A 57671-nucleotide genomic window follows, 5' to 3' on the forward strand; every position below is an offset into this window, starting at 1 on the left:
TAAAAGTTGTTTTGGATCATAAAACTGGATGTTAAGCGCCAATGTATGCTGATCAACTTGAGGTGTTTCAGTGCTGACTTTCTCAACTCGCGTTTTGGGTTGTACTTTTGCTTGTTGTTGTGCTTGAGCGACCAAAGTAACCGTATTCTGTTTTTCTAATGCCAAAGCTTGAGTTAAACGTTGAATTTCATGCTTGAGATGATTTTCTTGATTGATACGAGCAAGATATTCGGTTCGCGTTGGGCGTGCAATAGCACGGTAGCCTAACCAAATTAATCCATGAATCAAGAGAGACAATAGAATCGCCAACCACTGTGTGCGCAAAATTTCACCAATGCTTGGTTGTATCAGCGTTATTTCGACTGTTCCTACCTTCTTCTCATTCTGTAAGGCATCACGGACAAATACTTCGCCTTGACGAGTTTTAGCCATACCGCTAGTTGCTAACACTTGTTTGTTGGCATCCAAAATGCGGATTGAGGCAACACTTGGATTGGTCGCATAGCGATTAGCAACCAATGCTAAAGAAACAGTATTGGCGGGTTCCATTTCAGAAAGAGTATCTGCCACTAACTGACTAGTCATCAGTTGTCCTTGGCTGGCGCGGTTTTCATTGAGTTGATGAGTCGTTGCAATCACCAATAAAAAGGTATGCAAGGCAAAACTAACGATCAGTAGGCTAGCAAATAGCCCTTGGCGAGGCGCATTCAAGTTAAACTTCCAAGGCAAATAGATTCATGGGTTATGTTATGATTCTTACAATAGTTGTCGCTCTAACACGAGTCAATTCATGCGAGAAATCATTCTTATATCCTTTTTAGGACCAGATCAACCGAATCAGTTTACTCGATTAATGCAGGTACTCTCCGTACATTCTTTGCAAATACTCGATGTCGGTCAGGCGGTTATTCACAATCAACTGACCCTTGGGATCGTTGTTGCATCAGATAACGAGACTGCAACAGCATTAGCAATGAAAGAGATTCTGATTTTAGCACATGATATTGGCTTAACTGTGCGATTTAAACCAATCAGCAACGCAGAATATGACCAATGGGTGAGTGAGGGCGGACGTACACGCTATATCGTGACGGCTCTTGCACCTGAACTGACCGCTGCACATTTGCAAGCTGTGACTCAAATTGTTTCGGGTCAAGGGTTTAACATAGAAACGGTAACACGTTTATCAGGACGTTTAGAACTAGAAGAAGAAAGTCAGTTCCCACGACGCGCTTGCGTTCAGTTCGGATTAAGCGGACAAATGCTGGATGCACAAGCAATGCGTGCTGCTTGTTTGAGTTTATCAGGTGAGTTAAACATCGACGTTGCCGTACAAGAAGATAATGCTTATCGCCGTAATCGTCGCTTGGTTTGCTTTGATATGGACTCTACATTGATTGAGCAAGAAGTGATTGATGAGCTTGCATTAGAAGCGGGTGTAGGTGAGCAAGTTGCTGAAATTACAGAGCGTGCAATGCAAGGTGAGCTTGATTTCCAACAAAGTTTCCGTGCACGTGTTGCGTTGTTAAAAGGCTTAGATGCATCTGTTCTGCCTAAAATTGCTGAGCGTCTAACTGTGACAGAAGGTGCAGAGCGCTTAATTTCAACGTTGAAAGCCTTGGGTTATAAGACAGCAATTCTTTCAGGTGGCTTCCAATATTTCGCAGAGTATTTACAAGCTAAACTTGGCATTGATGAAGTGCATGCCAATATTTTGGATGTGCAAGATGGGCTTGTCACTGGTGAAGTGAAAGGTGCGATTGTTGATGGTGCGCGTAAGGCAGAGCTGTTACGCCAGTTGGCTGATAAAATGGGTATCTCATTAGAGCAGGCGATGGCTGTTGGTGATGGCGCAAATGATTTACCAATGCTGTCAATCGCTGGGCTAGGTGTGGCTTTCCGTGCCAAACCTCTAGTTCGTCAAAATGCCAATCAGGCAATTTCGAGTGTGGGTTTAGATGGCGTGCTTTATCTTTTAGGTATGCATGATAAAGACCTCAATCGAGCATAGATAAATGTAGATCTGAGCCCTCAAATAAAGCCACAGATCATGTGGCTTTATTGATTTTATTGGCTGTCATCACTTCGTCATATTTATGTCTAAATGTATAGAAAACCTACAATTAAAAAATTCAGAAAAAAGTTTTTTTGACGTCAAAATTAAGCGTATTTTTTTGTAATGACACTCAGTAATTGATGCTATATAGAAATTTCAGAATTTTGATTTTTAAAAAATGTAATTACAAAAGCATATTGCGACATCTTGTGTCGTATCGTTAATTTTAAGCTCTTTTTTTCTAAAAAAAACGCTCCATAATGCATAAAGACGTTAATGCAACACGAAGTACTGTTAGAGATTACAGAACAATATAAGGTCTGAACGTTGATTCAGACATCCTTTTAAAGACGGAGGTTTCTATGGAAGCAGCGAATTTCACCATGTGGGTTGGATTTGGCTTGATCGCTGTCGCAGTTATTGCTGTTTTCTTCTCTCCTTATCGTCGTTGGTTAGGTTTTATGTTGGCGGGTATGATTAGTTGGGGACTGCTCGAAGTGGTACGCTTTGGTGTGCAAACCATGTTCGAAATGTCTGTCGCTTATAGTTATCTGACAGCGCTCAGCCTTGCGATGGTGACGGTGACATTTATTCTTTTACGTGAAGACAAACAAGCACAAAAACAACTGGCAAATCGCCAGTATATTGAACACACGCCTGTTTATAAGGATGACCAACAACAATGTTCTAGTCGATAAATACATAATAATTCTAATCACATCAAAGGCGTGCTCAGCACGCCTTTTTTACATTCACTTTCTGAAACAAAGCTTTTACAGAGTTCTTCACAATTGTGCTAGGATACGGGTTGTCTTAATTTTCATCATTATACTGTGGGCATAATTGTCATGAAGCTTTCTTCTCTACCTGTGGTTAAGTTACCTATCGTTGATGTAAGTACAGATCCACTGGATTTGTTGGTGGCAGGTTTGGCGTTGCGTATGAAGCAATTGGCACGTACTAGCCCTAAGTTTATTGAGTTAGTTCATGATCGTGAATTTCGTATTCAAATTGGTACAGATTTGGGTATGGCGCGTCAGATTATTGTCAATCACGGTAAGATCGATACAGTTGCAGGCAATCCTGAAAAAGCGGATTTTATTTTGCAATTTGCTTCAAGTGAGCAAGGCGTAAAAACTTTAGTAAAAGGCGACCCAACAGCATTCATGACAGGTATGCAAGACGGTAGCATTAAAATGGAAGGTGACTTTAGCTTATTGGTTTGGTTCAACCAAGCAGCGAAATTGATTCCACCTAAAGTACCAAAACCTGTAAAAGAAAAAATTCGCCAAGCACGTGCGTTTATTAAAGAAAAAACAGGTAAATAACAAGCCTGAGAAAAACTCCCTAGATGGGAGTTTTTTATTGCCTAAACTTATTCAATCTCTAAATTAAAAGTCACAGGTCCATCATTCACCAAATGTACTTTCATATCCGCAGCAAAAATACCTGTTTGTACATTTTCAAATTGCTGTTGTGCGTATTCAACCAATTGCTCGTAGAGTGCTTTGGCATCTGAAGGTGGCATCGCAGGTCCAAAGTCTGGTCGTAACCCTTTTTGAGTTTGTGCCATGAGGGTAAATTGAGATACCAATAAAATACCGCCACTGGCTTGACTCACATTCCACCCCATCTTGCCATTTTCATCGTCAAAGATTCGATATTTGAGAATCTTATCTATCAGTTTCTGACCCTTTTCTAAAGTATCGTCTTTCCCTAAGCCTAGAAAAACCAATAAGCCTTTTTCAATCTCGCCTGTCGTTTGTCCGTCCACAACTACTTTTGCTTCAAGAACTCGCTGAATTAATGCACGCATAACTTTAAAAATTGGATGATAGGAGATGCGCAATTTTAGCAGAGCAAAAGGATAAAAATGAGTCGTGCAGCAAAAGTCTACTATTCAATCTCCAGCGTTTGGTTGTATAACAACAGATATCTAATAAAAATTGGTTAAAACCATCCTTTATGCCTGCCATTATTCGATCTTTACTCGACACGGACTTGTATAAATTCACGATGTTGCAAGTCGTGCTACATCAGTTTCCGCAAACTCACAGTGTTTATTTATTTCGTTGCCGCAATTTAGATGACACGGTTTATCCGCTAGTTGAGATTTTGGATGATTTGAACCATCAACTTGATTTGTTGTGTGAGCTGCGCTTCACCGATGATGAGTTACAGTATTTACGTTCCTTGCGTTTTATTAAAAGTGATTTTGTTGATTACTTAGAGTTATTTCAACTTAAACGTCGTTTTATCCAAGCCAGTATGGATGAGGCAGGTCGGCTCGATATTCGAATCGAAGGTCCAATGGTACAAGCCATGATGTTTGAGATTTTCGTTTTAGCTATCGTCAATGAGCTGTATTTCCAACGCATCCGTAATGATGACGTTTTTGTAGAAGGCGAGCGCCGTTTACAGCAGAAGCTCGTTCAACTACAAGATTATGCTCAGCAACAGCAAGAAAATGATCCTCCATTCTTGGTCTCAGATTTTGGGACACGAAGGCGTTATAGTTTTGAATGGCAAAAACATGTAGTTCAAGCCTTTCACTCAGCTGCACCCAAAGTTTTTCGTGGCACCAGCAATGTGCTGTTAGCGAAAGAATTAGGCATTAGCCCAATCGGAACCATGGCACATGAGTTTTTACAGGCTTTTCAGGCATTGGATGTTCGGTTACGTAATTTCCAAAAAGCGGCTTTAGAAGCGTGGGTACAAGAGTATCGAGGGGATTTGGGTATCGCTTTGACCGATGTGGTTGGGATGGATGCTTTCTTGCGAGATTTTGATCTGTATTTTGCCAAATTATTTGATGGTTTGCGCCATGATAGTGGTGATCCTTATGAATGGGGTGATAAAGCCTTTGCGCACTATCGCAAATTAAAAATAGATACCAAGACCAAAATGTTAACTTTTAGTGATGGTTTAAATTTAGAGAAAGCATGGTTATTGCATCAATATTTTAAAGATCGCTTTCAGGTTAGTTTTGGTATTGGAACTAATCTCACCAATGACATGGGACAGACACCGCTTAATATTGTTTTAAAACTGGTGGAATGTAATGGGCAATCGGTAGCAAAAATTTCTGATAGCTCAGGCAAGACCATGAGCGATAATGAAACGTTTTTGGCGTATTTGCGTCAGGTGTTTGAGATTGAAGAGGCCTAGTTATTCTTTCATACTCAAAATTTGGTACGGCTATTGAATAGCTCAAATGTTATTAGAGATCTGTAATAGGTACTCTTTACTTTTGAAAGATCCAAAGTAGCAAAAATCTTTTGTTGAACTGTTGGCACATCCTGAGCAATTTCAAAGCAACGCTTTGAAAGCAGCGCAAGGCAGCCACAGAGACGGCATGGATGCCGCCTCTGCACCAGTAAATTTTTTCGACAGGTTTATATGGCTTAACTTTCGCAATTGTCAGCAAATTTTATGCTTTAAATCTAAAATCGTTGGGTTTTTTCCTATATCTTGTTTTCTGCTAAATGAATATGAAAAATCAGACAAAGATAAAAAGTGAGCTATGCTAAAATTTGATGCAATGCTGTAATCACAAGACACCATAACAATGACTGACACAGATTTTAAATTAGGTTTATTGATTGAACCTGAACAACTTGTACCATACTTGGGTCATGAGTTGATTCGAGTGATCGATCTAAGCCGAGCTTCGGTTTATGAGCAACTGCACATTCCACATGCTATTCATTTGCAACCTAAATATTTAGTTGCGCAGAATGAACAAGCGAATGGTGTATTGCCAGATGTCGATGGTTTAAAAACCTTGATTGAGAAATTAAATATTTCACCGCAACATCATGTAGTGGTGTATGACGACGAGGGTGGTGCTTGGGCAGGGCGTTTGATTTGGAATTTACACTGCTTAGGTTTCACACGTACCAATTTGATTAATGGTGGTATTCACGGCTGGTTAGGTGCAGGTTTGCCAACCACATCTGAAGTTGAACCATACAAACCTGTTGCAGAGTTGGTTGCTATTGATGAGCAAGCCGTACAACAGCATCGTATTGAATATGATGAACTCCTCAATGCAGTCAATCATAAGAATATTCAACTTTGGGACTGCCGTACCATAGATGAATATACGGGTTTACGTCTTGCTGCGCGACGCGGTGGTCACATCCCAAGTGCTTTGCATTTTGAATGGAGTACTGCCCTAAATCGTGAAAATCATCTAAAATTACACCCGCTTGAACGCACTCAACAACGTTTGGAACAATTAGGCTTTAATTTACAACAACCTGTGGTGGTGTATTGTCAGTCACATCACCGTTCGGGCTTGGCGTATATCTTGGCAAAATTACTCAATTGGCAAGTGAGAGCCTACGATGGTGCGTGGAGTGAATGGGGCAATCGCCTCGATAGTCCTATTATTTCAGGGGAGTCACCATCTTGAGTTTTTCAGCAGACCTAAAAAAACAACTTTTTATCAAAGCACAAAACTTAGTACCTCAACATCAACTGAGCCGTGTTATCGGCAAAGTGGCAGCCAGTGAAAATGTTTTGGTAAAAACTGCTGTGATTCAGGCATTCAAAGCTAAATACGGCATTGACATGAGCATTGCTGAGCAGACTAATCCGAATCAATATAAATCATTTAATGAGTTCTTCACCCGTGCATTGAAGGAAGGTGTACGCGGTGTAGACGAGCGTGCGGATAGTATTGTTTGTCCTGCGGATGGTGCAATTTCTCAGCTGGGTAAGATCGAGGCAGGTGATATTTTCCAAGCCAAAGGTCAAAGTTTTTCTGTAGAGAAATTGATTGGTGATCCGCAACTTGCGAAGCCATTTGTAGATGGTCAGTTTGCAACAGTTTATTTATCACCGAAAGATTATCACCGTGTACATATGCCATTTGCAGGTACATTGACTGAAACTTTATATATCCCAGGTGAGTTGTTTTCAGTTAATCAAACGACTGCTGAAAATGTACCAGGTTTGTTTGCGCGTAATGAGCGCATGGTATGTTTGTTTGATACAGAACTTGGTCGCATGGCAGTGGTTTTAGTTGGCGCGATGATTGTGGCTGGGATTGAAACTGTTGCGACAGGTAAGGTAAAACCTTCAGGTAAAGTTGAATTACAGCATCATCAAATGCAGTTAGATAAAGGCGCTGAGTTAGGTCGTTTCTACTTAGGTTCTACTGCTGTGGTTTTATTTGAAAAAGATAAAATGGTATGGGAAGAGCAGTTTAAAGTGAACTCGACTGTGGTGATGGGTGAGCGTTTGGGGCATTCGGTCTAACTTAAAATGAGTTAAAAAAGCCCTTTAAAGTTTAAAGGGCTTTTTTATTCTTAGGTGTTTCGTTAATGGCATATTATGTAAAATTATCTACCAACCTTATCTTTAATTTGCCTAACCTTATCCTCAGCCTCTTTTTCATAGTATTTATATGAAGAAGGGGTGCCTTTTATCCTTAATTTTTCAGTCTTAGGATTCCACTGACTTTCAAGGCTTTTTCCTTGCGAATCTTTTCTTTCTAATTCGGTTCCAATACCTAAAGATAATGAAAATAAATTAATAAAATTTCTTGGGCCAACCCCAACGAATGGTTTAAATCTTAATTTATTATGACTTTTTTCTAATGAAATTGAATCTTCATGAAACTCTAATGCTTTGCTTTTAGGATAAGGTTCTACAAACATAACCTCCTTAATTCCAGCTGCGACAATGTGTTTTGCACAATTATGACAAGGAAAGGTTGTCACATACAAAGTTGCACCTTCAGTGGAATTATTAGATCTAGCACAACTTAAAATAGCATCCATTTCAGCATGTACCATGCGACCATATTCAGTAATGTCTTTAATTTCACTATTTTGAATTGCTTTTTTAATATTCACTAAAACATCATTTTGACTAGGTATATTTTCAGAAAGAATGCCATCTAATTGTTCATTAATAGCACTATAAATTTCCTCTATTAATCTATTACGTTGAATATGATTACAATCATTTCCACCTTTATATTTATAATCTCGTCCAGCTTCCTGATCTTCTATTCTTCCATCATTTTCGTCATATTTAGGTGTATAAAGACCACCTCCAAACTTAGGAACGTCATTTGTTCCTGTAGCTAAAATGCTATCGTTTTTAGCAATAACAGCTCCTACTTGTCTAGACAAATCAGATGAACTTAAACTACTCATAAAAGCCATATAAATTGCTGATTCTGAAAATGTGGGAGTGATAAAAGGATTTCCTAAAATCAGTTTAATAAATCTTGTAATAGCATTTTTTATATGGATACTGGATTTATCATCTAGCTTCAAAAAATAATCCGCTCTTGGAAATGCAACACTAGTTCTTTGCCCCCATTTTTCATTTTCTTTCTCATCTCTCTTTATTAATAAATTAGCCTCCTCTATAGACATCCCTACAGTATTATTTAAAGTTTCTTTTCTTTTATCTTTTGACTCGAATACGGAAATCTGAAAAAAACTATGTCCATATAATTTTTTTAAGGAAATAACCTCTGCATCATGCTTTAAAGAATTAATAATATAAGCGACTCTCTTATTTTTCCCTTGATAAGACTTTCGCAGTTCTCTAATTTTTGCTGCAATTTCTAATACGATATAATCCTCGCCATAGAATTCTCGTAATTTATTTCCTAAGTCCATTAATGAAGAAATTCTTTTATATTTAGTAGATGTATCAAAATTCTCAACATCTTTAACATTCGGGTGACAAGTTAAAATATCTTCAGAGACCTTAATAATAAAAGTATCAAAACCAAAAGTATCCTCTAACTCAGTTTTTAAAATATTCTGCACCGTAGATAAATTACTACCAATTGCTCCAACAAGGCCAATGATAACTTCCTCTATACCATCGGTATTTTTTTCTAATAACTCGTCAATAACATTCATAATTTATCCCCTTAATTTCCATCTGATTATAGATAAAATCTTATGAAATGTTCTATATATTTAGCATAATGGGTTGTTTTAAAAACAATCAGAGTTGTTTGTTTAAAAACCAATACTTTACTTTTTGTTAAAAAATCTTAACAATAGTTAAAGATTTTAATTTGAAAGAATCATATTTATAAATTTTCTAACATGTTTTACCAAGCTTGAGTTTTTAACTGTAAGCCATTTCCTACACCGATTAACGTCAATGTCCCATTTTCAGCCTAAGTTAAATTCCCTAATATGAACTCATCAGGAACAGGAAGTTCCAAAACATAAAACAATAATAATAAGTTTAAGCATCAGGATGTGAGATATGACAGGAGTTGTATCTAGTGAAAGGAATACGAAAAAGCCCGACAGGATGTCGGGCTTTTTTCTTTTTCTTTAAAGCTGTTGTTTTGCCCAAAGTTCTATCAGCAATTGAAGTATTTTAGTGAGAGGTTTATAACTAGGCCAAATCGCATGGATTGGCATATCTAGTCCGTTGGCGGTATCACTAAACTCCAAACGAACCAAACTTTGTTTAGCAAAATGCTCATGGACGATGGACAACGGAAAATTACCCCAGCCGAGTCCTTGCTCCACCATCCCAATCGCCATGGATAAATTATCTGTATGCCAGTAGGCATCTGAGACCAAAATACGTGGGTCAGGGAGAGGATAATTTTTACTTGCCACAATAATTTGTCGAAGCTAAGATAACATCGTCAGCTCATTTTTATGTTGTGCCCGAAGCTGTTGTGCTTCTTTAGGGGAAATCGCAGCAACAAATTTTTCAACACCCAATAAGCGGAAGCGTTCATTGGTATCAATCGTAGATGAACTATAAGCAACATACAGATCGATTTCATTATTTCTAAGGCGTGCTTTGAGTTCTTGCTGTGCTGCGCAGTGCATTTCGATATTTAACAGCGGATAGCGATGCGTTAAATCTTCGATGCCTGCCAATACAATTTTTTGATTAATATCAGCCGCAACGCCAATTTTAAGATTTGTTTCCAATCCCATAGAAAGCTCGGTGAGATGCATTTCAAGTTGACGCAATTTGGTCACAATTAATCGTGCATGCGGTTCAATAGATAGGGCAATCTCGGTAGGCTCTAAATAATTTTTGCTACGTTCAAATAATTTTAAATTCAATTCTGCTTCTAAATTCGCAATGGCCATACTCACAGCCGAAGGAACTCGATTTAAAGCACGTGCTGCAGCAGAGAAATTGCCTCGATCAATCACTTCAAGAATTAATTCCAGCTGTTCACTATTCATATTTATCTCTAGCTTGCTTGTCAGTAAAACTGATCATGATTAACTTTTTTTATCAGAAAGAGCGCGTAAAATCCACGTTTTGTTGATTTTGAGGTGCTGTCATGCAAGGAATGAAAAGAAGAGTGACCTATGTATTTTTCTATGAAGTACTCAGTTTTTTGATTTGTGCGATGATTTTGGCTGTACTTTCAGGCTCAACGATCAGCCACACTGGACCTTTGTCATTATTAATTGCGGTGATCGCTGTCAGCGTAAATTTCTTTTACAACTATGCCTTTGAATGGTGGGAAAAACGACAGCATTCTAAGACACGAACCATTTTTAGACGTGTCGTGCATGCTATCGGTTTTCAAGTGGTCTTAGTCACTATTTTGATTCCATTGATTGCTTGGTGGATGCAAATCAGTTTAGTCAAAGCCTTCTTATTAGATTTTAGTTTAATGATCATCATTCCGTGTTATACCTTTGTTTATAATTACCTTTTTGATCATTTATTTGGTTTGCCAAGTCACTTGCTTGAAACTAAACCATTGCCTTCAACGACTAAGCTTTAATTTAAATCAAAGCCAATTCCCGCAATCATGATTGCACATAAAAATGGGGACTTATAAAAGCCCCCATGTTTTTATCTATGATATTAAGCGATGTATATTTTTATAAGCGAATCCATGTCATAGCACGAAAGCTATTATTACTTGGATGTTTGGCACTGATATTTAGCATTTTACCAGTTTTGCTTAAACGTCCTTGAATACTGTATTTATGACCATCATAAGGGTTGATCCAGACACCTTGACCAAATTCCTCATTTTGATTGAGTTTTTTGAGCTTAGTTAATACTTCCATACCGACGATAGGTTGATCTTTCAACGCACCTGTACATTTTGTGCAAGTAGTCGGAGCGGCCTCTTTAGCAGAGGGATACATTTTGACGATGACAGCACTGTATTGTTCTGTTTTAGAATTGCGTCGAATCACAATATCTGACACATAAGAACCAGTGCGTTCATCGACAACTTTCCATGTACCAATTAGAGGATCAAAAGGGCTTGCTTGAATATGAAAAGCAGTACTGAGTCCGAGGAGTAACGCAAAGCTGCGAATTAAAGAAATAATCATAAGTCGTTTTTACATCGAGATGAAGTGTAGAAATAGCGAAATGAAACAACAACTTATTATATTATTTAAAAGTATAGAAAAACATCATAAATCAGGGAACTTGGCAGTTCCCTGTAATTATTTTAGATCATATGGTAAAGGCGTTCTTTCGGGAACACGGCTGTAAATGTAGAGCCTTCATTTTCTTTAGAGGTGATTTCGAGATGTGCACCATGCTGCATCAGCACATGCTTAACGATCGCTAGGCCTAGACCTGTGCCGCCTGTTTGACGACTGCGAGCGCTATCAACCCGATAAAAACGCTCCGTGAGACGAGGGAGGTGTTTAGGGTTGATCCCAATACCATTGTCTTGGACAGAAAAATAGGCATGATCACCATCTTCGTGCCAACCAATGGTAATAATTCCACCTTTGGGTGTGTATTTAATGGCATTGGTAATTAAGTTGCTGAAAGCACTAGCAATTTCCATGTCCGAACCAATCAGATCACAGTGGCTATCAATATCTAAGTTGAGTGTATGACCATAATCGAGATTGTAGGCACGTGCATCATCAAATAATTGGTTCATCAGATTTGCCATATCAATAATCTGATTTTTAGCGACTTTTTTATTATTCTCTAAATTGGATAATAGTAATAAATCATTGACCAAAGCATTCATACGCTTGGTTTGCGACTGCATCTGGGTAAAAGCACGTTTCCAACGTGGGGTAATATCATCTTGATCGGTAAAGGTTTCAAGGTATCCGCTCAATACCGTTAGTGGCGTGCGTAGCTCGTGGGAAATATTATCCACGAAATCTTTACGCATCTGTTCAAGATTATGCATACGAGTAATGTCATGTGCAACCAAGAGACGGCTTTCCCCACCAAAACGTGTGATTTTAACTTGTACATAACGCTCTTCGTCCATCTGTGCTTGAAGACGAATTCCATCTGGCGCTTGATCACTATTTTTGAAATATTCAATGAAATTGGGTTGGCGCAAAATAGAGAGTAAATTGCGACCACGATCTAAAGGATTAATTCCCAATAACTTTTCAGCAGCAGGATTCCACCATTCAATCTGATGCTGATCATCGATTAAAACCACCGCTTCAGCTAATGCAACTAATGATGACTGAGCACGATCTATTAATCCCACCATCTCCGCTTGTACGATTCGTTCTTGGCGTTGTGCGCGATAGACATTAAATAATAGTGCACCCCAAATGCCATTTAGATTAGGTGGCATATCGTAGGGACGGTTTGAAATCCAATCATTGACTAGATAAAGCGAGCGGAGCTGCAAAAGAAAAAAAACAACAAAGGCAACAAAGATACAGCTCCAAAAGTATCCAACCCCAAATCCAATTAAGCTTGCAATCAATAAGAAAAACATCAACAGTCTTAAATCTTGTTTTGCAAACGTCCACAAACTGCTGTAACGAAATTGTTGGTGCTCACGTGCCAGTTCAGGGACGGGATAAGGTTCATACATAAAGGGTTTTAACCTGCTGCTAAGTCAGCTCGTGTAGAAAAACGATAACCAGTGCCACGTACCGTTTGAACAAAACGATCAACACCAAATGGTTCTAACACTTTGCGCAAACGACGAATATGTACATCAATAGTACGGTCTTCGATATATACATTGCCGCCCCAAACTTGGTCAAGTAATTGAGCACGTGTATATGCACGTTCAGGGTGAGTCATAAAGAAAGCAAGCAAACGATATTCAGTCGGCCCCATCTCGAGGATGCTGTTTCCAAAACTCACACGCTGGCTGACAGGATCAAGCATTAAGCCATTGGCATCAATAACTTTTTCACCGCTCAGCGCATTGGCACGACGTAACACTGCTTTAATACGTGAAACCAGTTCACGCGTCGAAAATGGTTTGGTCATGTAGTCATCAGCACCAGCATCAAGACCTTGAACTTTATGGTCTTCTTCACCGCGTGCAGTCAACATGATCACAGGAATTTCTGCTAAGTTTTCATCGCGTTTTAGGCGACGGCACAAATCGACACCACTCACACCACCCGGTAGCATCCAATCCAGCAAAATAAGAGCAGGACGCTGGTCAACAATAATCTGATGCGCTTGTTTAGCATCTTCCGCTTGCAAACATTGGAAGCCTGCCATATCCAAAGATGTATGGATCATTTCGCGGATCGGTAGTTCATCATCGACAATTAAAATATAGTCATCTTTCACAGCGCAATACCCTTAATATCTGTAACGGTGAACCGTTTTGTTGTTATGACAGGCTTATTACAAAGATTAATTATGACAATATCATTGCAAAAGAGTTAATAAAGTCGAATTTAGCAATAAATTGTGACAATTGTGGGGCAGAGCAATGACCAAATGATGACAGGTTGCTGATTAATAAATCAAATGAATTCATTCGTTTAATCGGATCATCATTTAAGTATATGCTTTGTAACAAAACTGTAAAAAGATTTTAATTTTTTTGTGATGTGGTTTCGATAAAGGATAAAAACACGGCACAGCAGGCTGCAAGAACTTCATCAAGTGGTTGTTTAAAGCCTTCAGAGACCCAACGAATAATAATATGAGTCACGTATCCATTCAGCCCTGTTGCCATTAACGACACTTCATCATTGCCTTGAGGGGCATTCGGCATTGTGATCATGACGAAAGCCTGAATAATACGGTCAAATTGCGTCAATGTTTCTTGAATGGTGGCTTGGTTATGTAAGTCTTGAACGAGCATGGCATCAATATAAATGATACGTGCCATACGCGGATCATCTTTAATCGCAGTGAGCAATGCAGACAAACCTGCGGTCACCATGTTTTTAGGTTCAGGGGCAGCCATGATGACCGCTTGGCTCAAGCAAGTTTGCATTTTTCCAATCATTTTTAAGAAAACGGTTTGGAATAACTCTTCACTTTTCTTAAAAGATTCATAGAAATAGCGTTCAGTAAGTTTTGCCTCATTACAGACATCTTTCACAGTGACAGAAAAAAAACCTTGTGTCCCATAAGTGGCGATACCCGCCTCAATCAGTTTCTCTCGGCGCGCTTCTTTACGCTCACTCAAAGAAAGCCCTTTAAATTGGCGTTCTTTCGCGTCAACATTCTTTTTTTTACGTGTCGCCTGATCTTGAGTCGTCATTAGAAAAACCGTTCCCTAAAAATCTTTAAATCGTGTGGCTCGGACGAGTTTGCATTGAATTACTGTCATTTCAGATCAAAAATCATGAAGATGACCATCCATGCCACAACTTGCAAAAGGTAGACAAAATTATTCCCCTTGTTAAATTTTATAACGAAGTTTGGGGAAACATCTTAGTCCTAACACTCTCGACAATAACATTTTTTACCAATTGTCGATGCTTTATGCGGCTCTAGCATAACTAAATTCCACGCAATATGCTTTGTCTCGTTCCAAGATCTTAGGTCATGAAATGTAAATAGACCTAATATGACAAGCAATATGTTGATTCTTGCCATTTGTCTTAAAGTGATATTGTACTATATTGACAATATGTATTGTCAAAATTATATTGGTTATAACTCAAACTGCACATGATCTACTCAAATGTGTGCAATTCATTCGCAATACAAAGGATAGGCAATGAAAAATTTTAAAAATAAAGTCGCAGCGATCACAGGTGCAGGTTCTGGGATTGGACAACAACTGGCAGTTTTATTGGCTAAACAAGGTTGTCACTTGTCATTGAGCGATATCAATGAAAAAGGCTTAGCACAAACTGTTGAGCTTGTGAAAGATAATCCAATTACAGTTACAACCAAAGTGCTTGATGTTTCTGATCGCGAAGCGGTAAAACAATGGGCACAAGAAACAGTTCAAGATCATGGTTGTGTCAATATGATCTTTAACAATGCAGGAGTTGCATTGGGTTCTACCGTTGAAGGTGCAAGCTACGAAGATTTAGAGTGGATCGTCGGAATTAACTTCTGGGGTGTGGTGTATGGAACAAAAGAATTCCTTCCATTCATCAAACAAACTAAAGATGGTCACATCATCAATATCTCAAGTATTTTTGGTTTGACATCACAACCAACTCAATCTGCTTATAACGCAACAAAATTTGCGGTACGCGGTTTCACAGAGTCATTACGCCAAGAACTTGATATTGAAAAGAGCGGTGTAAGTTCACTTTGCGTACACCCAGGTGGTATTCGTACCAATATTGCTAAAGCTGCAAAAATGAACGACAGCTTAAAGAGCCTAGGTATGGATCCAGGCAAATCAATCAAGCAGTTTGATAAATTCTTGCGTACACCACCAGAAGAAGCTGCACGCCAAATTTTAAATGCGGTATTAAAAGATAAACGCCGTTTGTTGATTGGAACAGATGCTCGAATTTTAGATTCTTTCCAACGTCTATTCCCTACGGGCTATCAACGTATTGCAGCTTTTGCAACTAAGATGCTTTAAGCTTTATATGCTTGATCAAAAAGCCATTCAGATTTGAATGGCTTTTTTATTTATTAGATGAGTCGTTTAATATCACCTTTTTTCCAGACAAATTGATAATAACTTGCTTGGAAAATACATAGACACACAAAGGCGAGTGCATAAGCTGTCCAAATACCATTTAAGCCCCACATAGAACTAAACCAATAAGCACAAGGCACTTCGATCAGAAGGATGGTCAAAATATTGATCATCATTGGGACATTGACTGTACCACTGGCACGCATGATTGAAGCAAAGATAGCGCTTGCACCAAAAAACAAAATTGACCATAGCACAATAAATAATAGCTGTTGCCCTAATACCACCACACTATGATCGGTGATAAAAAGCGCCATTAAATACTTAGAAAATAGATAAGCCAAAGTGATGAGTGTTCCTGTAAACAAGATATTCATGCCTAAGGCAGTCCGTGTCACTTTAGCCAATAAGTCGGATTTTCCAGCCCCAATCGCTTGCGCTGCAAAGATTGATGCCGCTATGGAGATCGACATGGCTGGGAATTGAATGTAGTTCAGAACTTGATTGACTGCGCCATATGCGGCAGTTGCGTGTGCGCCATAACGATTAACTAAGCTAATAATCACTAAGCCAGCCAAAGACGTGGTGACCATTTGTACGCCTGTCGGAATACCCAGTTTTAAAATTAACTTACTTAAACTTGGATCGTGACGAATACTTCGAAGCAGTTGACGATCAATTTTAAGAGGATGATTTTTATAATTTAAGTAGAAAGCTAGAAAAATGAGTACAGCCGCATAACCCATGATGGTGGCAACTGCAGGTGCGATAATGCCTAATTCAGGAAAACCAAAATAGCCTTTTAATAAAACAGGTGTAACCACCAAGCCAATTAAACTGGTTAAACTCAAGGCAATTAGCGGTGTCACGCTATCGCCAACACCCCGTAAAATCGAGGTATAAATAATATAAACAAATAATAACGGACTACCCACCAGCATCCATTGAACGTAGGGTAATGATAGATGCATGACTTTAGGATCGGTGCCCAACACATTTAAAATCTGCTCAGCAAATACCAGACCTAAAATGGCAATCAAGGTGCCCCCAATCAGGGTAATAAATAATGTTGAGCCGATGACACAGCGAACCTTTTCAAGATTTTGTGCTCCCCATGCTTGCCCAACTAATACGGTAGTGCCTGCTGAAATTCCAATCACAAAAGCCAAGAGAAAAAACAGGATAGGGAAAAATACAGAAACGGCTGCAATCGCATCCACGCCCATCATCTGACCGACAAAAATCGTATTAATCGTACCTGAAAGATTCTGCAAAATATTTGTGGCGATTAGCGGGACAAGAAAAACAAAAAAGGTTTTCCAGAGATTGGGTTGCATCACCAACGTTTGGCGTGGCGTCATTTAAACTCCTTTACGCGTCTATTGGAAACGCAAATCATCTCTTCAAAATAACATATGCAGCACGAGCTTGGGTTGAGTTCGGTTTATGTTTTGTTGATCAACACTGTACTAGGATTTCTCCCGCACGTTGCAAGGTTATATCTGTTTTAGCAAAACAAAATCGAATGAGTCTGAGCGATTCAGGAGGGTGCTGATAAAAGACGGAAATTGGGATAGCGACAATTTTGTGTTGCTCTGCAAGGAATTGGCACATCTCCACATCATTCAGATCAGGTCGAATCTCACTATAGTCTAGGTTTTGGAAATAGGTTCCCTGAGATGGTAGAAATTTAAAACGTGAGTCTCGGATTTGAGCATTAAAACGATCACGTTTTGCTTGGTAGAAATGAGGAAGTTCTTGGATATGCTCAGGATGCTGCTGCATATAATTAGCCAGTGCAATTTGGCATGGTGTAGTACCACAAAAATTAGCGTACTGATAAATCTGTCGAAATAGACGCATTAATTCCGGTGCAGCAACACAATATCCTGTTTTCCAACCCGTGACATGATAGGTCTTTCCAAAAGAACCAATGACATAACTACGTTCACGCAGTTCGGGAAAACTGAGAGCACTAAAATGTTTTTGCCCATCAAAGACCAGATGTTCATAAACTTCATCAGACAATACAACAATATTTTTATCTTCAATAAGTTGAATCAGTTGTTGCCAGTCCTGCTCTGACCAAATTGCTCCTGTAGGATTATGTGGTGTATTGACAATAATCATGCGAGTTTTGGCAGTGATGCTGTCTTGAACCCTTTGCCAATCTACCTGAAATGAAGGTGCTTCCAAATGAATATGAATCGACTTACCACCTGCGAGTTGTACCGCAGGTGCATAACTGTCATAACTTGGATCAAAAATAATAACTTCATCACCTGCGTGGATACAGGCTTGAATTGCACAGAAAATGGCAATGGTTGCACCAGGTGTAATGGTAACTTCGGTGATGGGGTCGCAATTTAATTGATCACGTTGCAGAAATTGTTTTGCTAACTGTTCGCGCAGAGCCAGTACACCATCTCCTGCTGGGTATTGATTATAACCATCTAATGTTGCTTGGCTAAGTGCTTCTAACAGAGCGGGTGGGGCAGGAAAATCAGGAAAACCTTGTGATAGGTTCAAGGCATTGAGCCTGTGAGCGAGTTCAGTCATTACACTAAAAATGGTCACACCTTGACTTGGAAGTTTTGACTGAAGTTGCAGCATGGTGATTAACCTAATTTACGTTTTGTTTTGAGTTGATTGTATCGGTAAAAGGATGAGATATCCAAATCGTCGCAACTTGTGCGAACAGAGATTTGCGTCTCTTCCTTGCTTCAATAATGTGCTAAATATCAAGAGAAATAGTGGAATAGTGTCTTAATAAAAACAATAGTGACAGAATTGGTCATTTTTTAGTTAAATTTGTCTAATAAATTATTATTTTTCAATTAGATATGGTGTTTTAATTTAATTATTTAAGCGATATAATTTATATCGAGAGATTAAAATAAATACGAATAATTGTGAAATAGGACATTAAGCAATGGACAATTTCGATCTAAAAATACGCTATCCGCATCATCTTGATTTAAATGATGTAGAACAATGTGGAGCATTAAATACCATTGGGGTATTAACTCGATTTGACAGAATGGGTTGGAAACAACAACTCAATCGTTGGTTGCAGCTCGACGGTGCAAGCCCGACTTTTACCATTACAGATGGTAATACAGAACACACCATCGAAATCGTTTTAAATCCCTATGCCTCATCTCAAGAGTTGAGCTTCACGGTAAAAACAGATATTCCTGTGGTCGTTGCTAAAAAACAAATCTTTGGTTTAGTACAATTTCAGGCAAAAGAGCGAATTCATTTTAGCCATCTGTCATTGGTTCAAGTAAAAGCGTACTTAACTGCCTTTTTAAAACAAGATACCGAAGCTTTGGCACGTTATTATCAAGAAAGTAAGCAGTTGGTTTGCTGATGAATGACAGGAAAAGAGATCCTTCTCTTTATGTGTTTTGTTGGGAAGATGGATGAGCCCTAATCACAGGGTGCTTAGGGCAAAAGATGGCAAAGTCGAAAGACTCTACCGTATATGGCTCTATCGTTTATAAAACGTTTTCAACAATTGCACGAATGACACCAAGTGCTAAACCAATAAATGCGCCGACAATCACACCATTCACACGGATCATATGTAAATCGCCACCCACTTCGCTTTCGATTTTGGCGATCATTTCTCGAGAATCCCACTCGTGGATGCGCTCACTGATATAACGAATAATTTTATCGCTATATTGCTCACTGAAGTTGGTTGCTAAGCCGACCATTTTTTCATTCAAAACTTCACGAACTTTTTCATTTTGAATCAAGCTTATACCAAGCTGTTGAATCGCAGTTCTTAAATTCGTCGCGATACCTGAATCTTCTTGCATTAAATCCGTTTTAATTGCATCACATAGGATCGCGATGGCACCACTAATAAAATTGAGCACCTGAGGACTATCGAGCAAAGCATCCTTGCCACTATTTAGACGTAGACTGGCTTCGCTATCGTTATCAGCAAGTTGTAACATCAGTGTATGTGTTGTGGCTTCAATATCTTGGCGCCATGGGTGATCAGGGTTAGCTAACATCGATTCAACTTTTTCGATCAGTGAATCAATCGTCCGTTGTTGTACATCAATCCCAATCCAGCTCGCACCTTTTGCTAGTTTCCATACGCCTAATTCTTGGAATAATTTACGAGATAGGTCTCGTGCTTCTTCAGGATGAGACACCATCCATTCATGTGCTAGATCAAGCCCACGTTGCAATACATCTTGGTGGAAATCATTATCTAAAACAGCACGTAACATTTCACTGGCAAGTTTGTTTATTTTGGTGCTACGAACCCATTGCACACTATTGTTCTGTACAAAGTGAGCAATTTGATCTTGGCTGACAAATTCAAAAATTCTAGGGATTGTGTGCTGAATCATCTGCACCACTTGCGTATTGTTTTTAGGATTGGCTAACCATTCACCAATTGCCAAACTCATGTCTGCATTTTTGAGACTACGTTCTACGATTTGCGGTGATAAAAAGTTTTCTTGGACGAAGCGACCCATCGATTCGGCTATACGGGCTTTATTACGTGGAATAATTTCCGTGTGGTCACGGAGTAATTTCGGTAAAGGCATTTTGCCGAAAGGATTACGAAATAATACTGTGACCGCATACCAGTCTGCTAAACCACCAACCACACCTGCTTCCGCACCAAGCATAAATATATGAATGATCCATTTGTATTCAGGAAAAAAATGCGCCGCGACCATTAAGCCAATCCATGACACTACCGCAATAATCAGTGCCATCGTGGCGAAGTATTTACTTCTCTGGAGGCTAGGTACGTGGATTTCTTCGACTGAATTCATTTAGTCATCCTTTATCACTTTTTGTTTTGAGTGGGTACAGCGGGCTGTAACACATCTCCTGATGGACTCAATCCGTACTTTGATCCTAATGATTGCAAAATCATTTGTGCGTCAAAAGCATCTGGAGATTGATCTTGAGTCTTGAAACACTCGATAGTATACGACACTTGGATTGGATCAATATTGACCACTTGTGGCATATCATAGAATGGATCGGGCCAAAAGGCTGGATGGCGACGATAGTATCCATATGGATAATAGCTAGGCGTTGGATAAATCACAGCCTGACGCGGTGCTTTATTCCGTGCATTACTTGGGTCATCCACAACCGTAAAATAACGGTATCCATTTTTGAGTGTTGTTTGAGCAGCTTTTAATAAGGTAATTTCTTCAGCTGTACCATAACTTAGATTTGGACCTGCTTGAAAACCAATACGATACGTTTTGCTATTTAATGGATAAGCGGTGAATTGACCAAGTTGGTCAAAGGTTTTGGGTTGTTGTGGAATGGTCGCGCACCCTGTAAATGCCAATGCGACAAGGAGAGGGGTGCATTTCAATACAGTTTTCATATGCAATTCCTATTTCAATGTCTGTAAAACTGACTTAAAAGCTACTGTTGGGTTGGGTTAAAAATTCCAACTCTTCCGCCGTTGATGTTCTACCTAAAATTTCATTTCGATGTGGATAGCGGCCAAAACGATCAATAATGATCTTATGTTTCTTTTCAAAACTCAGATTGATTTCATTCCCCAAGCGTTGAAAAAGCTTGAGGGCATATTCATGCATCAATTTAGATTCACTGTGCATAAACGGCATATATAAGAAAGAACGTTGTTCAGGGCTCAATTGCGCATCAAGTTGTAAGCTAATCGCTTCCTGTGCCAGTGCCAATGCCAAACTGTCATAAGCAAATGCTTGTGCTTGGTCACGGTAGATATTACGAGAGAATTGATCGAGTACAATGATTTCAGCCAAACGACCTTCTGGCGTTTTGCGCCAAGACCAAAGTTCTGCTTGGCTTGCTTGCTGGTGAATTATTTGAAATTGCTCGCGAATTTTATCGTCAAAAGCATCACTTTTCGCGAACCAAAGTGAACGATGATTCGGATCAAACCAAAAGTCGAGAATGTCTTGTGCTTGCATGAAGAAGTGCCAAATGAAAGATCGATTATTTTAATAAAATCACAAATTCAGCGTGTCTTATGTAACAAGATTGTGATAAAAATTGCCAAATTAAATCAGATGACTAGATCACAATTGTCGTTATAATTGGCAGAATAACGAAGTCGCTAACACTTATCTTGTTGGCCGATCTTGAATGAGCGAGCATATAAATTATGAATCAACCCAATACATTTTCTTCCTCTGTGATTCCAACATGGGTAGATGCTTCGCTATTGAAGGGGATGTTACGCGGCATAGAACGTGAAAGTTTAAGAATGCAAAGCAATGGATTTTTATCACAAAAAAATCATCCAAAAGCTTTAGGGTCTGCACTCACGCACCCTCATATTACAACGGATTATTCAGAAGCATTGATGGAGTTTATTACCACTCCTCAATCCACTATTGCTGCGGCATTAGATGAATTGCGAGATATTCACACCGTGGTGCATCAACACCTCGAAGAAGGTGAGCGCTTATGGCCACTGTCGATGCCATGTATGCTGGATGATAATGAAGAGAATATCCAATTAGCACAGTACGGAACCTCGAATATTGGTCGTTTTAAAACGCTTTATCGCCGTGGTTTAGGTGTGCGTTATGGCCGCCGTATGCAGACGATTTCAGGGGTGCATTATAATTTATCTTTCCCTGATCAATTGTTTGCTGAGTTACAACAGCAAGAGAGCGATCAAGAATTAAAACAACTCAGTGCTCAAGATTATCGTAGCCATCGTTATTTTGGCTTGATTCGTAATTTCATTCGTTTAACTCCTTTGGTGATGTATTTATTAGGAGCGAGTCCATCCGTTTGTCGTTGTTTCCTGACAGGTCGTGAACATCATTTACAACCTTTGGTTAAAGGCACTTTGTATTTACCAGAGGCTACGGCTTTACGTATGGGGCGTTTGGGATACCAAAACTCAGCACAGAAAGAGTTAGGCATTCATTATAACGATCTGCATGACTATTTGGATGGATTGCAGAAAGCAGTACATACGCCTTATCCAGAGTTTAGTGCGTTGGGCTTAGACGATGAGTCTGGTGAACCTATCCAAATTAATGATCATGTGCTTCAGATCGAAAATGAATACTATAGTTTGGTCCGTCCAAAACAAGTCCCTCAGGCCGGTGAAACGCCATCACAAGCGTTGAAAAATCGTGGTGTTGGTTATGTCGAACTTCGTGCTGTTGACGTCAATCCGTATAGTTCAATCGGTATTGATGAGATTGCTGCTGGTTTTCTTGAAAGTCTAGCTTTATATTGTTTACTGAGTGATAGTCCAGAGTTGTATGCAGATGAACAAGAACAGATTGATCGGAATCAAACAGAGGTTGTGAATCGAGGTCGTGCAGCTGATGTAAAGATTGAGCTTGGTGAGAAAACAATGAATTTTCAAGCTTGGGCACAGCAGCATTTGGCAACTATTCAGCAATGTGCGACTTTACTCGATCAAGCGAATCAAACACAGTTGTATCAAGACGCAATTGTTGTGATGCAACAACGCTTAGCACATGTTGAAAATACGCTTTCAGCGCATGTCATTGAAGATACCTTGAAGCATGGTGGTACATGGAGTTTTGGCAGCGTTATGGCTCAGCAACATGTGCAATATTATGATCAGCATGTATTAAACCAAGAAAGAAAACAGTATTTTGATGAGCTAGTACAAACTTCGTTGCAAAAACAGGCTGAACTTGAACAAGATAACGACATGAGTTTTAGCCAATATCTTGCAAAATACCGTTAAAAATTTTTTAGAGGATTTCCCATGCGTTGGAATTACCGTTTGGTCAGTGCTTTACTTGTTCTGACCAGTATTATTGGTATCTCATTTGCCTTGTATTTAGAACACGTACAAGGATTAGAGCCATGTCCACTTTGTGTTTTCCAACGTATTGGTTTGATCGGTATGGGATTTATCGCATTGATTGCGTTTATTCATAATCCGATTTCGAATGGCTTCAAACGTTTTTATGCATTATTAGCGACCTTATCAATTGGTTGGTCTGCGGGTGTTGCTGCACGTCATGTTTGGTTGCAGAATCTACCACCTGATCAAGTGCCAAGTTGTGGTCCTGGTTTGGATTATTTGGTAGAAGCTTTGCCGATGAAAACGGTTTTACAGCAAGTCTTAACAGGTTCTGGCGAATGCGCCTTGATCGATTGGACTTTTTTAGGTCAGTCGTTACCTGTTTGGTCTTTGGTATATTTTAGTTTTATTCTGCTGATTTGTTTGTGGCAGTTGTTTAGAAAATATGATTCTACTAAAGCTTAAAATACCATTTTGAATAAAAAGAGCCGAAATTTATAGGCTCTTTTTTTATTGATAAGCGAAAATGTAAAGATTTGCTAAAAATAAAATATAATTATAGACAGATAGGTCTGTTTTTTTATAAAGTGCAGCCGTTTCTTTATCCTATGATTATAAAAAAATGCTTTTTAATATATCTAATGTATTAGAAAAAATAGGGCTAAATGCACAAAAACGTGCAATACACGTACAATTTTCTAATGAAGAATTAAATAACCAAGTTTTTTTACAGCGTATCGAGGGAAAGCATCAACTGAATGATGGCTTACATGCGGAGTTAATTTGCCTCTCTACCAATGCTCATATTGCATTAAAACAATTTATCGGTGTTCAACTGGCTGTGGATCAAGTCACAGATTCAGGACAGTTGTTCCGTATGACTGGCATAGTAACTGAAGCGTGCTATGGACAAAGTGATGGTGCCTTAACTCTATATAAACTGACTCTGAGTGATGCGACAAACTTATGGCATAAACGCCGTAATAGTCGTGTTTTTATGAATAAAACAATCGTTGAAGTTACAGAAGTTTTATTCAAAGAATGGCAAGAAAAAAGCCCATTATTTGCTGCAAGTTTGAGTCTTGACCTGAATGGACTAAAGCAAAGTTATGATGTGCGTCCATTTGTGATGCAGCATAATGAATCTGATTATGATTTTCTTACACGCTTATGGCGTAGTGAAGGGATTAGCTGGCTCATTGATGAAGCAGAGCTTTTTGTTCCGCATTTTTCCATACCGATTCAATCACAAAAGCTAAGATTGATTGATGATAATAGTCAATATCAAGCTTTAGCTCGACGCAGTATTCGCTATCATCGAAGTAGTCCAACCGAATACCAAGACAGTATTACAGGTTTTGTCGCAGTGCGAAGTTTGCAACCCACTGCTGTTCATTTGCAACGTTGGCAGCCTGATGCTTTAGCACAAGACGAAGGCGCTGGTTCAGTCATCACCACACATAGTCATTCCACAAGTTTTGACTCAGTCAGTTTAGGTCTTGAACAAGCATGGCATGTAAGTCCAGCATGGATGCAGGATTTAAAAGGTGAAGATCAAGCTACAGCTTCAGGTAACAGCCAATTAGAAAAGCAAAATCAAATATTAAATGATAGGTATGCTTTTCAAGCCAAGTTTTTTAGGGCCTATAGTTCAGTGCGTGACAGCCAAGTAGGATATTGGTTCAACCTTATTGATCATCCAGAAATTAATCAGCATGACGTCGTAGATCAAGAGTTCTTGATTATTGCTAAAACGTTCTACAATCAAAATAATTTACCGAAAGATTTACAGCAACAGGTACGCCAATTATTAAAACAAAGTCGTTGGCATGCACTTGAAGATGACGGGGCTGAGCGGCAGGCAAATGAACTGACATTGATTCGCCGTCAAATCAAAATTACACCAGAATATGATCCTCTACAGCATCGCCCAATCGCCTATCCACAACGCGCTAAAGTTGTTGGACCAGAAGGGGAAACTATTTATGTAGATGAATGGGGGCGTATTAAGGTTCGCTTTCTGTTTACCCGTAGTGATGATCATGGACATGATGGCGGTGCGGGCAGTAATAACAATGATACCGATTCAGCATGGGTCGATGTGTTAACACCTTGGGCGGGAGAGGGGTATGGAGCTCGCTTCTTACCTCGTATCGGTGAAGTTGTCGTTATTGATTTTTTTGATGGCAATATTGATCGTCCCTTTGTGACAGGACGAATCCATGAAGCGCAACGTTCTCCAACCAAATTTGATGTCAAAGGGCAGCTTCCTGATACTAAAAAGCTAAGTGGCATACGCAGTCAGGAAATCAATGGAAGTGGCTTCAACCAATTACGCTTTGATGACACAACAGGGCAGATCAGTACTCAACTACAAAGTAGCCATGCGGCAACACAGTTGAATTTAGGTAATTTAAGCCATCCTAAAGAACAAGCGACAAGCCAAGGTCGTGGAGAAGGCTTTGAGCTTAGAACAGACGCTTGGGGAGCTGTGCGTGCGGGTAAAGGCATGCTCATTAGTACCTATGCACAAGAGCAAGCGATTGCAGACCATTTAGAGGCCGCACAAGCACAATCCTTACTTTCACAAGGCTATGAAAGCATGAAAATGCTCAGTGAAGTTGCAGCCAAGCAACAAACTGATGCTTTGAATGTAATTAATCGTTTACCCAAATTCATCCAGTCGCTTGAGTTAAAAACCACAGGTCAGGCATTAAATAGTACGGTAAACCTATTCAAAGAAGGAATTAATAAGGATCCTATCCATGCCCTAAAAGACTGCGGTGGCTTTATTCAAGACATTGGTGCACTAGGGGGAAATGCAAAAGGCGTTGTAGATGAATTTAATTCTTTCTTTAGCGATGCTAAAGATGCAGTAGAAAATTTAAAAGCATTTATCGAAAACGTTGAAGAACATGGCCCTGATATTGTTAAAGGAAAACTCGCAAGTATTAAAGACCGAATTCATAAAAATCCATTTGAAAGTATTCAAGAGGTCGGGAAAGTCTTAGCAAATGTCGAGACTAAAGATTTTGATTTGATGAGTACGTGTGGAACTTTTAGTAAAGGCAGTAAATTGGAAGTATCACCTTCTAAAGCATTGAGTTCTTTACAAGGCTTTATGGAAGGTTATACCCAAGGTTTAGAAAGCAGTTCCGATACTAAACAACAAGAGCAAGGCAAGATCTTCAGACAAGCCCTTATGTTGTTAGCATCGCCAAATGGTATTGCTTTGACGACGCCTGAAAATATTATTCTACAAGCTTCGCAAGATATTGCCGAAAGTGCCAGCGGTTCTATTAATTTAAGTGCGCAAAAAAATATTATTGGGCATGCACAAGACAAAATTAGTTTGTTTGCAGCACAAAAAGGTTTTAGAGCCTATGCAGCAAAAGGAAAGCTGGAGTTACAAGCGCAAGATGATGCGATTGAAGCAATTGCGAAGAAGGTCATCAAGCTCATTTCTACTGAAGATAAAATCGAAATTACCAGCCCAAAAGAGATAGTATTAACAGCAGGTGGGTCACAACTCAAAATTAATGCGGATGGCGTATTTTCAACAACAGGCGGTAAGTTTGAGAGTAAGGCTGGGCAGCATTTGTTTGCTACTGGAGCTAAGGTTTCTTATGAGGTACCTGAACTGCCAAAAATTGGGCCATCTGCTATTAAATTTTTATTTACTTCAATATTTGGAGAAGCAATTCCTGAAGCAAAGGTTATAGTGTTTGATGACTTAGAAAAACATACGCTATGGGAAGGGGTAACTGATAAAAATGGTTTAACTCCATTATTAGAAAGTGAAGATGCTAAAAATTATTCAACATATTTAGGTTTTGATCAATGGTCTAGCTCTTTTTATGATGATGAAGTCGATGAAGAGAATAGTAACGATACGATTCTGGAGCCAGGTGAACATGGTTCACAGCTTGATTAAATTTTAATAGGTATGAATAAATGAATAAGAAAGTTCATAAAGTTGCAAAAGGCGAAACACTTTGGGGTATATCAAAGCATTATGGGATTCCTTTAAAGAATTTAGCCGATTGGAATAACTTAACTGGACGATTAATCCATAATATAAATATTGGGCAAAAAATATACCTATATCCACCTCAAGAAGAGATTGATACATTCCTAACTATTCGATTATTGGATTTAGCATTTAATCCAATTAATACTGCCACATTAAATCTAGAATATGATGGTTTAAAAAAAGAAGTTAAAATACTAAATGGAAATTCCCCTGTGATTACTATCAAAGATCACACAAAGGGAGTAAAAGTATATTTTAAAAGTAACTTAAAAGGTTTTTATTTAATTGCTGATCATAAAAAATTACCATTAGGAAAAAAGAAATTAGTTTTAACTTCTAGAATGATGAAATCAACAGGTGTATATGGTTATAAAGAGGGTGCTGAGAATCAAAAAGTAAAAGATGTTAAAATTGATTTAAAAAATAAAAATAAAGAGTTATTAAAGGAAAAAAATGAAAAATCGACTCCGATGCCTCTAATAAGTAAAGATAATAATGAGCTAAAAAATCAAAAAGGAGTTTTAATTGCTACGGGAGAGAATATTTCAGTTAGTGGGAATTCACAAAAACAAAAACTACCACAAGTTAATTTACCTGAAACAATTGATAAATCGGTTAGAACTGAAGGAGGAGAAAAAACACATGCTATTGCTAAGGTTGGAATTGAAGGAAACTTGAGACTGGTTGCTGCAAATGAAATTTATAGAAAAGATATTCTTGATGCTGAAAAAAAATATGGCATAAGTGCAGCAACAATAGCAGCTCTTATTTGTATCGAAACGGGTGGAGGAAAAATTGAAAATAAATGGGATCCAAATGCAGTAAATCCGCAAGGAACAGGAGTTGGTCTAGGCCAATTTTTTACCCCCACTTGGTTGGAACTAGCGACAGATAAAACAGGTAAACTTAATCAATATATAGTTAAGAAGAAAGGATATAAATTACTTGTTGGAAGCGGTCGTTGGAGAGGCTATACACTTTCTGATGACCAGCGTACTGAAGAACAGAAAAAGAAAAAATTACAACAACCTATAGTAAAGCTGAATAGCAAAGATATCAGCTGGATAAACTCGCTAAGAACTGATGCTGGATTATCAATTGATACGATAGCTTTATCTGCAAAAAAAAATTTAGAGGGATTAAAGAGTAGATTAAAGAAGAATGGTTTAGCTACTAGTGGGATTGATAATCTAAATCCATTAGAAATGAGTAAGCTTATATATTTTTGTCATCATGAATCTCCTGGAAGTGCATATTTGATCATGAGAAACAGTATTGATAAAGATACTGCTAAGACTAACTTTGAAGCTAATGTAAGTAAAAAAGTTCAAGCTAAATATTTAAAGCAAGGTAATAATAACTATATTCAAGCATATAAAATTTGGATGTATGAAAATCTGATTGATACAAAAGTTCATACCTTAGAATTTATGTTGAATACAAATGGATTACATGAATCTAATATGGTGGATATAGAAAAGAAAGTTTTAAACTCTAAACAAGAACCAAAACAAGAACCAAAACAAGAACCAAAACAAGAACCAAAACAAGAACCAAAACAAGAATCAAAACAAGAATCAAAACAAGAATCAAAGATTGGTGGTGCAAATGTTTGGTTTGATCCATTAAAAGTAAACAGAATGAGATCAGCTGGAAAATATGCCGCTGTCGCGAAATCTTGTACTTTCGGTATGGTTCGAAATGGTGGAAAAAGAGCACATCAAGGTATTGATTTGGAAGCAAAAGTTGGAGAGGAGATAAGGGCTGTTGCTTCAGGAACTTTATATGCCATTAATAGAGATTTTAATGCTAAGGGAGATAGTAGTTTTGGGGCAACTATTACATTGCAAGTAAAAGTAGATGATTTACCCGAGAAACAAAAACTTTACATACGAAAGCATTATCCAAATATAATATTTGTTTGGTTTTTTTATGCCCATTTGAGCCAAATTAATAGTTTTGAGAGCGATGAAGCATGGATTGAGGCTGGAACTCCATTAGGAAAAACTGGATGTAGTGGAAACGCACATATAATGCCCACAGTTGAATTAGGCAGCCATTTACATTTTGAAGTTTGGTATTTGAAAGACCATGGTAAAGGTAATAAATCATTACCAACAAAGGATCAAGATGGTAGAGGATTAGTTGGTCGTTTTGATCCATACCCTTTGCTTAACAACCCATTACCTCCAACTAAAGAAAAGCGATGAGATTAAATATGAATTCAAGTAAAATATTTTTAACATTAGCCCTATTACTACCAAACATTTCTCAGGCAAAAAATATTATTTTATATGATGATTCAAATAGTATTATTTCTCAAGAGTATAAAAGTATTAACGAACTTGGCCAATCTGTAAAAATAGATAAAGATTACGAAATTCAAACTAAAGAAATCTCTTTGAATTCTAGTGATAAAGATACTCATTCTTATAGTATTCTTCTGAAGGAAGGAAGAAAAACATATACTTTGGATAAAAATAAAATATCTGGTTTGAATAGGTATATTATTTCACCATATTTTTCAGACAATAATTTTATTGGTTTTTCTCAATACACGGAAAATGTATTAAGAGGCGATTTTTATATTATAAAGAAATTTTATATTTTTAATAAAAAAACAAAAGAAATTGCTATTGTAAGGTTAAATAATACAAGTGTTTCTAACAATAAAGATGGCAAGTATGATTATAATTTTTTAGATCAAAATTATATAAAAAAAATTACTATGGATGATTGTTTAAATATGTATACTATAAATTCGATATATGAGCAAAACAATCCTGCTGTTTGGGGTGTGTTATCTAAAGAATTTAAACCTGGGTACAAAATTAATAATGGTTTTAAATTTAAGTTGACAAAAGATAATAAAATTAAGTGTGAAGATTTAAAAGGTTCAACACTAGAATGTAGTGACGGTTTTATGCAGATTCATGAAATAAAGTGAATGTACTAATATCTTATTCTGGTTTTTAGATTATGCTATTTTAATGAAGACTTGCTTAATCAATATGAAGTCAAAACTATGTGTAAGCTATCTCTGAAAAGAAAAAGGGTAGTAAGAATATTACTTCAAATGATGATAGAGGTGGAATGTATTCTTATTTTTAAAGAAAGATATGGATTGAGTTTTTTAAACTTGTTAGTTTTAAAGTAAATAATGAATAACAAAATAATTTCTCTGTCATGCTTGGTCTTTATAAGTGCTTTAATTGGATGTAGTAATAAAAATCAGGACAAATCACAAGTTGGTTTAAATAGCGAACAGAATGTAATACGCATAGAAGATAGAGAAAAACCTCTATTAGCTATAAGTGAGCCAAAGGTAACTAATAAAGAACTTGAGAGTAATGATAGTCCACAAATCTCATATTCTGATAAGAATATTACAGAATGGTATGGTTTTGATGAAACTACAGATGAACCAAAATGTAAAACTGTACAGACCTTTAAGCTTACATCTTATAAATGTGACATCTCTAAAAATGCCTTTGTTACTGATGAAGATGCAGTATTATTAGAAAATGGAAGCCAACGAATTTTTATTTATTCTGATCAAAAAGTTTGTAATGAAGTGTTGGAAATACGCAACTCTAATGCACCATAAGGTTGAAATGTCTTTGTTGCACAAATATTTCACAAACATATAATTTAAAATAAATTGTTTGCATATTTTTAAAACAAGGTCTAAAAAACTATTAAATTTCCTCTGTATCAATATGAGTTTGATGCTTTAGTATCGTTAGTATTCAATATCGGTAATATTGCTAGTAAAGCCCCAAATCTATGTAAGTTAATTAATCAAAGTAATTGTTAAGATGGGCCTAAAGAAATGTTAGATATAAATAAAATTACTGTAAATGGAAAAAATTCCAGATCTCGGTTTAACTAAAAGACGTAATAGTGAATATCAATTGTTTGTTAAAGGAACGTACGATGCAAGGCATTAATTCTAACTTTCTTAGTGTGCTATTAGTCTTTGGTTTGAGTGCTTGCTCAAATGCTGCAGAGTATAAGCCACAACGATTAGATGAGAAAACAGTTTATAAAAATAGTGAGCATGAACTGAATAGTATATATTTTGATATAAAAATTTATATTGGTGATAATAAAAACGAAGTTAAGTATCTTGTTGATACTCAACGCTCTTGGTTGAAAAATAGAAATTTAAAATGTGATTTTAATGGAAAAGAAGCAAATTATGAAAACTATAAATGTCTAAGTGATTTTAATAATTCAAAAATTAAAGATTTAAGAAAGTCATATTTAAATTTTGATAGCTTGGAACGGAGCTTAATAAAACCATTTAAGTATCAAGATGGTATTATAAAAGAGTTAGAAGTAGGTGGTTGTTATTGTGATGAAAGTATAATTAATATTTTGAAAAACAAGATATATATATATATATCAGGCTTGTGATCAAAAATTAAATGAACCACGTATATATAATATTGTTGGTAAGAAAAAAGACGAATTTTCTGTAGAGTATCAAATTGATACAAATAATAATAAAGTACCAGAATTTAATTTAGTTTTTGTCACTAATGGAAAAAATGTTTGGAATATTGTTCCTAAGGTTTTTAGAAAAGAAGATTTATTGAATTTAAATTTTACAATTGGCTATACAACTGATGAAAATTTGAAAAACAATAAAATTGATTGCAGCGATTATGAGGAGTAATGCTCTAAATTTAGATTTTTTTACCTAAGATACAGTGAATTTTATGATTAGAATTACAGTTAAACAAAATTAATCTGAATATTTAATCTCAAAAATCTAAAAAAAGCTCAGCTATACAGCTGAGCTTTTTTACTTTTATGTCTCAACAATCCCTTCTAAATCATCAAAGGTATAATTGTTGGGTACATTAATCATATGTGTTTGAACACCTTCTTCAACGACTTCCCCAACTTCTGGATAAAGCCATCTTGTGATTTGCTCAGCAACACTCGAATGGTATTGAATTTCAAAATGATTCAAACCATAGAAAACAGCTTTATGTGTATCTGGTAATTTAAGCTGAAAACGAGGGTTCGGATGTTCACCAAGAGCACTTTTAACACTGACGAGATAATCACCTATCACTTTAAGTGCTTTATTTTTAACTTTCTCAAATTCTAATGTTCCAGCAATCAGGAATGTGTTGATATGAGATGGTAATGGTGCAGGTTTACGATTGTCGTCCGCGAAGCCGATACGCGCATCATTATGTTCCCAGTCATCATCACGAACACTACCATATCGTAGATCGAGTATCCCATTACTGCGTACATTTACTAATTGACCGATCAGGCTGATAAAAGGGAATGCCCCTAATTTGTCTTGTAAGACAAAACCAAATCGTTCCAGTACGGCACCGTGATGTGGCGAACCGATACATACGAGATTTTCTACCATATGTACCCATTGATGTAGATTTTGTTTGCCATAGAAAAGCGCACTGCGTGAAACCAGTCCCCCCATACTATGTCCAATCAAATCGATACTGGTAATACGAGGGTTTCTCTGGATCAAATCTTCTAATACGTTGGCAAAACTGCGACCATTTGCAGAGATTCGACGACCTGTATTGTAATTTAAATACAGCATCGTGTTATTGTCACGCTGAGCAAGTAAACGCTCACCGATTCCGCCATAACGATGATTTGACCAACTCAAATGGTTCATACATAAACCATGTGTAAGTATTACGATACGCCCAGTAAGTTCACCTTGCTGTAATGATCCATAGTGATCATATAACACCATCGGTAATGCCATTGGGTTATGTTGTTTTAGGAAGAAATCCCCAAAAATCCCATTCAATGCCCCTACAACAAAATGAAGGCTTGGCGTTAATGGTTTATCGTGTAGAACTGGAAATTTTTCAACGATATGACGCAGACTAGGAGCAAGAAAGCTACTCCCGTATTTTTGAATAGCATCATATGAAAATTGATAGAACTTTTGTAATTGTGGATGCTTCTGTAATTTTTTGGCTTTTTGTGTACTTAAACCGAGCGTAGTCCTTAACACTTCAGTTTGAATTAATTGCACCAGTTCATGAACACCACTTAAACTTGTGCTCACTAATTGTGCCAAACCTTCCAAAACATCTGCCTGACTTGGGGGCGTACTGTCCCATTTGCAGTAGGTTTCATGCAGAGGTGTTAAACTTGGCATATTATTTTTCCCCATCCTTGATATATATACCGAAGGTTTGAAGTTATTAACTTAACATTGTTTAGATAAACTACAACAAACTCTTACATCTTATGTCTTTCAGAACTAATTTTTTTAGAATACTGATGAATGGAATTCAGTATCGTTTTTTGTGTCAGACAATATCGAGCTTAAATGTAATTTATATTGTTATATGTTTAATCATTACGCAAAATAATGTGATTTATTTCACAATAAGTCAAGCACTTGTCTAATTTGGTGCATATGCAAATTATCTATTTACATGGTTTTAGAAGCAGCCCACTGTCAAAAAAAGGGCAAGAGCTGTATCAATATTGTGCAAATCACGATCATATTCACGTGCATTTGCCCGATTTGAATCAACCACCTGAAGTGGTCTTAAAATACGTTTCTAATTTAATCGAAAGTTTACCGCTCGATCAAGTTGTCTTGGTCGGTAGCAGTTTGGGTGGATTCTATGCGACATATTTTGTCGCCAAATATGATTGTCCTGCTGTACTGATCAATCCTGCTATGCAACCATGGCAACTCTTTCAAGAATTGTTCGGTATTGAGCAAATCCCACTCAAAGTCACGGAATCATGGACGCTTGATCACGATCAATTGCAGCAATTACAATCAATTGCTGATACGAAACCAGAACAGGCTGATAAAATTCTCGTGCTGTTGCAACAAGATGATGAAGTCTTGGATTATCGTCAGGCACAACGCTATTATAGTGCCCTACATCCATCTGCATTGATATTAACGGATGTGGGTGGTAATCATGCAATGGATGATTTCAAAGACAAATTACCCTTAGTACTCGAATTTTTGTCGGCAGGCATATAAAAAGGAAGTCAGATCAAGTGACACAATACACGGCACAATCCCTCGAAGTTCTTTCTGGTTTAGATCCTGTTCGTCGTCGTCCAGGGATGTATACAGATACCTCACGCCCAAACCATTTGGCGCAAGAGGTAATTGATAATGCTGTCGATGAGGCGCTGGCAGGGCATGCCGACCAAATTTGTGTGACGGTCTATGAGGATGGTTCGTTGTCAGTTGAAGACAATGGTCGAGGTATGCCTGTCGATATCCATCCAGAGTATGGTCAAAGTGGTATCGAAATCATTCTGACCAAGCTACATGCAGGTGGTAAGTTCAGTACTGATAACTATCAGTTTTCAGGTGGTTTGCACGGTGTTGGTATTTCTGTGGTTAATGCTTTATCTACACGGGTTGAAGTCGCTGTACAACGTCAGGGTAACTTGTATCAAATGGCATTTGAGCAAGGTGAGCCTGTTGCGCCATTGTCTGTGTTAGAAGGTAAAGTTGCGAAACGTGCGACAGGGACAACTGTTCGTTTCTGGCCAGAGGCTAAATATTTCGATAGTCCTAAGTTTGCATTGAAAGCGCTGAAACATAATTTAAAAGCCAAAGCTGTATTGGCGGCAGGCTTAAAAATTATTTATGACGATAAAATCAATAATGAAAAAATCGAATGGCAGTTCGAAAATGGTCTCGTTGACTATTTAATGGATGAATTGGAAGATCGAGAGATTTTACCAGCACCTGCTTTTGTGAGTAGTGGACAAGCAGAAAGAGCCGCGTGCGAATTTGCAATTTGCTGGAATGTTGAGGGTGGTGAACAGATTCAAGAAAGTTATGTCAACTTGATTCCAACTGCGCAAGGCGGTACGCATGTGAATGGATTGCGTTCGGGGGTCACGGAGGCTTTACGCGAGTTCTGTGAATTACGTAATTTATTACCGCGTAATATGAAACTTTCGGCAGAAGATGTCTGGGATGGGGTGAATTTCATCCTATCTTTAAAATTCCAAGAGCCACAATTTTCAGGACAAACCAAAGAGCGTCTCTCGAGTCGTGAAGCTTCGAATATTGTGCTCAATATTGCCAAAGATGCGTTTGCGTTATGGTTAAACCAACATGCTGAGATCGCAACTCAACTAGCTGAAATGGCAATCGCCAAAGCAGGTCGTCGTTTAAAAGCAGCTAAGAAAGTCGAACGTAAGAAGATTGTGGCTGGTCCAGCATTACCTGGAAAATTAGCAGATTGTGTTGGCTTAACCCGCGAAGACAGTGAGCTGTTTATTGTCGAAGGGGATTCCGCAGGTGGCAGTGCTAAACAAGCACGGGACAAAAATTTCCAAGCGATTATGCCGATTCGTGGAAAAATCCTGAATACGTGGGAAGTGTCCTCGGATGAAGTCTTGGCATCTCAGGAAGTTCATGACATTGCGATTGCGATTGGTGTTGATCCAGGCAGTGATGATTTGTCTGAACTACGTTATGGCAAAATCTGTATCCTTGCCGATGCGGACTCAGATGGTCTACATATCGCAACTTTACTCTGTGCATTGTTTGTGAAACATTTTCCAGCCTTAGTTGAGGACGGTCATTTATTTGTCGCGATGCCACCGCTTTATCGTATTGATATTGGCAAAGATGTGCACTATGCCCTAGATGATGATGAGTTAGAGGCAATTCTGAAAAAAGTAAAAGGTAATAAAAATCCACAAATCACTCGATTTAAAGGTCTGGGTGAAATGAATGCCAGTCAATTACGTGAAACCACCATGGATCCAAATACACGTCGTTTGGTGCAACTAGATTTAGATGATGCACATTTAACGGCAGGTTTGTTAGACAAGTTACTCGCGAAAAAACGAGCGGCTGATCGTAAACACTGGTTAGAGCAGAAAGGTAATTTGGCGGATATTGTGGTTTGATTTGAATCGATTTTTGCATAGCCCAGTTGATCTGGGCTTTTTTATATCTTTTTAAAAAATGTAAATTCATAAGCAGAAAAACAAACTTGGAATGCTATTTTATTTTTATCTCTTGGTAAAATTTTATTTAGCATCTGAAGCGTATTGATCAAAATAGCTTGTTTGTTTCTAAGATTTTAAAATTAAAATATATCAAATTCTTAAATGATAATAGTGAAAATAGAATGAAGCGTTTTTTAAGTATTTTTTTCCCAATTCTGTTTAGTAATACGATTTTTATTATGAGTGGTGTCATTGATACCGCATTTTTATCTCACTATAGCTATGTGCATTTAACAGCTTTATCGGTTTCTCTCTCAGTTTATATGATTGTTTTTGTGGTGGGCTACGGATTACTACAAGGAATGTTTCAAATCCTCACAGAAGAAAAAGGGAGGGAAATTAATCAGCAGAAATTAACCAATATCGTAAGCTTGGCGGTATTAATCGCAGCTGTGTTTAGTATTGTTGCGATTGTTTTGATCAATAATACCGAGCATTTATTAACCTTTTTTCAAGCATCAGATACCGTCCTGTTATTGGTTAAAAATTGTTTGATTATTTTTTCAGTCGATCTAGTGGTTCGGCTATGTTGCCGTATCTTAACCATACAAATACAGGTTTTAGATCGTCCAATTATCGCAACTTATATAGGCGTAATTTTTTTATTGATTAAATTGCCTCTGTCCTATGCTTTGATCAATCGAGTAGCGTACTTTGATATTGCACCTTGGGGTGTCTATGGCGCCGTATTTTCGACATTGCTTGGGGATAGTGTGATGTTGATATTGTTATACGGTTATATACGTGGCAAAGCTGTTTTTAAACTTGATCTGAGTCGTTTTTCCTTTAGTTATGAATTGTTGCGCCGTTTTCTTCGAATTGGAATACCTACCGCACTGATGATCGTGATTGATGTGATTGCTTTTATGGCAATTTCGATTCTAGCATTGCCACTAGGAAGTATCGTGATTGCCTCGCATCAGGTGGTCGCTAGTATTTGTTCCATGTTATATATTTTACCAGCTGCATTTTCTGTTGTTTTCAGTTTAATGTTATCTGAAAAAATTGGCGCTCAACAGAAACAAGTTGCTTTGCTTTGGTCAAAAAAGGCCTTTCTGCTTATCTTTATTTTTGCCGTCACTTTATGCAGTGTATTACTGCTTCTTCGAGATGAGTTCATTTCTCTATTTACCCAAGACCTAGCGGTTATTCAAATCACGACCTCCCTCTTTATCCTCGGAATTTTGTTTCATTTAGCAGATGCAATGTTATGTATTTTTGCAACGGTATTACGCTGTTGGGGCATAACGATTGTGCCAAGCATGATTTATAGCACTTCATTGTTGATCTTTGGTTTAGGTGGCGGACAGCTATTGGCATATTGGGGAATGGATTGGTGGATCTTTGAAATTATTCCATTGGGTATTGATGGGTTTTGGATTGCTTTAATTGGGTCGTATAGCTTAGCTGTCACCGTGTGTGCTTTATGTTTTAAATACCGAAATGCCACTTGGATTCGTTGAAAAAATCTGATTTTTTGAATCTTCTGGATCAAAAAGTTAAATATTCTTTATCTGAGCAAGGTATCAATTTTTTATTTTGATTAATTGTGCTTCATTTTAGTTCAGCATGTATTTTTTGTATGCAATGTTGTATACAAGATTGGATTTTTTTTTACTGGTTTGAATTAATTTTATTATAAAACAATGCCTTGATGTGTTGGCACAGATATTGAATAACTCCATTCAGTAAAAATCAGAAGATCAACCTGTGGAGAACAAAGATGCAAAATAAATTGATGTCGATGTCTGTACTTATGGCAGCGATGATGGGGGTAGGACTGGTCGGTTGTTCAAAACCAGCAGAAAAAACAGAACAAACAAAAACTGAAGCAAAAACAGCACCAGCAGAAAGTGGTGACACCATTAAAGTGGGGATTCTGCATTCCCTTTCGGGCACTATGGCGATTTCTGAAACTTCCCTGAAAGATACAGCATTGATGACCATTAATGAAATCAATGCCAATGGTGGTGTACTCGGTAAAAAATTAGAACCAGTTATCGTTGATCCAGCATCAGATTGGCCGTTATTTGCTGAGAAAGCTCGCCAGTTAATTACTCAGGACAAAGTCGCTGTTATTTTCGGTTGCTGGACATCAGTATCACGTAAGTCGGTTCTTCCTGTGGTTGAAGAGTTGAATGGTTTACTGTTCTATCCAGTGCAATATGAAGGTCAGGAACAATCAAAAAATATTTTCTATACAGGCGCAGCACCGAATCAACAAGCGATTCCTGCAGTTGAGTATTTGATGGGAGAAGAGGGCGGTAAAGCACAACGTTTTGTTTTACTTGGTACAGATTACGTCTACCCACGTACGACCAATAAAATCTTACGGGCATTCTTGAAGTCTAAAGGCATTGCCGATGCAGACATCATGGAAGAATACACACCGTTTGGTCATAGTAATTATCAAACCATTGTTGCCAATATTAAGAAATTCTCTGCAGGCAAAAAGACTGCGGTGATTTCGACCATCAATGGTGACTCTAACGTACCTTTCTATCGTGAGCTTGGTAACCAAGGTATTAAAGCGGCTGATATTCCAGTCATGGCATTCTCCGTTGGTGAAGAAGAGTTACGTGGTATTGATACCAAACCATTGGTGGGTCATTTAGCGGCATGGAACTATTTCATGTCAGTTAAAAATCCGAAAAACACTGAGTTTGTGAATAAATTCAAGCAATATGCAGTGGAATACAAGCTTCCAAATGCCGATAAAGTTGTGACCAACGATCCGATGGAAGCGACTTATGTTGGTATCAATATGTGGAAACAAGCGGTCGAAAAAGCAGGTTCTACAGAGGTTGATAAAGTTCGTGATGCAATGGCAGGTCAAACTTTTGCAGCACCATCGGGTTATACCCTCAAAATGGATGAAACCAATCACCATTTACATAAGCCTGTGATGATTGGGCAAATCCGTGGTGATGGGCAATTTGATGTGGTTTATAAAACGCCTCAAACCATCAAAGCTGAGCCTTGGAGCCCATATATTCCTAAATAATTTTCCTATGCAACCTGCTGTTTCGGCAGCAGGTTTTTCTTAGTTTTATTTCTTATTGATTGGTTTAAATAGAAAATATAAGGGGAGTCTTATGGCGAAACACTATGTTTTGGCAATGCTCTGCATCATGGCTCAGATCATGTTTAATCCTGCATGGGCAGAAGTTACTTCACCAACAACTGTGACGTCTACAACTTCTCAGGATGCCATCCAAACTTTTGTTAAATCTGACTTTGCTACTCGCCGTGCCATGTTGAATCAATGGCCAGCCAGTATTGAGCAACTCGATCAGTTGGTGGCATATATTGATCAAAATGAGTTATATAGTGATAGTTCAGGCAATACTTATATTCTAAAAAACGATGAAGAATTATTAAGTTACCCACAACTACAAGTCGTCGAAACTTGGCCTTCAGACTTGTCTCAAGTGACTTTGGTCAATACTTTGCGTAAGGCGCTGAACTTTGGACAAGCCAAAGTTAAATTGAATTCTGATGATGCATCACAACGTTTAGCCGCTGTTGATATTTTAGAAAATAACTTGGATGAGCTTGATGTCGCAACGATCAAACAACTCTATCTCAATGAAAAAAGTGAAGCGGTTAAAGCACGTTTGGCACAACTGAAAGCACGTTTAGATTTTAATAGCTCAGATGAATTCACCAAGATCGAAGCGGTAAAAGTTTTGGCAGATTCGAACCGTCCAGATGTATTGGCTTTAATCAATCAAAGTTTAGAACAACCACAAAATAATCCCGCATTGAAAGCAGCTTTAATTGAAGCACAAAATAAAATTAAAACACGTATTCAAATGAGTGAATGGTCAGGGCATGTATTTTCGGGTCTCAGTACCGCTAGTATTTTACTTTTAGCAGCGCTTGGTCTTGCGATCACATATGGTTTGCTTGGTGTCATCAATATGGCACATGGTGAACTCATCATGATCGGTGCTTATACCACTTACGTCATTCAAAGTTTTTTTAAAACGCACTTTGCAGGCTTAGTCGATTGGTATTTATTGGCTGCGATTCCTGCTGCATTTCTGGTGAGTGCGTTGATCGGCATGTTGATTGAACGTACTGTGATTCGCCCGCTTTATGGTCGCCAATTGGAAACATTATTGGCAACTTTTGGGGTGAGCTTAATCTTGATGCAATCGGTTCGCATGATCTTTGGGGCACAGAACGTTGAAGTGTCGAATGTCGCATGGCTCAGTGGTGGTATTGCCCTAACGCCAAGCCTGATGTTGCCATATAACCGTATTGCGATTATTGGTTTTACTGTGGCGGTGTTACTGCTACTCGTTTTCTTATTAAACAAAACCCGTTTCGGATTATTTGTTCGTGCTGTGACACAAAACCGTCAAATGGCGCGTGCCGTGGGCATTCGATCTGCACGTATCGATATGCTGGCATTTGGCTTAGGTTCAGGTTTAGCTGGTCTTGCAGGTTGTGCTTTAGCACAAGTAGGTAACGTCGGTCCTGATCTCGGACAGAACTACATTATTGATGCCTTCCTTGTTGTTGTCGTCGGTGGTGTGGGGCAAGTGTGGGGTGCGGTACTTGCAGCCTTAGGTCTAGGGATTAGCGGTACAGTTCTAGAGATTGGTCTAGGTGCGGTTTTAGCAAAAATTATTCTCTTGGTTCTTGTGATTTTGTTTATCCAAAAGCGTCCACAAGGTTTGTTTGCCATCAAAGGTCGTTTCGTGGAGTAAGCCAATGAAAATCACTTCTTTATTTGCAGATAAACCGTATAGCGCAATTGCGATTGCCATTTGTTTTGCCGTGTTATTGAGCTTACCTTGGTTACATCTGTTATCCCCTGATTCGGCATTTTATCTGTCAGCGTATTGGATTACGTTAATTGGCAAAATCATGTGCTTGGCTTTGGTCGCATTGGCACTGGATTTAGTGTGGGGCTATGCAGGGATTTTAAGCTTGGGGCACGGTTTGTATTTCGCCCTCGGTGGTTACGCCTTTGGCATGTACTTGATGCGCGAATCAGCAGGTGATGGCTTACCTGATTTCATGCGCTTCCTCAGTTGGACAGAACTCCCTTGGTATTGGATGGGCACAGAGCACTTTGCTTGGGCGATGATCTTAGTTTTATCTGTGCCTGCCTTAGTTGCCTTTATTTTTGGTTTCTTTGCTTTTCGCTCAAAAATCAAGGGTGTGTATTTCTCAATTATTACCCAAGCCATGACGTTTGCCGCAGCCTTATTATTCTTCCGCAATGAGACAGGTTTTGGTGGAAACAATGGCTTCACGGGTTTTAAAACCTTACTCGGTTTTGATATCACCTCTGCGCCGATGCGTGCCACTTTATGTTTTGTCACTGCTTTGGTGTTAATGCTGTGTTTTATCGGCTTACGTCAACTGATGAATCGTCCTTATGGTCGAGTTCTTGGCGCGATTCGTGACAGTGAAAACCGCTTGCAATATTTGGGCTATCGCACACTGTGGTACAAGCTTTCAGCATGGGTGCTATCGGCAGTGATTGCAGGTATCGCAGGGGCGTTGTATGTGCCACAGGTTGGCATTATTAACCCAAGTGAAATGAATCCAGTCAACTCGATTGAAATGGCAGTGTGGGTTGCCGCAGGGGGGCGTGGTACCTTGATCGGACCCATTCTTGGTGCAGGTTTAATCAATGCTGTGAAGACTTATTTCACAGTTGCAGCACCAGAAGCTTGGTTATTGATCTTAGGTGCTTTATTTATCGTGGTGACGATTTTCTTACCGAAAGGTGTGATTGGTTTATTTGACCGTTTTAAAAAGGAGAGCAATTAAATGAGTGATTTATTCCTAGACTCAGCTCAACATGGCGGTCAACTCGGCGAGGGCTATGGACGCGCCAAAACTGAGGGCGCAGATTTTAGTCATGGGATTGCCTTGTATTTGGAAAAAGTCAGTGTGTGGTTTGATTCGTTTCGCGCTCTCAATGATTTATCACTGTACATCGCTGAAGGTGAATTGCGCTGCATCATTGGACCAAATGGTGCGGGGAAAACCACACTAATGGATGTGATTACAGGTAAAACGCGTCCAACCACGGGCACTGCTTTTTTTGGACAAAACTATGATCTTGCCAAAATGAGTACCGAGGAAATTGCGGAAGCAGGGATTGGGCGCAAATTTCAAAAACCAACGGTATTTGAAAATTTCACTGTGATGGAAAATTTATTGCTCGCTGCACCACGCGATAAGCGAGTGAAAAAAAGTTTGTTTAGCCGACTTGATCCAGAAGCACAGTTAGCACTGGAGGAAAGTTTGGAGCAAATCCGTTTAAAGGAATTTGTAAAAAAGCCCGCAGGATTATTATCGCATGGTCAAAAGCAGTGGTTAGAAATCGGTATGTTATTGATGCAACGTCCGAAGCTGATTTTATTGGATGAGCCTGTGGCGGGTATGACCGATGCGGAAACAGAACGCACTGCTGAATTGTGTTTGGAATTGAAAAAAAATCATACGCTGGTGGTCGTGGAGCACGACATGAGCTTTATTGACACCATTAGTGAAAAAGTCACGGTACTGGCGCAAGGTGCAATTTTGGCAGAGGGCACATTGGCAGAGGTACAAGCCAATGAAGATGTGATTGAAAAGTATTTGGGACGCTAGGAGACTGCCATGTTAGAAGTGAAAGAAATTAACCAGTTTTATGGTGGTAGTCATATTCTGCGTGACGTGTCTTTTCAAGCGCCTGTAGGGGAATGCAGTGTCGTTCTAGGACGTAATGGCGTCGGCAAAACCACTTTGCTGAAATGCTTGATGGGAATTTTACCGATTAAGTCAGGACAGATTTTGCTAGATGGCAAAGATATTGCCAAAATGTCCCCTGAGCAACGAGTACGTGCAGGATTGGCGTACGTGCCACAAGGACGAGATATTTTTTCAACTTTAACCGTAGAGGAAAATATCTTAATTGGTATGGCGAAATTTTCAGGTGCGAAAACTCGAAAAGTGCCGAGCCATCTCTACGAAATTTTTCCTGTTTTGGATGAAATGAAGCATCGACGTGGAGGAGATTTATCAGGTGGTCAACAGCAGCAACTTGCGATTGCTCGAGCTTTGGCTTCGGAGCCAAGTGTCTTGATTTTGGATGAACCGACTGAGGGGATTCAGCCCTCGATTATTAAAGATATTGGTCGGGTCATTCGTAAATTGGCAGATCAGGGTGAAATGGCGATCGTTTTGGTCGAGCAGTTTTATGACTTTGCCGAAGAACTGGCAGATAACTATACGGTGATGGCGCGTGGTCAAGTGATCGCACATGGGCAAGGTGCTGAAATGCCAGCAAAAGGGATAAGGGAGTTGGTGGCGATTTAGTATCGACCCTATATATCTCATTTTACTATTTAGAAACTAGATATTAAAAAAATGATTATCTTTCGGAGTCATACCTAGTAGTCTTCTAATTTTTAAATACGCCTTCCGCTGGAGTTACTTTGGTTTTGCCCAAAGTAACCAAAGGCATTGTCATTCACAAAACCTGTTCAATTCTTGGATTTTTTCTATTGTTTCGCAGAAACAATATCTTTCAAAGATTACGCAGGTTGTGAATGACGTTTCCGAGACTCATAAGTTTTCTTAAATTTTTTGTTGAGTTTGAGGGTAAAGATCATTTATTTACCTTCAACCTTATAAAACGTGCCGCCCGCATAGACGTTATGCCCAAAACCACATCCAGACTCGCCACTATTTTGTTTCACCTCAATTTTTTGACCATTATTTGTATCATTCGTAAATTGAAGCTTAATCTGGCAGTCCTCATAATGATAGTTGGCTTGCTTTGCAGTGATCGGCATTGTGGTATCAAACTCACCTAAATTGGGACCATAAATAAGACCACGAATGCCAAAATAATAACCTTCAAAATTAATTAGATATTTATTTTGTTGTTTCTTGACCGTGATGTAATCCCATTGTCCGAAACCATTGGCTCTTACATACGTGCCTTGTAGGTCTTTCGTGATCTGCGGTTTAGGAAGCTGTTTTAAATTGTATAGACTGATTTTTGAATCTTCATCTCTTAAAAACCATACCTTTGCCCATTGTGGCTTGCCTAATTTGGCATAACTCAACCCGACATTATTATTGGCTATTTCAATCTCTCGATCAGTCACTTTAATACCGCTTTCTTCAGCATTCATTTGGCAGAAATGTGCCCATGCGGCTTGATCTTCAAATTGTTTCACTGCTTTGGCATATTGCTTTTGGTCGTAGAGCTTTTTCCCATTTAGAGCGTATTGTTTTACTTTGGCACAGCCTTGCTGTAATTCTTGCTCAAAAGACGCTTCTGCAAAACTAACGGTTGTTGCTGAAGCACATGTAATGATTAAAGTGAGTTGTGAAATTTTCATGTTTTAAATTATTTTGTAAATGAGATGTTTTTATTCTAACCAACTACATATGCATAGTAGAGATGAAATTGTTCTGTTTATGAACGACTCAATTGTAGCTGCATTAAAACTAAATCACGCCATTTGCCAAACTTTTGTCCCACTTGTGGCATATAGCCAGTTTGAATAAAACCCAGTTGTTGATGTAATACGATTGAACCCATATTTTCGCTATCAATCGCTGCCACCATGACATGCATATGCTGTTGAGTCGCAAGATGAATCAGTTGTTGCATGAGGGCTTTACCTAAACCCTGACGAGCATAATTCGGATCAATAAAAACAGAATGTTCAATACTGTGTCGATAGCCTGTAATACTACGAAAGGCAGAGTAATAGGCATAACCCGCAATTTTTCTCAATGACTGATCTTCAACTACAATCATAGGAAATTGCTGTTGTTGCATCTCCTGAAAGCGCTGTTGATATTGCACTAAAGTTACGGCTTGATCATTCCAGTTGGCTGTGCCCGTGATGATTTCATGATTATAAATAGTGAGAATCTGCTCGAGATCATCAGTAGTTGCAAAACGAATTTGATAAGAGTTTTGTAGTGTATGCGTTGCAAGTATAAGATCGTGAGACATAACAAAATAAAAGAAAATTCATCTATTTCAATATGCGCGATCTAAAAAAAAACAGCAAGGAATTCCTTGCTGTTTTGATCAGTCAAAACCGTTTAGAAATGGTATTTCACTAAAGCACTGACATTATTTTCGTCGCTGCCTTTGATACCAAACTTGTTATTCCAAACAGAATGTTCTACGCCCAAATATAAACGTGTTTCAGGTGAAATGTGTTTACCTACATTCCATTTATATTGGGTTGTCCAGTTAAGTTCACTCGCATGGTCTTTTTCTGCTGTAGACCAGTCAAGGAAACCATCAACTAAGAAATCTTCGCTAGATACTTTAAATGGAACCGCATAAGCGATAGTCATTTGATAGTCATCTGCCGTATTTTCATTATTTGCACGGTAGAAATTGACATTCGCATATTGGAAATAAGGAATTGCAAGATCGAAACCTACGCCGTATAAGAAGTTATCAAAACTAGAAAAGTCATCATTGTTACTTTCCCAAGTCGTTGAGATCAACACATCTTTAATCGGACCAAAAGCAAGTTTCTGACCTGAAACCTCACCCAAGCTCAAGCGTGGAGAAAGCTCGAAATAAGTGCTTTTATGATCGTCGCTACCACGCATACGATCCATAAAGAAGAACACATCGGCATATTTTACTTTTGCCGCATATTCAACTGTTAAAGTTGTTTGTTTTTCATCAACCACTTCGTAGTTTTCGCCGTATAAACCCGTTAGGCTGAAATCCTGCCAAATTGGTTTCGCTTGAGCGAAAACTGCTGTAGATAAAAATAAAGATGTAGCCGCAAGTTGCTTCAATTGCATTTAAAAAATCTCCCCCACAAAAGGCGTGTAAAGCATACAAGTTATGAAGCAAAAATAAAGCCAAATTTGACCAAATGCTCAAAAGAATTGTATACGGTAAAAGCTCTGCCAAAGATAAGATTCGGTAAGAGAATCTTTTTGATCAAATTTTAATAAAAATGTCAAAAAATCAGCTTGCATATTTCTGATGAAAGACAGATATTGGAATTATAGAAGATCTTCTAAATAACTGAAACACAACTGATGTGAAGCAAGGAGACGACAAGCATTTACATAATCAGAATATACAACTGCACTGAATGAATGCATGCTCAAAGTGTGCTGAATAAAAAGCTTCGTAGAACCGTCTCAATATAGAAGAGAGGAAGATATTTATGAATATTGAAATCCGTACAGATAAAAACATCCATGGTAGCGAACGTTTAATTAGTTATATCCGTGCAGAGCTTACACAAGAATTTCAACGTTATAGCGAACGTATTACACATTTTTCGGTTCATATTAGTGATGAAAATGGGGAAAAAACGGGAGATCATGACAAACGCTGTATGATCGAAGCCCGTCCGGCAGGTATGAAACCTGTAGCTGTGACACACAAAGCTGCAAATATCGATGCATCTATCCATGGTGCAATTGATAAATTACAACGTAGTTTGGAACATTTATATGAGAAAAAAGACCACCATCGTGGAGCTTTACCAGAATATGTTGATGTCGATGATGATATAAAAGTAGATGATGAGGCGTAGTGAGCGCGTTTAAAAAAAGCCCAGTATTGGGCTTTTTTTATGCCTGTATCAAATTTATACATGATTTTTAGGTCGTTTTATAAAATCCCGATGGGATATTCGGCATAATAGGCGAATTAAATACTTTGTGAGAATTGGTCATGTTAAGCAATCAGCAACAGGCCTTGGTGCAAGCCATACAACAACTCGATTTAGACCAAGTACAAGCATTACTTGCTGAAGGACTTGACCCAAACTTTATTGATCCAGAACAAGGACCACCTGTTTCAGTTCTTTGTGATGGTTTGTTTGCGTGGTGGGAAAAAATTTGTGAGGCTTATGAAGCTGGCAAGCCATTGAGTGAAGATGAAAAACAACAAGAACTTCACGTTTATCTTGCTATTTTAGACGCATTAATTCAAGCCAAAGCAAATCTACATTTGTGGGATGCCGAAGAATTTTATGGTCCGCTTTGGGACGCTGCAAGCTCGGCATGTGTCCCTGTGGTACAGCGATTACTGGATGAAAAAGTTGATCCAAATACACGTGATGAAGAAGGACTAACGATTTTATCTTCGATTAGCCAATTATTCTTTGATTGTGATTTTGATGAAATTGATTGGTCAGAATCGCTGAAAGAAGAGCGCGAGACACTCGAATTATTGCGTCAGCATGGCGCTAAAATGTCAAAAGAGCTAACAGCATAAGTTTAGCGAAAACAAGGAAAAGGGGTTCATCATGAAGAAGCTTAATGCTTTAACTTTTGTGGCTGCGTCAATGCTAGCAAGCACGACTTTTGCAGCAGAATTTTCATTTGATCGTCCTGGTGCAGGGATAGGAACAGGGATTACACCTGTTGGTCAACTTGCTTGGGAACAGGGCTTACCAACAGTAAGTTACCAAGAACAAAATATTGAAGGTGTAAAAGATAAAACTTTAACCCTAAATGGCGATATGTTGTTGCGTACAGGTTTAGCAAATGGTCTAGAACTGCAATTGGGTTGGCAAGGTCCAGTATGGCAACAACACAAACGAGCTGGATTTAAAACTGAAACTGATGGTTTAGGCGATGTCAGTATTGGTTTAAAGAAAGCGATTGATCTGAAAGATGAACGTTTATCGATGGCGGTGTTAGCTGAAGCGATTATTGCAACGGGTAACGATGAATTCACAGCACATGATGATATTTATAGCTTAACTTCAGCTGTTGCCTATGAGTTCAGTGATTTAATCGGTACGTCAATTACCATGCGCTATGAAGCACAAAATAGTAATTGGGCAGTGACAGCGATTCCAACCATTGATTATAAAATTGCAGGTAAATTATCAGGATATTCTGAGTTTATTTATCGCAAAGCAGAGAGCCAAGACTATCAATATGGTTTAGGGACTGGATTGGTCTATGCCATCAATGATCGTGCACAGCTTGATGCAAGTGTGGGTGTTGATTTAGATGGTGATGTGAGAGGTTATAACGGTGGTTTAGGCGTATCCGTTTTATTCTGATAAATGATCTCTCAAATGCTCTATGTTGAACTGCCATTCAAGAAATCGGGCATTTGAGAGAACATAGAGAGATGATATGAAAATGAATGTTCGGGGTGAGGTTAGTGTCTCGCTGATCCAATACTTTTTGGGTACATTATTGCTGTTATGTGGGTCTTTAACCTACGCCCAAGAAAATTCAGCAGCACCATTATTAAGCCCTGAAGAGGCATTTACATTTTCAGTTGAATCGACGCAAACCGATCAAGCACGATTACGTTGGGAAATTCAGCCAAACTATTATTTATATCAACATAAATTTGAAGTTCAGCAAGGCAATCAAGCTGTTGCGTTGGATTTGCCCAAAGCCGTTGATCAATATGATGAAAACTATGGTCATAGCCAAGTTTATTATCAGCAAGTTGAATTCAATATTCCGACACTAGCATCGCAGCACTACCGTGTCACATGGCAGGGTTGTGCCAAAGATCGAATATGCTACCCACCTCAAACGATTGACTTTCAAACCGATATTGATGGTTTAGTGAGTATGCAAAATACCGCTGCAAACTCTCAAAAGCGTTTTTTAGATGTTGCTCGATCTGCTCAGGCAGCGAATACAAATAACTCAGTATTAAGTGAAACGCCACAAGATCAATCAACAGCTGACAGCAACAATACTGTTATGGCCCAAGATCAGAAATGGTCGAGCACATTAGAACAACATTCTTTAGCTTATAGTTTGGCTTTATTCTTAGGATTAGGGATTTTACTGGCATTCACGCCATGTTCATTGCCGATGTTGCCTATTTTGACATCATTGATCGTGCGTGAACATAAAGGTGTTAAAGCATGGATGATTGCATTGACCTTTGTGATCAGCATGGCGATGGTATATGCGGTACTGGGATTAATCGCATCAGCTGCAGGGTTGAACTTTCAACGGTGGCTTCAACAGCCAGGAACATTAATTGCCTTTAGTTTATTGTTTGTGGTTTTCGCACTCAATTTATTTGGTTTATTTGAAATTAAACTACCACAAAAATGGGTCAATCATCTTGATCGAATGCAATCGGTGCAACAAGGTGGCACCTTAATTGGCGCAAGTGTGATGGGAATGATTTCAGCTTTGTTGGTTGGTCCTTGTATGACTGCTCCACTTGCTGGAACGCTACTGTTTATTTCACAGACCCAAAATCAATGGCAAGGTGCATTACTCTTGTTTACGCTCGGATTCGGGATGGGTATACCTTTGCTTTTGGCGAGTGTACTTGGTGCAAAAGCACTTCCTAAAGCGGGAGAATGGATGCATCAAATCAAGGTGATTTTTGCTTTTTTGATGTTAGCGCTCAGTTTGTATTTTATTCGACCACTTCTGCCTGAATTGGCGATGCAGATTCTCAGTCTATTATTAGGTCTTGGCTTTATTGTCTTTGCAGCGTATCGACTCTTTGTGAAGACGAGCCAATTAAAATGGCTATACGCATTATTGTTATTGGTTGTTGTTCCTTTTTTGGCATTTAATCAATATCAGCATGTACAGAATTTGACAACGCAACAAGCTGATCAACTTGCTACTTGGCATATTGCACGAACAGCAGATGAGTTTGAACAACTTCTTGCAACTGCGCCGAAAGATCAAATGATCGTGGTTGATGTGTATGCAGACTGGTGTGTAGCATGCCAACCGATTGAGCATCGGATTTTAAAAGACTCAGAGGTCCAACATGCTTTGGCGCCTTATTATTTGATCAAGCTTGACCTCAGTCAGTATGATCTATCGCATCAGAACTTACTCAATCAATGGGACATATTAGGTCCGCCAACTTATTTATTCTTAGATCAACAAAAGAAAGAAATACGTGCTTTACGTTTGACGGGTGCATTCCAGAAATCTGAACTAATACAACAACTCGCTGCATTAAAAGAGAAATCATTATGAGTTATCAACTGTTCATCGGAAATAAAAATTACTCCACATGGTCGATGCGTCCGTGGATTTTGTTAAAACAGGCGGGTATTGCATTTCAAGAACATTGGATTCAGTTTGATAGTTTTGAGCCAGATAGCCAGTTTAAAACTGAAATTTTAAAACTTAATCCAACAGGAAAAGTACCTGCTTTAGTTGATGAGGATATTATTGTTTGGGATAGTCTAGCGATTGCAGAATATATTGCTGAACAACATCCTGATAAAAATTTATTACCTCAAGATAAAAAGTTACGTGCCCGCGCACGTTGTATTAGTGCAGAAATGCATAGTGGTTTTCAGAATTTACGCAATCTTTGTCCGATGAATGTTGAAGCGGATTTATCACATATAGGAAAACAGCTTTGGGCTGAGCATGAGCAACTGCGTAATGAAGTCGCACGTATTGATCAAATTTGGTCAGAGCGACCAAGCGAAGATCAGTTTTTGTGTGGTGAGTTTAGTATTGCCGATGCATTTTATGCACCAGTGGTAATGCGTTTTGAATGTTTTGACCTACCTATTTCAGCATCAGGCAAAAGCTATATAGACAAGATTTTGTCTTTACCATCGGTTCAACAGTGGATTGCGGAAGCAAAACAAGAGCAAATGTTTGTACCTTTTGATGAGCCATATCGTCAGACTCGAGATGAATATTTAAAGAAATAGACAAAAAGTAAAATAGGGAATTTCCCTCTTTTATTGATCAACCCACCAGCTCACTAAATATTTTGACTTGGTTGCGCCCATTTGCTTTGACTGCATACAATGCTTGGTCAGCTTGACTAATAATTAAGTGTGACTCACTGGCATTTTGTGAGCTGCTAATTCCAAAACTAGCACTAACCGAAAATTCTTGATGATCTTCAGAAATAAAACTTAATTGTGAAATCGCAATTCGACAACGTTCAGCAATACTTTTTGCTTGTGTTGTACTGTTGTTGGGAAGCAAAATAATAAATTCCTCGCCCCCAAAGCGACCAATCATGTCTTGATCACGTAGATTTTCAGTTAAGCATTTCGCGACATTTACTAATACTTCGTCCCCTAAACTATGTCCAAAGTGATCATTAATATTTTTGAAATGATCAAGGTCGAGCAAAATCACAGAATACAACTGATCGACTTGTTGATTGAGCTTCTCTAGCTGATTACTAATGCTTCTACGATTCATGACATTGGTTAAAGGATCGAGGCGGCTCAGAGCTTGAATGGCAGTTTCACGAGTACGCCATTGTTGCAGTAAAATTTCAAACAAATACAAACAAGCCAATAGAATTGGGAGCAGGAAGAAGAACATACTGCCAACCCAGAAAGGGTGCATTTCCGCTTGATTTAAGATCTCAGGATTAAATATTGGCGCATACTGAAGGATGCCATACATACTGAGGAAATTACAAAAGAGCATAGCAATAGTCGCGGGAATCAATGCGCAGTAGATCATACGACGATCAAACAAGATGAGACCGACACCGACTACACTAGCGTATGTCACCATGGTCGCAGGGCTAAAACTGCCGATCAGATAGCCTGTATGGCAAAGCAATACCGTAACAATCTGTACACTCAAAATAGGAATAATTTCCTGAACCCACACTTGATCTTTGTAAAAATAACAAGCAATAATCAAGCTGAGAAAAACGATCAGCATGATCAAGTTGGTGAGTAGTTTTGAGCGAACGAGTGGTAAATTCACCCATTGCCATGTACTAGGATTCAGCAAGACAAAACTGTCCCACAAAATTCCAAACAAGCTCATCAGTGCAGTGAGTATTAGCAACAAAATACTTTTTTTCAGCATGTCCCAATTGATAAGCGGTTCATGCTCCCAAAGTTGTGAGAAATTCCATTTTTCACGTTTTGCTAAACTCTTAAAGTGAACCTTCATGATTGACATGCATCCTTTCTGCAATGAGATTCCTAAGAACGGTTATAAGTGTAAATTTGTCATCAAAAAAATTGAAAAACGATTATTGAAATTACAATAGCATCTTTAGATTGAGAAAAAAGTCTAGCTCTCGGTTTTTAATGTTAAATCGCAAGGGAAAATTTTTTGGAAAAAGGCTTGGTTATCTAAATAATCGATCAAATTTTAACTATTATGACAAAAATAAATTAAGAGTGACAATGGTCAGCCATTGCTGACCATTTGGAGAAAATGAGTTAATTTCGATCTAAGGAATGAGCAAACTCAGCAATATCCGCTAGTGCTTGTTTCGCTTCAGGGAACCATGCATTAAACATTTGGAAGTTATGCCACATACCTGTGTAAAGTTTGAAGTTCACTTTGACATTGGCTTTTTCCGCCTTTTCTCTAAAGCGTTTTGAATCATCCAATAGGATTTCCTTAGAGCCGACTTGAACCAACGTTGGCGGTAAACCTTTTAGATCATCAAATAAAGGAGATACGCGAGGATCATCCGCTTGTACACCATCTTTTAAGTAATGATTAATTCCGGCTTGTAAGGCTTCAATAGACAGCAGAGCATCATGCTTCTGATTGAAACGTAATGATTCACTGGTGAGTGTCAGATCTAAATATGGTGACATTAAAATCATACCACTTGGCATCAGTTCAGGCTGTTGCTTCAAGCGTAAGCAAAGCGCCAATGCAAGGTTAGCCCCACACGAGTCGCCAGAGACAATAATATCTTTGGGTTTAATTCCTTGTACCAGTAGTGCTTGGTATACATCAAAAATTGCATCAATCGCCTCTGGGAATGGATGTTCAGGTGCGAGTGGATAATCTACATGGATCACCTGCATTTGAGTACGAGCTGAGATGTCAGTCATTAATGCACGATGTGTGTTTAAACTCCCCAAGAAAAAAGCGCCGCCATGAATATGAAAAATAAGTTGTGTGGCAGAAGCTTGTGCTTTGATTTCTTCACCACGCACGCCTGCTAAGCGCAATGGTCGAATTTGTACTGTTGGATTTTGGGGGAATAGACGACAAAGTTGGTCTAATAAAGGTCGCAAAGCATTCGGGGCTAAATGAAACTGACTCGGCGTGCGAATGGTCGCTTTTAGTAATGATTCAGTAAAATAATATTTCCAAACAGTACCAAATTTCATAATTTTTCCATATTGTTAGTTCAGTATATAACTAAGAGAGTTTTGACTCATGTGCCTTGCACTGTAATTACAGCAATGTTTTGTTGTTGCTCAGGCTATACCCAATAGTCATAATCAAGAATTGCAATATTGATAGAAATTCTCAATACTCTTAGTCTTGAAAAGGCCCCCTTAAGGATATTACAAAAATGAAGAAAATTGCTTTAGCATTTGGATTGCTCGGTTTAACAACTTTTGCCAATGCGGCAGATGTGCTTAACGGTAGTGTTTGGCAAACGATTGATGATGAAACTAAACAACCGAAAGCGATTGTGAAGTTTACAGAGCAAAAAGACGGTACGCTCAATGCATCAATTCAAAAATATTTAGTGGCTGGTCAGGAAAATGCCTGCACTAAATGTGAAGGTACTTTTAAAAATAAACCGCTGAAAGGCATGACAATTGTTCATGGTCTTAAAAATGCAGGCGGTACAAATTATGATGGCGGTTCTATCATTGATCCTAAAAATGGTAAAACTTATAAATTGAAAGCTGAAATCATCGATGGTGGTAAAAAGCTTAAATTACGTGGCTACATCGGCGTTGCAGCATTAGGTCGTAACCAAACTTGGATTCGTACCAACTAAACCGAATTCGATATAAAAAAACCGAGTGTAAATCCACTCGGTTTTTTATTGTTTGCTTATTTCAAGCCGATAAATTTGCATAAGCCGCTTCATCAAAACCGATCACATAACCTTGAGGAGTTTGTAAAACTGGGCGTTTAATCAAGCTCGGTTGTGCGATCAATGTTTCAATCAGATTTGATTCGTTACTAGTCGCATGATTTTGTTCTGCTTCACTGAGTTTGCGCCATGTGGTGCCTTTTTTATTTAATACCTTGTCTGCGCCAATCTCTTTCAGCCAGACTGTTAAAGTTTCAGCATCAATACCTTGTTTTTTATAATCATGAAATTCGTAAGCAATTCCTTTGGCAGTTAAAGCATCGAAAGCTTTTTTCATTGAATTGCAATTTTTAATACCGTAAATTTTAAACATACTGAAAAACCATATAGATTGATTAAAAGATTTATTCGAAAGCCTAACGTAAAAACTGACTCAGTTGCCAATCGATATTGTTTATAAAGTTGATTGAGAGATTTTTAAAAGATGGGCGATTGATTAAATTGTTCTTATATATTGAGCATAAAAGCTAAAGACAGCGTCAAGAAAAAAATCGAATATCTAAAAAAGAGAAAACCCGCATCTAATCATCCTGATCATGCGGGTCTCATTTCAACGTCCAATGTCTCATCCTTGCAAATAAACTTAAACTAAGTTTATTTTATCTTCCTACGGCGTCCTATCCCTTCTGGTCATCCTGACCGCTTCCCTGTGCCGTGGTGCTATAATGCCGTTACAGGTGATAAATAAAAATACACAAAAAACGACACGATATGTAAGCTAAAGAAGCGGTCAAAGTGAACACTTGTTCACTTATTCGTTTATTTTGTAGTCGATGATCACAGGGGCATGGTCGCTAAACCATTGTTCTTTATAGACCCATGCATTGGTTGTACGTGCTTTCCAGTCTGGAGAGCAAGCTTGATAGTCGATGCGCCAACCGACATTTTTCGCACGGGCTTGACCGCGATTTGACCACCATGAATATAATTCTGCTTCTTGGCGGACTTCACGGAAAGTATCCACATAGCCCAAATCATCATAAATGTGATCAAGCCATGCTCGTTCATGTGGTAAGCAGCCTGATGATTTTTGATTGCCTGACCAGTTTTTAATATCAATACGTTTATGCACGATATTATAGTCACCACAGACGATGATCGATTTATTTTCATCTCGCCATTGTTTTAAAATCTTGGCGTATTCTAGTAAAAATAAATCTTTACGTGCTTGTGCATCTTCACCACTTGAACCTGATGGTAAGTATAGAGAAGCAATATGAACAGGATGTGACAGTCCTAAATCAAACTCCGCCGTGATAAAACGCCCTTGCGAGTCAGCAAGTTCAAAGCCAAGTCCATTTTTCACCGTAATAAATGGCAAACGACTATAAATTGCTGTACCTGCATAGCCTGCACGTTCAGCTGGAAATAAGTGCGTATACCAACCCTCAGGTTTGAATTTATCAGTCCATTGTTCATGGGTGATGCGGCTTTCTTGCATACATACGACATCCGCATCGGACTGTTCTAACCATTCGAGTAGACCTTTGGTTACTGATGAACGTAGCCCATTTACATTAATTGAGACGACTCGAAGAATTTTTACATCACTTGGATAGCTATCCTTTGGTATCATGCGTATGTTTAACCTCAATTGATGAATTTGGAGCACCTTATGACAACGCCTGTGTCATTTAATCCGCAAGCTTTTATTGAACTCGCATTATCACGTGGTGTGCTTAAATTTGGTGAGTTTACCTTAAAATCAGGTCGTGTCAGTCCTTATTTCTTTAACGCAGGTTTGTTAAATGATGGTGAAGCACTCTCTCTTTTAGCACAAGGCTATGCAGATAAATTGGTTCAGTGTGACAATGTCGGTGTGATTTTTGGTCCTGCATACAAAGGCATTCCTTTTGTAGCCGCAACTGCGGTTGCGTTGTCTCAAGTCCATGGTAAGAGCGTTCCTTGGGGTTTTAACCGTAAAGAAGCCAAAGATCATGGTGAAGGGGGGGTGTTGGTTGGTGCATCGGTTGCAGGTCAAAAAGTTTGGATCATTGATGATGTGATCACTGCGGGGACTGCGATTCGTGAAGTTGTGACTATCTTAAAAAATGCTGGTGCAACGATTGCAGGGGTATTGGTTGCCTTAGATCGTCAAGAACGTGGTCAAGGTGAACTTTCTGCGATTCAGGAAGTACAAAAAGAACTCGAAATCCCAGTGCATGCTTTAATCACAATGAAAGATTTGATGGATTATTTGGATGCAAAAGGCGAGAAAGAAGCATTGGCAAATATGCAGGCTTATCGTGAAAAATATGGCATCTAAGTTTTAAGTGTAAGCAAAAAGGAAGCAAAAGCTTCCTTTTTTATTGAGTGTAATTAACTAATTATTGGAAATAATGATTGAAAAATAAGCGTGGAACGTGAATAATCAATAAAAAGCCGTTCCAGTGCGATGAACTCAGGAACGGCTTACTTTAAAATATTGATGCGAAAAGGAAAAATTCAAATATTTCGCATAAAAGGCGTATTATGTTAATTTTAGAAAAACTAATCGTTCTTGTTGCTTCTTGTTCAACCTTATAAGCTATATTGAAAATATATATAAATTTCCAAACAAATTAATATATTATTAAAAAATTAGTTCGGTTTAATAAAACACAGAACATACAAGTTGTTATTTGGTAAATATATGAAAATTAAAAGCATTAATGCTTCTTATTCTAGTAGGAAAGTAAACATCCAAGATGTAGAGTTTAACAAAGGGCTAACTCTACTAGTTGGTGCTTCGGGTGTTGGGAAAACACAGATTCTTGATGCTATCTGCGATATTAAAACAGTAGCTTTAGGCGAAAGCATCAATGGATTTAGTTGGCAAATTGAGTTTTCTATTGATGAGCATGATTACTTATGGTCTGGCGAGTTCAATGGTGTTGAAGAGGATGCTTTGGCTCGTGTACAAGGTTTATTTTCAAAGTCTAAGTCACGAAGCAATTCAAATGCGCGCATAAAAACAGAGCAACTTTATATTGATAGTGATCTTATTATTCATCGTGAAGAAGAACAAATTATATTTAAGGGCTCACCAACTCTTAAACTCGCACCAAATGAAAGCTGTATTAAATTACTACAACAAGAAAATTTAATTACTCCAATATTCGAAAGTTTCAAAAAAGTAAAACTTATCGCTTCTCAAGATGAGACTCCTTTTGCAAATATTGCAGTTGGACTTAATAATCAAGATTT

At 38.4% G+C, this 57671-nt stretch carries 52 protein-coding genes and 2 pseudogenes (2 of these 54 cut by a window edge); 33 read left to right on the forward strand and 21 right to left on the reverse strand.

The window, feature by feature from the left end; genetic code table 11:
• Positions 1 to 729, reverse strand: the 5' portion of a protein-coding gene (locus MKL32_RS14975) for a hypothetical protein (RefSeq protein WP_171425343.1). 576 nt of this gene lie to the left of the window's left edge; the window shows 729 of its 1305 coding nt (coding positions 1-729); its start codon is at positions 727 to 729; its stop codon lies beyond the left edge, outside the window.
• Positions 730 to 790: 61 nt separating this feature from the next.
• On the opposite strand from MKL32_RS14975, the gene serB reads away from it, so the two are divergent.
• The 3 genes from serB (at position 791) to MKL32_RS14990 (ending at position 3384) form a co-directional block, all read left to right on the forward strand.
• Positions 791 to 2011, forward strand: coding sequence for a phosphoserine phosphatase SerB (serB, locus tag MKL32_RS14980; RefSeq protein ID WP_004910102.1), 1221 nt, complete (start codon positions 791 to 793; stop codon positions 2009 to 2011).
• A 407-nt stretch (positions 2012 to 2418) separates the two neighbouring features.
• Positions 2419 to 2754: a ciprofloxacin tolerance protein AciT gene (aciT, locus tag MKL32_RS14985; RefSeq protein ID WP_004951151.1), complete on the forward strand. Its 336-nt coding sequence runs from the start codon at positions 2419 to 2421 to the stop codon at positions 2752 to 2754.
• Between the two features lie 150 nt (positions 2755 to 2904).
• A complete protein-coding gene (locus tag MKL32_RS14990; RefSeq protein WP_004910100.1) occupies positions 2905 to 3384 on the forward strand; it encodes a hypothetical protein in 480 nt (159 codons plus the stop codon).
• Between the two features lie 47 nt (positions 3385 to 3431).
• On the opposite strand, the gene dtd is transcribed toward MKL32_RS14990, so the two are convergent.
• Positions 3432 to 3872, reverse strand: a complete 441-nt coding sequence (gene dtd / locus MKL32_RS14995; RefSeq protein WP_004910099.1) for a D-aminoacyl-tRNA deacylase — start codon at positions 3870 to 3872, stop codon at positions 3432 to 3434.
• A 149-nt stretch (positions 3873 to 4021) separates the two neighbouring features.
• Here dtd and pncB point away from each other — a divergent pair, with 149 nt between their 5' ends.
• The 3 genes from pncB (at position 4022) to asd (ending at position 7321) form a co-directional block, all read left to right on the forward strand.
• Positions 4022 to 5224, forward strand: coding sequence for a nicotinate phosphoribosyltransferase (gene pncB / locus MKL32_RS15000; protein WP_004951160.1), 1203 nt, complete (start codon positions 4022 to 4024; stop codon positions 5222 to 5224).
• Positions 5225 to 5624: 400 nt separating this feature from the next.
• A complete protein-coding gene (locus tag MKL32_RS15005) occupies positions 5625 to 6473 on the forward strand; it encodes a sulfurtransferase (protein WP_075695991.1) in 849 nt (282 codons plus the stop codon).
• Positions 6470 to 7321 (forward strand): archaetidylserine decarboxylase, encoded by an 852-nt coding sequence (asd, locus tag MKL32_RS15010; protein ID WP_270900717.1) that lies wholly within the window; start codon positions 6470 to 6472, stop codon positions 7319 to 7321. Before MKL32_RS15005 ends, asd begins: the two co-directional genes overlap by 4 nt.
• A gap of 83 nt (positions 7322 to 7404) precedes the next feature.
• On the opposite strand, the gene MKL32_RS15015 is transcribed toward asd, so the two are convergent.
• Together MKL32_RS15015 and MKL32_RS15020 are read right to left on the reverse strand one after the other, a co-directional pair.
• On the reverse strand, positions 7405 to 8949 hold the full coding sequence (locus tag MKL32_RS15015; protein ID WP_233738504.1) for an anti-phage dCTP deaminase: 1545 nt from the start codon (positions 8947 to 8949) through the stop codon (positions 7405 to 7407).
• A 429-nt stretch (positions 8950 to 9378) separates the two neighbouring features.
• Positions 9379 to 10266, reverse strand: a pseudogene (locus MKL32_RS15020) (LysR family transcriptional regulator).
• 95 nt (positions 10267 to 10361) lie between these two features.
• Between MKL32_RS15020 and MKL32_RS15025 the strand changes: the two are divergent.
• Positions 10362 to 10814, forward strand: coding sequence for a PACE efflux transporter (locus tag MKL32_RS15025; protein ID WP_270900718.1), 453 nt, complete (start codon positions 10362 to 10364; stop codon positions 10812 to 10814).
• Positions 10815 to 10914: 100 nt separating this feature from the next.
• Here the strand turns inward: MKL32_RS15025 and MKL32_RS15030 are convergent, their stop codons facing one another.
• The 4 genes from MKL32_RS15030 to MKL32_RS15045 form a co-directional block, all read right to left on the reverse strand.
• Positions 10915 to 11379, reverse strand: coding sequence for a DUF2147 domain-containing protein (locus MKL32_RS15030; RefSeq protein WP_270900719.1), 465 nt, complete (start codon positions 11377 to 11379; stop codon positions 10915 to 10917).
• A gap of 122 nt (positions 11380 to 11501) precedes the next feature.
• Positions 11502 to 12860, reverse strand: a complete 1359-nt coding sequence (gene phoR, locus MKL32_RS15035; protein ID WP_004910079.1) for a phosphate regulon sensor histidine kinase PhoR — start codon at positions 12858 to 12860, stop codon at positions 11502 to 11504.
• A gap of 8 nt (positions 12861 to 12868) precedes the next feature.
• Positions 12869 to 13579, reverse strand: coding sequence for a phosphate regulon transcriptional regulator PhoB (gene phoB / locus MKL32_RS15040; protein WP_004679100.1), 711 nt, complete (start codon positions 13577 to 13579; stop codon positions 12869 to 12871).
• A gap of 250 nt (positions 13580 to 13829) precedes the next feature.
• Positions 13830 to 14507, reverse strand: coding sequence for a TetR/AcrR family transcriptional regulator (locus MKL32_RS15045; protein WP_005403443.1), 678 nt, complete (start codon positions 14505 to 14507; stop codon positions 13830 to 13832).
• A gap of 462 nt (positions 14508 to 14969) precedes the next feature.
• Here MKL32_RS15045 and MKL32_RS15050 point away from each other — a divergent pair, with 462 nt between their 5' ends.
• On the forward strand, positions 14970 to 15797 hold the full coding sequence (locus MKL32_RS15050; RefSeq protein WP_004910072.1) for an SDR family NAD(P)-dependent oxidoreductase: 828 nt from the start codon (positions 14970 to 14972) through the stop codon (positions 15795 to 15797).
• 53 nt (positions 15798 to 15850) lie between these two features.
• Here the strand turns inward: MKL32_RS15050 and MKL32_RS15055 are convergent, their stop codons facing one another.
• Together MKL32_RS15055 and MKL32_RS15060 are read right to left on the reverse strand one after the other, a co-directional pair.
• Positions 15851 to 17218, reverse strand: a complete 1368-nt coding sequence (locus tag MKL32_RS15055; RefSeq protein ID WP_270900720.1) for an MATE family efflux transporter — start codon at positions 17216 to 17218, stop codon at positions 15851 to 15853.
• Between the two features lie 97 nt (positions 17219 to 17315).
• Complete coding sequence (locus MKL32_RS15060; RefSeq protein WP_270900721.1) at positions 17316 to 18470, reverse strand: pyridoxal phosphate-dependent aminotransferase; 1155 nt, start codon at positions 18468 to 18470, stop codon at positions 17316 to 17318.
• Between the two features lie 319 nt (positions 18471 to 18789).
• Between MKL32_RS15060 and MKL32_RS15065 the strand changes: the two genes are divergently transcribed.
• The gene (locus MKL32_RS15065; protein WP_004910063.1) at positions 18790 to 19230 is read left to right on the forward strand and encodes a hypothetical protein; all 441 of its coding nucleotides are present in this window, start codon (positions 18790 to 18792) and stop codon (positions 19228 to 19230) included.
• A 127-nt stretch (positions 19231 to 19357) separates the two neighbouring features.
• Here the strand turns inward: MKL32_RS15065 and MKL32_RS15070 are convergent, their stop codons facing one another.
• Genes MKL32_RS15070 through MKL32_RS15080 form a run of 3 tightly spaced genes read right to left on the reverse strand, consistent with a single transcriptional unit; the run spans position 19358 to position 21811 of the window.
• The gene (locus tag MKL32_RS15070) at positions 19358 to 20665 is read right to left on the reverse strand and encodes a DUF445 domain-containing protein (protein ID WP_243483745.1); all 1308 of its coding nucleotides are present in this window, start codon (positions 20663 to 20665) and stop codon (positions 19358 to 19360) included.
• Between the two features lie 14 nt (positions 20666 to 20679).
• Positions 20680 to 21237, reverse strand: a complete 558-nt coding sequence (locus tag MKL32_RS15075) for a CC0125/CC1285 family lipoprotein (RefSeq protein WP_129261299.1) — start codon at positions 21235 to 21237, stop codon at positions 20680 to 20682.
• 34 nt (positions 21238 to 21271) lie between these two features.
• Entirely contained in the window at positions 21272 to 21811 is a 540-nt protein-coding gene (locus tag MKL32_RS15080; protein ID WP_004965025.1) for a DUF924 family protein, read from the reverse strand.
• Between the two features lie 194 nt (positions 21812 to 22005).
• Here MKL32_RS15080 and gshA point away from each other — a divergent pair, with 194 nt between their 5' ends.
• From gshA to MKL32_RS15115, 8 genes and pseudogenes are all read left to right on the forward strand, one after another.
• The gene (gshA, locus tag MKL32_RS15085; RefSeq protein WP_136695299.1) at positions 22006 to 23583 is read left to right on the forward strand and encodes a glutamate--cysteine ligase; all 1578 of its coding nucleotides are present in this window, start codon (positions 22006 to 22008) and stop codon (positions 23581 to 23583) included.
• A 21-nt stretch (positions 23584 to 23604) separates the two neighbouring features.
• A complete protein-coding gene (locus tag MKL32_RS15090; protein ID WP_004910048.1) occupies positions 23605 to 24111 on the forward strand; it encodes a disulfide bond formation protein B in 507 nt (168 codons plus the stop codon).
• Between the two features lie 157 nt (positions 24112 to 24268).
• A complete protein-coding gene (locus MKL32_RS15095; protein WP_151831332.1) occupies positions 24269 to 27580 on the forward strand; it encodes a type VI secretion system Vgr family protein in 3312 nt (1103 codons plus the stop codon).
• A gap of 20 nt (positions 27581 to 27600) precedes the next feature.
• Complete coding sequence (locus MKL32_RS15100) at positions 27601 to 29889, forward strand: LysM peptidoglycan-binding domain-containing protein (protein WP_270900722.1); 2289 nt, start codon at positions 27601 to 27603, stop codon at positions 29887 to 29889.
• A gap of 8 nt (positions 29890 to 29897) precedes the next feature.
• Positions 29898 to 30626 (forward strand): RND transporter, encoded by a 729-nt coding sequence (locus MKL32_RS15105; protein ID WP_125318810.1) that lies wholly within the window; start codon positions 29898 to 29900, stop codon positions 30624 to 30626.
• A gap of 213 nt (positions 30627 to 30839) precedes the next feature.
• Complete coding sequence (locus tag MKL32_RS15110; protein WP_270900723.1) at positions 30840 to 31286, forward strand: hypothetical protein; 447 nt, start codon at positions 30840 to 30842, stop codon at positions 31284 to 31286.
• Positions 31287 to 31388: 102 nt separating this feature from the next.
• Complete coding sequence (locus MKL32_RS16255) at positions 31389 to 31496, forward strand: glycoside hydrolase family protein (RefSeq protein ID WP_373867313.1); 108 nt, start codon at positions 31389 to 31391, stop codon at positions 31494 to 31496.
• Positions 31497 to 31615: 119 nt separating this feature from the next.
• Positions 31616 to 32360 (forward strand): annotated as a pseudogene (locus tag MKL32_RS15115) (lysozyme inhibitor LprI family protein).
• A gap of 135 nt (positions 32361 to 32495) precedes the next feature.
• On the opposite strand, the gene MKL32_RS15120 reads toward MKL32_RS15115, so the two are convergent.
• The gene (locus MKL32_RS15120) at positions 32496 to 33842 is read right to left on the reverse strand and encodes a PGAP1-like alpha/beta domain-containing protein (RefSeq protein WP_270900724.1); all 1347 of its coding nucleotides are present in this window, start codon (positions 33840 to 33842) and stop codon (positions 32496 to 32498) included.
• Between the two features lie 264 nt (positions 33843 to 34106).
• Here MKL32_RS15120 and MKL32_RS15125 point away from each other — a divergent pair, with 264 nt between their 5' ends.
• The 8 genes from MKL32_RS15125 to urtE all read left to right on the forward strand — a co-directional run bounded on the left by MKL32_RS15125 (position 34107) and on the right by urtE (position 44026).
• A complete protein-coding gene (locus MKL32_RS15125; protein WP_004951198.1) occupies positions 34107 to 34694 on the forward strand; it encodes a YqiA/YcfP family alpha/beta fold hydrolase in 588 nt (195 codons plus the stop codon).
• A gap of 17 nt (positions 34695 to 34711) precedes the next feature.
• Complete coding sequence (parE, locus tag MKL32_RS15130) at positions 34712 to 36595, forward strand: DNA topoisomerase IV subunit B (RefSeq protein ID WP_004910003.1); 1884 nt, start codon at positions 34712 to 34714, stop codon at positions 36593 to 36595.
• Positions 36596 to 36819: 224 nt separating this feature from the next.
• Positions 36820 to 38160 (forward strand): MATE family efflux transporter, encoded by a 1341-nt coding sequence (locus tag MKL32_RS15135; protein WP_262579201.1) that lies wholly within the window; start codon positions 36820 to 36822, stop codon positions 38158 to 38160.
• A 260-nt stretch (positions 38161 to 38420) separates the two neighbouring features.
• Positions 38421 to 39701, forward strand: a complete 1281-nt coding sequence (gene urtA / locus MKL32_RS15140) for an urea ABC transporter substrate-binding protein (protein ID WP_004909997.1) — start codon at positions 38421 to 38423, stop codon at positions 39699 to 39701.
• Between the two features lie 91 nt (positions 39702 to 39792).
• Positions 39793 to 41415 (forward strand): urea ABC transporter permease subunit UrtB, encoded by a 1623-nt coding sequence (gene urtB / locus MKL32_RS15145; RefSeq protein ID WP_270900725.1) that lies wholly within the window; start codon positions 39793 to 39795, stop codon positions 41413 to 41415.
• Positions 41416 to 41419: 4 nt separating this feature from the next.
• Entirely contained in the window at positions 41420 to 42490 is a 1071-nt protein-coding gene (gene urtC, locus MKL32_RS15150) for an urea ABC transporter permease subunit UrtC (RefSeq protein ID WP_099947873.1), read from the forward strand.
• Positions 42491 to 43318, forward strand: coding sequence for an urea ABC transporter ATP-binding protein UrtD (gene urtD, locus MKL32_RS15155; RefSeq protein ID WP_004909986.1), 828 nt, complete (start codon positions 42491 to 42493; stop codon positions 43316 to 43318).
• A gap of 9 nt (positions 43319 to 43327) precedes the next feature.
• Positions 43328 to 44026, forward strand: a complete 699-nt coding sequence (gene urtE, locus MKL32_RS15160; RefSeq protein WP_204378921.1) for an urea ABC transporter ATP-binding subunit UrtE — start codon at positions 43328 to 43330, stop codon at positions 44024 to 44026.
• Positions 44027 to 44322: 296 nt separating this feature from the next.
• On the opposite strand, the gene MKL32_RS15165 is transcribed toward urtE, so the two are convergent.
• From MKL32_RS15165 to MKL32_RS15175, 3 genes are all read right to left on the reverse strand, one after another.
• Positions 44323 to 45060, reverse strand: coding sequence for a hypothetical protein (locus tag MKL32_RS15165; RefSeq protein ID WP_151834353.1), 738 nt, complete (start codon positions 45058 to 45060; stop codon positions 44323 to 44325).
• Between the two features lie 77 nt (positions 45061 to 45137).
• Complete coding sequence (locus tag MKL32_RS15170; RefSeq protein ID WP_125318282.1) at positions 45138 to 45686, reverse strand: GNAT family N-acetyltransferase; 549 nt, start codon at positions 45684 to 45686, stop codon at positions 45138 to 45140.
• Positions 45687 to 45778: 92 nt separating this feature from the next.
• Positions 45779 to 46504 (reverse strand): outer membrane protein OmpK, encoded by a 726-nt coding sequence (locus MKL32_RS15175; RefSeq protein WP_125272691.1) that lies wholly within the window; start codon positions 46502 to 46504, stop codon positions 45779 to 45781.
• Between the two features lie 374 nt (positions 46505 to 46878).
• Between MKL32_RS15175 and MKL32_RS15180 the strand changes: the two genes are divergently transcribed.
• From MKL32_RS15180 to MKL32_RS15200, 5 genes are all read left to right on the forward strand, one after another.
• The gene (locus tag MKL32_RS15180) at positions 46879 to 47253 is read left to right on the forward strand and encodes an HPF/RaiA family ribosome-associated protein (RefSeq protein ID WP_004951232.1); all 375 of its coding nucleotides are present in this window, start codon (positions 46879 to 46881) and stop codon (positions 47251 to 47253) included.
• A 140-nt stretch (positions 47254 to 47393) separates the two neighbouring features.
• Positions 47394 to 47939, forward strand: a complete 546-nt coding sequence (locus tag MKL32_RS15185; protein ID WP_004909975.1) for an ankyrin repeat domain-containing protein — start codon at positions 47394 to 47396, stop codon at positions 47937 to 47939.
• Positions 47940 to 47970: 31 nt separating this feature from the next.
• Positions 47971 to 48738, forward strand: a complete 768-nt coding sequence (locus MKL32_RS15190) for a transporter (protein ID WP_151834352.1) — start codon at positions 47971 to 47973, stop codon at positions 48736 to 48738.
• 76 nt (positions 48739 to 48814) lie between these two features.
• A complete protein-coding gene (dsbD, locus tag MKL32_RS15195) occupies positions 48815 to 50659 on the forward strand; it encodes a protein-disulfide reductase DsbD (protein ID WP_204378919.1) in 1845 nt (614 codons plus the stop codon).
• Positions 50656 to 51354 carry a glutathione S-transferase family protein gene (locus MKL32_RS15200; RefSeq protein WP_039047788.1) on the forward strand — a complete coding sequence of 233 codons (699 nt, stop codon included), beginning with the start codon at positions 50656 to 50658 and terminating at the stop codon, positions 51352 to 51354. Before dsbD ends, MKL32_RS15200 begins: the two co-directional genes overlap by 4 nt.
• A gap of 37 nt (positions 51355 to 51391) precedes the next feature.
• Here MKL32_RS15200 and MKL32_RS15205 read toward each other — a convergent pair whose 3' ends face one another.
• Both MKL32_RS15205 and MKL32_RS15210 read right to left on the reverse strand, forming a co-directional pair.
• Positions 51392 to 52573 carry a GGDEF domain-containing protein gene (locus MKL32_RS15205; protein WP_442866716.1) on the reverse strand — a complete coding sequence of 394 codons (1182 nt, stop codon included), beginning with the start codon at positions 52571 to 52573 and terminating at the stop codon, positions 51392 to 51394.
• Between the two features lie 275 nt (positions 52574 to 52848).
• The gene (locus MKL32_RS15210; RefSeq protein WP_151690636.1) at positions 52849 to 53760 is read right to left on the reverse strand and encodes an alpha/beta hydrolase; all 912 of its coding nucleotides are present in this window, start codon (positions 53758 to 53760) and stop codon (positions 52849 to 52851) included.
• A gap of 188 nt (positions 53761 to 53948) precedes the next feature.
• Between MKL32_RS15210 and MKL32_RS15215 the strand changes: the two genes are divergently transcribed.
• Positions 53949 to 54386, forward strand: coding sequence for a DUF2147 domain-containing protein (locus MKL32_RS15215; protein ID WP_151690637.1), 438 nt, complete (start codon positions 53949 to 53951; stop codon positions 54384 to 54386).
• 61 nt (positions 54387 to 54447) lie between these two features.
• Here MKL32_RS15215 and MKL32_RS15220 read toward each other — a convergent pair whose 3' ends face one another.
• Positions 54448 to 54798 carry an arsenate reductase gene (locus MKL32_RS15220; protein ID WP_005403416.1) on the reverse strand — a complete coding sequence of 117 codons (351 nt, stop codon included), beginning with the start codon at positions 54796 to 54798 and terminating at the stop codon, positions 54448 to 54450.
• A gap of 438 nt (positions 54799 to 55236) precedes the next feature.
• Complete coding sequence (locus tag MKL32_RS15225; RefSeq protein ID WP_004964967.1) at positions 55237 to 56061, reverse strand: exodeoxyribonuclease III; 825 nt, start codon at positions 56059 to 56061, stop codon at positions 55237 to 55239.
• A gap of 39 nt (positions 56062 to 56100) precedes the next feature.
• Here MKL32_RS15225 and pyrE point away from each other — a divergent pair, with 39 nt between their 5' ends.
• Positions 56101 to 56751: an orotate phosphoribosyltransferase gene (pyrE, locus tag MKL32_RS15230; RefSeq protein ID WP_004951249.1), complete on the forward strand. Its 651-nt coding sequence runs from the start codon at positions 56101 to 56103 to the stop codon at positions 56749 to 56751.
• A 366-nt stretch (positions 56752 to 57117) separates the two neighbouring features.
• A protein-coding gene (locus MKL32_RS15235) for an AAA family ATPase (RefSeq protein ID WP_004909957.1) crosses the window boundary here: on the forward strand, positions 57118 to 57671 show its beginning. The gene runs 604 nt beyond the window's last position; only the first 554 of its 1158 coding nucleotides appear in the window; the start codon lies at positions 57118 to 57120; the stop codon falls past the right edge of the window.

The sequence above is a fragment of the Acinetobacter sp. AOR34_HL genome (assembly GCF_027854795.1).
In the GTDB taxonomy this organism is placed as follows: domain Bacteria; phylum Pseudomonadota; class Gammaproteobacteria; order Pseudomonadales; family Moraxellaceae; genus Acinetobacter; species Acinetobacter junii.

Coding starts and splice junctions, on each gene's coding strand:
- MKL32_RS15125 (WP_004951198.1), top strand. CDS start 34,107: ATGCAAATTATCTATTTACATGGTTTTAGAAGCAGCCCACTGTCAAAA.
- MKL32_RS15090 (WP_004910048.1), top strand. CDS start 23,605: ATGCGTTGGAATTACCGTTTGGTCAGTGCTTTACTTGTTCTGACCAGT.
- MKL32_RS14990 (WP_004910100.1), top strand. CDS start 2,905: ATGAAGCTTTCTTCTCTACCTGTGGTTAAGTTACCTATCGTTGATGTA.
- serB (WP_004910102.1), top strand. CDS start 791: ATGCGAGAAATCATTCTTATATCCTTTTTAGGACCAGATCAACCGAAT.
- MKL32_RS15110 (WP_270900723.1), top strand. CDS start 30,840: ATGAATAACAAAATAATTTCTCTGTCATGCTTGGTCTTTATAAGTGCT.
- MKL32_RS15045 (WP_005403443.1), bottom strand. CDS start 14,507: ATGACGACTCAAGATCAGGCGACACGTAAAAAAAAGAATGTTGACGCG.
- MKL32_RS15180 (WP_004951232.1), top strand. CDS start 46,879: ATGAATATTGAAATCCGTACAGATAAAAACATCCATGGTAGCGAACGT.
- MKL32_RS15225 (WP_004964967.1), bottom strand. CDS start 56,061: ATGATACCAAAGGATAGCTATCCAAGTGATGTAAAAATTCTTCGAGTC.
- dsbD (WP_204378919.1), top strand. CDS start 48,815: ATGAAAATGAATGTTCGGGGTGAGGTTAGTGTCTCGCTGATCCAATAC.
- MKL32_RS15170 (WP_125318282.1), bottom strand. CDS start 45,686: ATGTCTCACGATCTTATACTTGCAACGCATACACTACAAAACTCTTAT.
- gshA (WP_136695299.1), top strand. CDS start 22,006: ATGAATCAACCCAATACATTTTCTTCCTCTGTGATTCCAACATGGGTA.
- MKL32_RS15210 (WP_151690636.1), bottom strand. CDS start 53,760: ATGAAATTTGGTACTGTTTGGAAATATTATTTTACTGAATCATTACTA.
- pncB (WP_004951160.1), top strand. CDS start 4,022: ATGCCTGCCATTATTCGATCTTTACTCGACACGGACTTGTATAAATTC.
- urtB (WP_270900725.1), top strand. CDS start 39,793: ATGGCGAAACACTATGTTTTGGCAATGCTCTGCATCATGGCTCAGATC.
- MKL32_RS15025 (WP_270900718.1), top strand. CDS start 10,362: ATGCAAGGAATGAAAAGAAGAGTGACCTATGTATTTTTCTATGAAGTA.
- aciT (WP_004951151.1), top strand. CDS start 2,419: ATGGAAGCAGCGAATTTCACCATGTGGGTTGGATTTGGCTTGATCGCT.
- MKL32_RS15100 (WP_270900722.1), top strand. CDS start 27,601: ATGAATAAGAAAGTTCATAAAGTTGCAAAAGGCGAAACACTTTGGGGT.
- MKL32_RS15015 (WP_233738504.1), bottom strand. CDS start 8,949: ATGAATGTTATTGACGAGTTATTAGAAAAAAATACCGATGGTATAGAG.
- MKL32_RS15005 (WP_075695991.1), top strand. CDS start 5,625: ATGACTGACACAGATTTTAAATTAGGTTTATTGATTGAACCTGAACAA.
- MKL32_RS15070 (WP_243483745.1), bottom strand. CDS start 20,665: ATGAATTCAGTCGAAGAAATCCACGTACCTAGCCTCCAGAGAAGTAAA.
- urtD (WP_004909986.1), top strand. CDS start 42,491: ATGAGTGATTTATTCCTAGACTCAGCTCAACATGGCGGTCAACTCGGC.
- MKL32_RS15165 (WP_151834353.1), bottom strand. CDS start 45,060: ATGAAAATTTCACAACTCACTTTAATCATTACATGTGCTTCAGCAACA.
- MKL32_RS15055 (WP_270900720.1), bottom strand. CDS start 17,218: ATGACGCCACGCCAAACGTTGGTGATGCAACCCAATCTCTGGAAAACC.
- dtd (WP_004910099.1), bottom strand. CDS start 3,872: ATGCGTGCATTAATTCAGCGAGTTCTTGAAGCAAAAGTAGTTGTGGAC.
- MKL32_RS15075 (WP_129261299.1), bottom strand. CDS start 21,237: ATGAAAACTGTATTGAAATGCACCCCTCTCCTTGTCGCATTGGCATTT.
- MKL32_RS15135 (WP_262579201.1), top strand. CDS start 36,820: ATGAAGCGTTTTTTAAGTATTTTTTTCCCAATTCTGTTTAGTAATACG.
- MKL32_RS15175 (WP_125272691.1), bottom strand. CDS start 46,504: ATGCAATTGAAGCAACTTGCGGCTACATCTTTATTTTTATCTACAGCA.
- MKL32_RS15205 (WP_442866716.1), bottom strand. CDS start 52,573: ATGAAGGTTCACTTTAAGAGTTTAGCAAAACGTGAAAAATGGAATTTC.
- MKL32_RS15105 (WP_125318810.1), top strand. CDS start 29,898: ATGAATTCAAGTAAAATATTTTTAACATTAGCCCTATTACTACCAAAC.
- MKL32_RS15080 (WP_004965025.1), bottom strand. CDS start 21,811: ATGCAAGCACAAGACATTCTCGACTTTTGGTTTGATCCGAATCATCGT.
- MKL32_RS15215 (WP_151690637.1), top strand. CDS start 53,949: ATGAAGAAAATTGCTTTAGCATTTGGATTGCTCGGTTTAACAACTTTT.
- MKL32_RS15120 (WP_270900724.1), bottom strand. CDS start 33,842: ATGCCAAGTTTAACACCTCTGCATGAAACCTACTGCAAATGGGACAGT.
- MKL32_RS15185 (WP_004909975.1), top strand. CDS start 47,394: ATGTTAAGCAATCAGCAACAGGCCTTGGTGCAAGCCATACAACAACTC.
- urtE (WP_204378921.1), top strand. CDS start 43,328: ATGTTAGAAGTGAAAGAAATTAACCAGTTTTATGGTGGTAGTCATATT.
- pyrE (WP_004951249.1), top strand. CDS start 56,101: ATGACAACGCCTGTGTCATTTAATCCGCAAGCTTTTATTGAACTCGCA.
- phoR (WP_004910079.1), bottom strand. CDS start 12,860: ATGTATGAACCTTATCCCGTCCCTGAACTGGCACGTGAGCACCAACAA.
- MKL32_RS15190 (WP_151834352.1), top strand. CDS start 47,971: ATGAAGAAGCTTAATGCTTTAACTTTTGTGGCTGCGTCAATGCTAGCA.
- MKL32_RS15065 (WP_004910063.1), top strand. CDS start 18,790: ATGGACAATTTCGATCTAAAAATACGCTATCCGCATCATCTTGATTTA.
- MKL32_RS15060 (WP_270900721.1), bottom strand. CDS start 18,470: ATGCTGCAACTTCAGTCAAAACTTCCAAGTCAAGGTGTGACCATTTTT.
- MKL32_RS15050 (WP_004910072.1), top strand. CDS start 14,970: ATGAAAAATTTTAAAAATAAAGTCGCAGCGATCACAGGTGCAGGTTCT.
- MKL32_RS15220 (WP_005403416.1), bottom strand. CDS start 54,798: ATGTTTAAAATTTACGGTATTAAAAATTGCAATTCAATGAAAAAAGCT.
- urtC (WP_099947873.1), top strand. CDS start 41,420: ATGAAAATCACTTCTTTATTTGCAGATAAACCGTATAGCGCAATTGCG.
- MKL32_RS15200 (WP_039047788.1), top strand. CDS start 50,656: ATGAGTTATCAACTGTTCATCGGAAATAAAAATTACTCCACATGGTCG.
- urtA (WP_004909997.1), top strand. CDS start 38,421: ATGCAAAATAAATTGATGTCGATGTCTGTACTTATGGCAGCGATGATG.
- MKL32_RS15030 (WP_270900719.1), bottom strand. CDS start 11,379: ATGATTATTTCTTTAATTCGCAGCTTTGCGTTACTCCTCGGACTCAGT.
- MKL32_RS15095 (WP_151831332.1), top strand. CDS start 24,269: ATGCTTTTTAATATATCTAATGTATTAGAAAAAATAGGGCTAAATGCA.